This is a genomic window from Gemmatimonadaceae bacterium, from assembly GCA_037721215.1.
Taxonomy (GTDB): Bacteria; Gemmatimonadota; Gemmatimonadetes; order Gemmatimonadales; family Gemmatimonadaceae; genus UBA4720.
In genome coordinates, this window is the sequence record JBBJNV010000002.1 from 114,309 (window position 1) to 170,991 (window position 56,683).

The 56,683-nt window shown below is 60.9% G+C and carries 58 protein-coding genes and 1 pseudogene (2 of these 59 only partly in view); 18 read left to right on the top strand and 41 right to left on the bottom strand.

The window, feature by feature from the left end; translation table 11 throughout:
- The 5 genes in view from WKF55_01445 to WKF55_01465 are tightly spaced (at most 3 nt apart) and all read left to right on the top strand, a layout consistent with a single transcriptional unit that may run on beyond the window.
- Window positions 1–195: the final stretch of a CIA30 family protein gene (locus tag WKF55_01445; GenBank protein MEJ7758234.1), read on the top strand. The gene continues 1,638 nt to the left of window position 1, outside the view; 195 of the gene's 1,833 nt are visible here — the last part of the coding sequence; its start codon lies beyond the left edge, outside the window; its stop codon occupies window positions 193–195.
- A complete protein-coding gene (locus tag WKF55_01450) occupies window positions 192–1,094 on the top strand; it encodes an ABC transporter ATP-binding protein (GenBank protein MEJ7758235.1) in 903 nt (300 codons plus the stop codon). The genes WKF55_01445 and WKF55_01450 overlap by 4 nt, the downstream gene beginning before the upstream one ends.
- Window positions 1,091–1,915, top strand: coding sequence for an ABC transporter permease (locus WKF55_01455; protein MEJ7758236.1), 825 nt, complete (start codon window positions 1,091–1,093; stop codon window positions 1,913–1,915). Before WKF55_01450 ends, WKF55_01455 begins: the two co-directional genes overlap by 4 nt.
- A 3-nt stretch (window positions 1,916–1,918) precedes the next feature.
- Window positions 1,919–3,076 carry a sensor histidine kinase gene (locus tag WKF55_01460; GenBank protein MEJ7758237.1) on the top strand — a complete coding sequence of 386 codons (1,158 nt, stop codon included), beginning with the start codon at window positions 1,919–1,921 and terminating at the stop codon, window positions 3,074–3,076.
- Window positions 3,073–3,675 carry a response regulator transcription factor gene (locus tag WKF55_01465; GenBank protein ID MEJ7758238.1) on the top strand — a complete coding sequence of 201 codons (603 nt, stop codon included), beginning with the start codon at window positions 3,073–3,075 and terminating at the stop codon, window positions 3,673–3,675. The genes WKF55_01460 and WKF55_01465 overlap by 4 nt, the downstream gene beginning before the upstream one ends.
- Here WKF55_01465 and WKF55_01470 read toward each other — a convergent pair.
- Entirely contained in the window at window positions 3,626–4,933 is a 1,308-nt protein-coding gene (locus WKF55_01470; GenBank protein MEJ7758239.1) for an aminoacetone oxidase family FAD-binding enzyme, read from the bottom strand. The two genes, WKF55_01465 and WKF55_01470, sit on opposite strands and share 50 nt — an antisense overlap.
- 357 nt (window positions 4,934–5,290) lie before the next feature.
- On the opposite strand from WKF55_01470, the pseudogene WKF55_01475 reads away from it, so the two are divergent.
- Both WKF55_01475 and WKF55_01480 read left to right on the top strand, forming a co-directional pair.
- Window positions 5,291–6,676, top strand: a pseudogene (locus WKF55_01475) (serine hydrolase).
- Between the two features lie 427 nt (window positions 6,677–7,103).
- Window positions 7,104–7,409, top strand: coding sequence for a tetratricopeptide repeat protein (locus WKF55_01480; GenBank protein ID MEJ7758240.1), 306 nt, complete (start codon window positions 7,104–7,106; stop codon window positions 7,407–7,409).
- A gap of 78 nt (window positions 7,410–7,487) precedes the next feature.
- Here WKF55_01480 and WKF55_01485 read toward each other — a convergent pair whose 3' ends face one another.
- The 7 genes from WKF55_01485 to WKF55_01515 all read right to left on the bottom strand — a co-directional run bounded on the left by WKF55_01485 (window position 7,488) and on the right by WKF55_01515 (window position 14,592).
- Window positions 7,488–8,147 (bottom strand): hypothetical protein, encoded by a 660-nt coding sequence (locus WKF55_01485; protein MEJ7758241.1) that lies wholly within the window; start codon window positions 8,145–8,147, stop codon window positions 7,488–7,490.
- Window positions 8,148–8,703: 556 nt separating this feature from the next.
- The gene (istB, locus tag WKF55_01490) at window positions 8,704–9,552 is read right to left on the bottom strand and encodes an IS21-like element helper ATPase IstB (protein ID MEJ7758242.1); all 849 of its coding nucleotides are present in this window, start codon (window positions 9,550–9,552) and stop codon (window positions 8,704–8,706) included.
- Window positions 9,549–10,607 (bottom strand): IS21 family transposase, encoded by a 1,059-nt coding sequence (gene istA / locus WKF55_01495; protein ID MEJ7758243.1) that lies wholly within the window; start codon window positions 10,605–10,607, stop codon window positions 9,549–9,551. Before istA ends, istB begins: the two co-directional genes overlap by 4 nt.
- A gap of 680 nt (window positions 10,608–11,287) precedes the next feature.
- Complete coding sequence (locus tag WKF55_01500) at window positions 11,288–11,695, bottom strand: VOC family protein (protein ID MEJ7758244.1); 408 nt, start codon at window positions 11,693–11,695, stop codon at window positions 11,288–11,290.
- A 66-nt stretch (window positions 11,696–11,761) separates the two neighbouring features.
- Window positions 11,762–12,619: a DMT family transporter gene (locus WKF55_01505; protein ID MEJ7758245.1), complete on the bottom strand. Its 858-nt coding sequence runs from the start codon at window positions 12,617–12,619 to the stop codon at window positions 11,762–11,764.
- Between the two features lie 40 nt (window positions 12,620–12,659).
- The gene (locus WKF55_01510) at window positions 12,660–13,139 is read right to left on the bottom strand and encodes a GNAT family N-acetyltransferase (GenBank protein ID MEJ7758246.1); all 480 of its coding nucleotides are present in this window, start codon (window positions 13,137–13,139) and stop codon (window positions 12,660–12,662) included.
- 4 nt (window positions 13,140–13,143) lie between these two features.
- On the bottom strand, window positions 13,144–14,592 hold the full coding sequence (locus tag WKF55_01515; GenBank protein ID MEJ7758247.1) for a peptidylprolyl isomerase: 1,449 nt from the start codon (window positions 14,590–14,592) through the stop codon (window positions 13,144–13,146).
- A gap of 267 nt (window positions 14,593–14,859) precedes the next feature.
- On the opposite strand from WKF55_01515, the gene WKF55_01520 reads away from it, so the two are divergent.
- Window positions 14,860–16,203 (top strand): hypothetical protein, encoded by a 1,344-nt coding sequence (locus WKF55_01520; GenBank protein ID MEJ7758248.1) that lies wholly within the window; start codon window positions 14,860–14,862, stop codon window positions 16,201–16,203.
- Between the two features lie 294 nt (window positions 16,204–16,497).
- Window positions 16,498–17,514 (top strand): hypothetical protein, encoded by a 1,017-nt coding sequence (locus WKF55_01525; GenBank protein ID MEJ7758249.1) that lies wholly within the window; start codon window positions 16,498–16,500, stop codon window positions 17,512–17,514.
- Between the two features lie 64 nt (window positions 17,515–17,578).
- On the opposite strand, the gene WKF55_01530 is transcribed toward WKF55_01525, so the two are convergent.
- The 10 genes from WKF55_01530 to WKF55_01575 all read right to left on the bottom strand — a co-directional run bounded on the left by WKF55_01530 (window position 17,579) and on the right by WKF55_01575 (window position 26,398).
- Window positions 17,579–18,154: a DUF5655 domain-containing protein gene (locus WKF55_01530; protein ID MEJ7758250.1), complete on the bottom strand. Its 576-nt coding sequence runs from the start codon at window positions 18,152–18,154 to the stop codon at window positions 17,579–17,581.
- A 42-nt stretch (window positions 18,155–18,196) separates the two neighbouring features.
- Complete coding sequence (locus WKF55_01535; protein MEJ7758251.1) at window positions 18,197–19,051, bottom strand: alpha/beta hydrolase; 855 nt, start codon at window positions 19,049–19,051, stop codon at window positions 18,197–18,199.
- 59 nt (window positions 19,052–19,110) lie between these two features.
- Window positions 19,111–20,562: a PAS domain-containing sensor histidine kinase gene (locus WKF55_01540; GenBank protein MEJ7758252.1), complete on the bottom strand. Its 1,452-nt coding sequence runs from the start codon at window positions 20,560–20,562 to the stop codon at window positions 19,111–19,113.
- A complete protein-coding gene (locus tag WKF55_01545) occupies window positions 20,559–21,311 on the bottom strand; it encodes a hypothetical protein (protein MEJ7758253.1) in 753 nt (250 codons plus the stop codon). The genes WKF55_01540 and WKF55_01545 overlap by 4 nt, the downstream gene beginning before the upstream one ends.
- A 123-nt stretch (window positions 21,312–21,434) precedes the next feature.
- On the bottom strand, window positions 21,435–21,896 hold the full coding sequence (locus tag WKF55_01550) for a DinB family protein (GenBank protein ID MEJ7758254.1): 462 nt from the start codon (window positions 21,894–21,896) through the stop codon (window positions 21,435–21,437).
- A 33-nt stretch (window positions 21,897–21,929) separates the two neighbouring features.
- Window positions 21,930–22,661 (bottom strand): hypothetical protein, encoded by a 732-nt coding sequence (locus WKF55_01555; GenBank protein MEJ7758255.1) that lies wholly within the window; start codon window positions 22,659–22,661, stop codon window positions 21,930–21,932.
- Window positions 22,662–22,697: 36 nt separating this feature from the next.
- Window positions 22,698–23,204, bottom strand: a complete 507-nt coding sequence (locus WKF55_01560) for a DinB family protein (protein MEJ7758256.1) — start codon at window positions 23,202–23,204, stop codon at window positions 22,698–22,700.
- A 109-nt stretch (window positions 23,205–23,313) separates the two neighbouring features.
- Window positions 23,314–24,762 carry an MBL fold metallo-hydrolase gene (locus WKF55_01565; GenBank protein ID MEJ7758257.1) on the bottom strand — a complete coding sequence of 483 codons (1,449 nt, stop codon included), beginning with the start codon at window positions 24,760–24,762 and terminating at the stop codon, window positions 23,314–23,316.
- A 44-nt stretch (window positions 24,763–24,806) separates the two neighbouring features.
- Window positions 24,807–25,910, bottom strand: a complete 1,104-nt coding sequence (locus WKF55_01570) for an asparaginase (GenBank protein MEJ7758258.1) — start codon at window positions 25,908–25,910, stop codon at window positions 24,807–24,809.
- 62 nt (window positions 25,911–25,972) lie between these two features.
- The gene (locus WKF55_01575; protein MEJ7758259.1) at window positions 25,973–26,398 is read right to left on the bottom strand and encodes a VOC family protein; all 426 of its coding nucleotides are present in this window, start codon (window positions 26,396–26,398) and stop codon (window positions 25,973–25,975) included.
- A 188-nt stretch (window positions 26,399–26,586) separates the two neighbouring features.
- Here WKF55_01575 and WKF55_01580 point away from each other — a divergent pair, with 188 nt between their 5' ends.
- On the top strand, window positions 26,587–27,342 hold the full coding sequence (locus WKF55_01580; GenBank protein ID MEJ7758260.1) for a hypothetical protein: 756 nt from the start codon (window positions 26,587–26,589) through the stop codon (window positions 27,340–27,342).
- Window positions 27,343–27,402: 60 nt separating this feature from the next.
- Here WKF55_01580 and WKF55_01585 read toward each other — a convergent pair whose 3' ends face one another.
- From WKF55_01585 to WKF55_01605, 5 genes are all read right to left on the bottom strand, one after another.
- Window positions 27,403–27,891, bottom strand: a complete 489-nt coding sequence (locus WKF55_01585; GenBank protein MEJ7758261.1) for a hypothetical protein — start codon at window positions 27,889–27,891, stop codon at window positions 27,403–27,405.
- Window positions 27,888–28,286: a helix-turn-helix domain-containing protein gene (locus tag WKF55_01590; protein MEJ7758262.1), complete on the bottom strand. Its 399-nt coding sequence runs from the start codon at window positions 28,284–28,286 to the stop codon at window positions 27,888–27,890. The genes WKF55_01585 and WKF55_01590 overlap by 4 nt, the downstream gene beginning before the upstream one ends.
- Before the next feature lie 147 nt (window positions 28,287–28,433).
- A complete protein-coding gene (locus tag WKF55_01595; protein MEJ7758263.1) occupies window positions 28,434–28,979 on the bottom strand; it encodes a hypothetical protein in 546 nt (181 codons plus the stop codon).
- Between the two features lie 81 nt (window positions 28,980–29,060).
- Window positions 29,061–30,500 (bottom strand): pitrilysin family protein, encoded by a 1,440-nt coding sequence (locus WKF55_01600; GenBank protein MEJ7758264.1) that lies wholly within the window; start codon window positions 30,498–30,500, stop codon window positions 29,061–29,063.
- A complete protein-coding gene (locus WKF55_01605; GenBank protein MEJ7758265.1) occupies window positions 30,500–31,918 on the bottom strand; it encodes a pitrilysin family protein in 1,419 nt (472 codons plus the stop codon). The genes WKF55_01600 and WKF55_01605 overlap by 1 nt, the downstream gene beginning before the upstream one ends.
- Before the next feature lie 341 nt (window positions 31,919–32,259).
- Between WKF55_01605 and WKF55_01610 the strand changes: the two genes are divergently transcribed.
- Together WKF55_01610 and WKF55_01615 are read left to right on the top strand one after the other, a co-directional pair.
- Window positions 32,260–32,643, top strand: a complete 384-nt coding sequence (locus WKF55_01610; GenBank protein ID MEJ7758266.1) for an MbcA/ParS/Xre antitoxin family protein — start codon at window positions 32,260–32,262, stop codon at window positions 32,641–32,643.
- Window positions 32,603–33,358, top strand: coding sequence for an RES family NAD+ phosphorylase (locus tag WKF55_01615; protein MEJ7758267.1), 756 nt, complete (start codon window positions 32,603–32,605; stop codon window positions 33,356–33,358). The genes WKF55_01610 and WKF55_01615 overlap by 41 nt, the downstream gene beginning before the upstream one ends.
- A 53-nt stretch (window positions 33,359–33,411) precedes the next feature.
- Here WKF55_01615 and WKF55_01620 read toward each other — a convergent pair whose 3' ends face one another.
- The 8 genes from WKF55_01620 to WKF55_01655 form a co-directional block, all read right to left on the bottom strand.
- A complete protein-coding gene (locus tag WKF55_01620) occupies window positions 33,412–33,756 on the bottom strand; it encodes a hypothetical protein (protein ID MEJ7758268.1) in 345 nt (114 codons plus the stop codon).
- Window positions 33,757–33,831: 75 nt separating this feature from the next.
- Window positions 33,832–34,305 (bottom strand): DUF6036 family nucleotidyltransferase, encoded by a 474-nt coding sequence (locus WKF55_01625; protein MEJ7758269.1) that lies wholly within the window; start codon window positions 34,303–34,305, stop codon window positions 33,832–33,834.
- A gap of 2 nt (window positions 34,306–34,307) precedes the next feature.
- Entirely contained in the window at window positions 34,308–34,667 is a 360-nt protein-coding gene (locus tag WKF55_01630; protein MEJ7758270.1) for a hypothetical protein, read from the bottom strand.
- Window positions 34,668–34,806: 139 nt separating this feature from the next.
- Window positions 34,807–35,223, bottom strand: a complete 417-nt coding sequence (locus tag WKF55_01635; GenBank protein ID MEJ7758271.1) for a type II toxin-antitoxin system VapC family toxin — start codon at window positions 35,221–35,223, stop codon at window positions 34,807–34,809.
- Window positions 35,220–35,510, bottom strand: a complete 291-nt coding sequence (locus WKF55_01640) for a type II toxin-antitoxin system prevent-host-death family antitoxin (GenBank protein MEJ7758272.1) — start codon at window positions 35,508–35,510, stop codon at window positions 35,220–35,222. Before WKF55_01640 ends, WKF55_01635 begins: the two co-directional genes overlap by 4 nt.
- A 164-nt stretch (window positions 35,511–35,674) precedes the next feature.
- Window positions 35,675–38,932: an amidohydrolase family protein gene (locus tag WKF55_01645; GenBank protein MEJ7758273.1), complete on the bottom strand. Its 3,258-nt coding sequence runs from the start codon at window positions 38,930–38,932 to the stop codon at window positions 35,675–35,677.
- Between the two features lie 239 nt (window positions 38,933–39,171).
- Window positions 39,172–39,423 carry a VOC family protein gene (locus WKF55_01650; GenBank protein ID MEJ7758274.1) on the bottom strand — a complete coding sequence of 84 codons (252 nt, stop codon included), beginning with the start codon at window positions 39,421–39,423 and terminating at the stop codon, window positions 39,172–39,174.
- 194 nt (window positions 39,424–39,617) lie between these two features.
- Complete coding sequence (locus WKF55_01655; protein MEJ7758275.1) at window positions 39,618–40,163, bottom strand: GrpB family protein; 546 nt, start codon at window positions 40,161–40,163, stop codon at window positions 39,618–39,620.
- Between the two features lie 143 nt (window positions 40,164–40,306).
- Here WKF55_01655 and WKF55_01660 point away from each other — a divergent pair, with 143 nt between their 5' ends.
- Entirely contained in the window at window positions 40,307–41,785 is a 1,479-nt protein-coding gene (locus WKF55_01660) for a sulfatase (protein ID MEJ7758276.1), read from the top strand.
- 70 nt (window positions 41,786–41,855) lie between these two features.
- Here the strand turns inward: WKF55_01660 and WKF55_01665 are convergent, their stop codons facing one another.
- The 6 genes from WKF55_01665 to WKF55_01690 form a co-directional block, all read right to left on the bottom strand.
- Window positions 41,856–42,296 (bottom strand): hypothetical protein, encoded by a 441-nt coding sequence (locus WKF55_01665; protein MEJ7758277.1) that lies wholly within the window; start codon window positions 42,294–42,296, stop codon window positions 41,856–41,858.
- Window positions 42,297–43,122: 826 nt separating this feature from the next.
- The gene (locus WKF55_01670) at window positions 43,123–43,443 is read right to left on the bottom strand and encodes a hypothetical protein (protein ID MEJ7758278.1); all 321 of its coding nucleotides are present in this window, start codon (window positions 43,441–43,443) and stop codon (window positions 43,123–43,125) included.
- A 197-nt stretch (window positions 43,444–43,640) separates the two neighbouring features.
- Complete coding sequence (locus WKF55_01675; GenBank protein ID MEJ7758279.1) at window positions 43,641–45,248, bottom strand: hypothetical protein; 1,608 nt, start codon at window positions 45,246–45,248, stop codon at window positions 43,641–43,643.
- 330 nt (window positions 45,249–45,578) lie between these two features.
- Window positions 45,579–46,106 (bottom strand): DUF2520 domain-containing protein, encoded by a 528-nt coding sequence (locus tag WKF55_01680; protein MEJ7758280.1) that lies wholly within the window; start codon window positions 46,104–46,106, stop codon window positions 45,579–45,581.
- Window positions 46,107–46,150: 44 nt separating this feature from the next.
- Window positions 46,151–46,348: a hypothetical protein gene (locus tag WKF55_01685; protein MEJ7758281.1), complete on the bottom strand. Its 198-nt coding sequence runs from the start codon at window positions 46,346–46,348 to the stop codon at window positions 46,151–46,153.
- 1,330 nt (window positions 46,349–47,678) lie between these two features.
- A complete protein-coding gene (locus tag WKF55_01690) occupies window positions 47,679–48,644 on the bottom strand; it encodes a hypothetical protein (protein MEJ7758282.1) in 966 nt (321 codons plus the stop codon).
- Between the two features lie 91 nt (window positions 48,645–48,735).
- Here WKF55_01690 and WKF55_01695 point away from each other — a divergent pair, with 91 nt between their 5' ends.
- Window positions 48,736–49,383, top strand: coding sequence for a TetR/AcrR family transcriptional regulator (locus WKF55_01695; protein ID MEJ7758283.1), 648 nt, complete (start codon window positions 48,736–48,738; stop codon window positions 49,381–49,383).
- 254 nt (window positions 49,384–49,637) lie between these two features.
- On the opposite strand, the gene WKF55_01700 is transcribed toward WKF55_01695, so the two are convergent.
- Both WKF55_01700 and gltS read right to left on the bottom strand, forming a co-directional pair.
- Complete coding sequence (locus tag WKF55_01700) at window positions 49,638–50,885, bottom strand: ATP-binding protein (GenBank protein MEJ7758284.1); 1,248 nt, start codon at window positions 50,883–50,885, stop codon at window positions 49,638–49,640.
- Between the two features lie 133 nt (window positions 50,886–51,018).
- Window positions 51,019–52,257 (bottom strand): sodium/glutamate symporter, encoded by a 1,239-nt coding sequence (gltS, locus tag WKF55_01705; GenBank protein MEJ7758285.1) that lies wholly within the window; start codon window positions 52,255–52,257, stop codon window positions 51,019–51,021.
- Between the two features lie 183 nt (window positions 52,258–52,440).
- Between gltS and WKF55_01710 the strand changes: the two genes are divergently transcribed.
- The 3 genes from WKF55_01710 to WKF55_01720 all read left to right on the top strand — a co-directional run bounded on the left by WKF55_01710 (window position 52,441) and on the right by WKF55_01720 (window position 54,792).
- Window positions 52,441–53,301 carry an AraC family transcriptional regulator gene (locus WKF55_01710; protein ID MEJ7758286.1) on the top strand — a complete coding sequence of 287 codons (861 nt, stop codon included), beginning with the start codon at window positions 52,441–52,443 and terminating at the stop codon, window positions 53,299–53,301.
- 25 nt (window positions 53,302–53,326) lie between these two features.
- Entirely contained in the window at window positions 53,327–54,211 is an 885-nt protein-coding gene (locus tag WKF55_01715) for a CocE/NonD family hydrolase (GenBank protein MEJ7758287.1), read from the top strand.
- Between the two features lie 122 nt (window positions 54,212–54,333).
- Window positions 54,334–54,792, top strand: a complete 459-nt coding sequence (locus tag WKF55_01720) for a nuclear transport factor 2 family protein (GenBank protein ID MEJ7758288.1) — start codon at window positions 54,334–54,336, stop codon at window positions 54,790–54,792.
- A gap of 58 nt (window positions 54,793–54,850) precedes the next feature.
- On the opposite strand, the gene WKF55_01725 is transcribed toward WKF55_01720, so the two are convergent.
- Together WKF55_01725 and WKF55_01730 are read right to left on the bottom strand one after the other, a co-directional pair.
- Window positions 54,851–55,312: a DoxX family protein gene (locus WKF55_01725; protein MEJ7758289.1), complete on the bottom strand. Its 462-nt coding sequence runs from the start codon at window positions 55,310–55,312 to the stop codon at window positions 54,851–54,853.
- Window positions 55,309–56,403 (bottom strand): alkene reductase, encoded by a 1,095-nt coding sequence (locus WKF55_01730; protein ID MEJ7758290.1) that lies wholly within the window; start codon window positions 56,401–56,403, stop codon window positions 55,309–55,311. Before WKF55_01730 ends, WKF55_01725 begins: the two co-directional genes overlap by 4 nt.
- Before the next feature lie 131 nt (window positions 56,404–56,534).
- Between WKF55_01730 and WKF55_01735 the strand changes: the two genes are divergently transcribed.
- A protein-coding gene (locus WKF55_01735; GenBank protein MEJ7758291.1) for a helix-turn-helix domain-containing protein crosses the window boundary here: on the top strand, window positions 56,535–56,683 show its 5' portion. Its footprint extends 226 nt past the window's final position; 149 of the gene's 375 nt are visible here — the first part of the coding sequence; it begins with the start codon at window positions 56,535–56,537; its stop codon lies off the right edge, out of view.

Consider the following 56,683-nt stretch of genomic DNA (forward strand, 5'->3'; position numbering starts at 1 on the left):
ATGATGTTCTCACAGGGAAAGGGCATGCAGCCACTGGTTCAGAGTTTCGTCGCCGGCGCAAACTGGAAGGAGTATGACTTTTCGTTTGCGTCGTTCGACGGCGTCGACGGCCGTGACATCATGGGATTCGTGTTTGCCGGAGGTCCCGCGCCAGGACCATTCAGCATGCAGATTGACCAGATCTCTCTTCGATGAACGCAGAGGCTGAAATTGTCGCGCGTCTCGATTGCGCAACGAAGCGATACGGAACCACACTCGCTCTGAGTGAAGTGACGTTCGACATCGAGTGCGGACGCGTGCTTGCCCTGCTGGGGCCGAACGGCGCAGGCAAAACCACAGCTGTGAAGCTGCTGCTCGGCCTATCGTCGCCCACGAGCGGGACAGCCACGCTGTTTGGCGGAGATCCGCGGAAGGCCAGCAATCGTCGGAGAATCGGAGCGATGCTTCAGGTGGGCAAAGTCCCGGAGACTCTGCGCGTTCGCGAACATATCGATCAGTTTCGCGGATACTATCCGTCGCCACTGCCGGTGAAGGCCGTCGTCGAGCTCGGCGGACTGCAAGGCATCGAGGACAAGAAATTCGGCGAGCTCTCCGGCGGACAACGACAGCGGGTACTCTTCGCCATCGCACTGTGCGGCGATCCCGAGTTGCTGTTTCTCGACGAGCCAACCCTTGGCTTCGACGTCGAGGTGCGCCGTGCGTTCTGGAAACAAATCCGCGCCTATGTCTCACTTGGACGAACTGTCCTGCTCACGACGCACTATCTGGAAGAGGCGGACGCTCTGGCCGACAGAATCATCGTGATCGATCGCGGTTGCATCGTTGCCGACGGAACGCCCACCGAGATCAAGGGGCGCGTCTCAGGCAGGCGCATTCGCTGCATTACCGATCTGAGCCCTGACGAAATCCACAAAATTGCCGGCGTCAGCAGCGTTTCGCGGGAAGGCGACCGCACCGAAATCATAGCCTCGGCGGCCGAGCAGGTATTGAGAGAGCTTTTCCACCGCGATGCATCTCTGTCCAATCTGGAGGTGACGAGTGTCGGCCTCGAAGACGCGTTCATGGCATTGATCAACAAAGAGGAAGCTGCATGACTGTGCGTCTCCAGAGCACTCAGCAGCGGGTGGTGCCCGTTTCCGAGACGGGCCTCTCGCTCGGAGCCTCTGCACGTATCTACCTGCGTGAGGCAAAGTACGAACTGCTCAAGCTGCTTCGTCTTCCGGCATTCTTCATTCCCAGCCTCGGCTTTCCGATGATGTTCTATGCGCTGTTTGCGCTGGTGCTTCCCACAAAATCCGCGTCGTTTCCGATGACGACGTATCTGCTCGGGACATACGGAGCATTCGGCGTGATTGGAATTGCCCTTTTTTCGCTGGGGATCGGTGTGTCGACCGAGCGCGCGCAGGGTTGGCTCGCCGTCAAGCGCGCCAGTCCGATGCCCATACCGGCGTACTTCTTCGGAAAGTACGCAATGACTATCCTGTTCAGCGCACTTCTTGTGACACTGCTCTGTCTGATGGGCGCTGTTTTTGGACACGTCCGGCTGCAGGCATCCCAGTGGGGGTTGCTGATGCTCGTGCTGATGTTCGGCGGGATTCCGTTCTGCGCAGCGGGCATCATGGTCGCGTATCTGGTGGGACCAAATTCTGCGCCAGCTGTGGTTAACGCAGTCTATCTGCCAAGCGCGTTTCTTTCGGGTTTATTCATTCCGGCGGAAATGCTTCCCTCATTTCTCCGCACTTTTGCCCAGTTTCTGCCACCTTATCATCTGGGTCGGCTGGCGCTGAACGTCATCGGAATTCCAACGGCTTCGAATGGATGGGTCCACATAGGTGCGCTCGCCGGATTCGCCATTCTGTTCACGATCCTCGCGACAGTTGCCTACCGGCGCGATGAAGGAAAGACATACGGCTGATCGATGACCACGCCTCCGCCTGGAAAACGCAGCTTCCGGCTTCTTCCCGAGGACAATTATCTCGGGTGGACGCCGTACGCCTGGCTGGTCTATTTCCCGACACTGTTTCTCCAGCCGGCCATCGCTGGTGCGCCTGCTCATACGTGGGCGCTCACTTCGATCGTTGGGCTCGCCTTTCTGCCGTTGTACTTTCGTGGGTACTGGGCGAGAGGTGCAGAAGCCTCTGCTATCGCTGGCGCCATCGCTGCACTTGGTGCGCTGCTCGTCCCGTGGAACAGCTCCGGATTTGTCCTTTTCATTTATGCCGCCGCATTTTTCGGCACACAGCGTCACACGCGTCGGGTGGCCCAGCTGCTCGGTCTGCTTACCGTCATAGTCGTCGCAGAGGCGTTCGCTCTCCAGCTTCCGCTGCTGGAATGGGCGTGGGCGGCAGTCTTCATCTGGGTGGTCGGCGGAGTCAATTCGCACGGGGCTTCAGTAAGGTATGCAAACGGCGAGTTGCGCATGGCCCGGGACGAGGTCGAACACCTGGCAACGGTTGCGGAACGGGAGCGAATCGCTCGCGATCTGCACGACCTTCTGGGTCACACACTTTCGCTGATCACCCTCAAGTCATCGCTGGCATCCAAGCTCGCGGACCGCGATCCTGAGCGGGCGATCGCTGAAATCCGGGACGTTGAGCGAATCTCGCGCGAGGCTCTTGTCGAAGTGCGGGCAGCAATCGGTGGTTACCGTGATGCCGGCTTCGCTCGAGCAGTTGCCAGCGCACAGCAGATGCTGGCGGCGGGCGGCATCACCGCGCGCGTCGCAATCGAGGAAGTCGAGATGACGCCTGCCGAGGAAGCGGTGCTCGCACTGGCAGTTCGTGAAGGGGTCACCAACGTCGTCAGGCACTCGCGTGCGAAATTCTGTTCGATTACGCTGTCAAGAGACGATAGCGCGAGACGGTTGATGATTGCGGATGACGGAACCTGGAAACGCGCGCTCGACGGGAATGGGCTCGCGGGAATGCGTGAGCGGGTCGCGGCGATTGGGGGAGAGTTTTCAGTTGATCGCCACAATGGCACGCTGCTCACGATCGAGCTTCCCGATGCACCATTGCAAAAGGATGAACCGGTTACCGCAGACAGCAGGCCTGTCGCGATATCAGTCGTCGCATGATTCGCATTATAGTCGCCGAGGACCAGGGCATGGTGCTGGGCGCTCTGGCTGCGTTGCTCGAAACCGAAAGTGACATTGAGGTCGTCGCCACCGCTCGCAATGGGGCGGAGGCAATCTCGCTTACGCGACAGCATTGCCCCGATGTCCTTCTCACCGATATCGAGATGCCGGAGATGACCGGGCTCGAGGTGGCGGCGGCATTGCAGCGCGAGGGCGCTGCGACGCGGGTGGTAATCGTGACGACGTTCGCCCGATCAGGCTATCTGCGACGCGCGCTCGAGGCCGGCGTGTCGGGGTATCTCCTCAAGGACAGCCCGTGTGACATGCTGGCGAATGCAGTGCGACGCGTGCATTCCGGGCTTCGGGCTATTGATCCCGAGCTTGCGGCCGGAGCTTGGGATGAAGCGGACCCTTTGACCGATCGAGAGCGCCAGGCCTTGCGCCTGGCGGGGGAAGGGAAGGCGACTGTCGACATCGCCGCGGCACTCAGGTTATCGGAAGGCACGGTGCGGAATTATCTATCCGACGCCATGACCAAGGTTGGCGCCATCAACCGCGTGGAGGCGTCGCGGATAGCCCGGGCGAAGGGCTGGCTGTAGCTGTTCTGCGTGCAGCACTAATCCCGGCCAGACGGCCAGTGGCCCACGACCACAGGAAGTTGTAACCGCCAACCGGGCCGAACGCATCGAGCACTTCACCGCAGATGTACAATCGGGAATGCCGGCGGCTCTCCATCGTCCGCGGATCCACTTCTGCAAGATTGATCCCGCCCCCAGTCACTTCCGCTTTCCGGTAGCCCTCGTCTCCGCTCCACGGCAATGGGCATGCAACCAGTGCATTGATTACGCGAACGCGTTCGTCACGACGGAGCTCCGCCAGCGAGCGCGCGGGATCGCAGCCGGCCAGCCCGATGAGTACGCCAGCCAGACGATCAGGAAGATGGGCTCGAACAGCTCCCGCCAGTGTCCGATTGCCGTGCGGTTGCAGCGCGGTTTCCCATGCGGCGGCATCGAGCTCCGTCCACTGCACGGTCACGCGCGCCGAGCCGTTCGCTTCCGCTCGCGAACGCACGGCAACGTGGGAGACATCGAGCACGGCTGGACCGCTGTAACCTTTGTGCGTGAACAGAAAGCCGCCCGTTGCTGTTGCCGAACGCGTGGTCACGTCGTCGCGCGCAGTGATCGTCACGCGCAGTGAAACGCCACTCAGGCCGGCAAAGGGCGATTCGCCCGCCGACGTGAGCGGCGTGAGCGCAGGGTAGACCGGATTTATCGTGTGGCCGAGTCGCAACAGCTCTCGAATGCCAAGACCGTCGCTTCCGGTGTTCGGTACCGAGAGACCGCCGGTAGCGACGATGACAGCATCGCATTCAATCGCTGGTGAACTTTCGGATTCAATCAGCCATCCGTCTTTCGCGGGTGCGAAGCCGGTCACGATGGTCTCGTTCCGGATCGTGGTGCCGGCGCGCGTTGCGTAAGCGAGCAGACCGTCCCGCACATCGCGAGCTCTGTTTGAAACAGGGAAAAGCTTTGCGGACTGCGGCTCCTCGGCGAGTGGAATGCGCAACTCATTCTGGAAGAAGTCGATCTGCCCGGCAAGTGGCCACGAGCGCAGAATCTTGCGCAGAGAGTTCGGAGATGAGTCAGTGACGAAACGCGACTCATCAACGCGCATGGGCAGCACGTTGCATCGTCCGCCCCCGCTTATCAGAATCTTTCTGCCGCCATCGCGGGTGCGTTCGAGCAGAATTGTTTCTGCACCACCGGTTGCAGCAAAGATGGCTGCCATCGATCCCGCTGCACCGGCCCCGATAACAACGACGCGGGGGCACGAGCGCCGATTTTCACTGCCTGGCACGTCGGACGCACAAGCGCCGGGCGGTCGTCTGAAACCGATCGATTTCATGCAGGCCGTCTTCAAGGGTCGAGGCGACGCGTGGCGAAGCCGGGGCAATGCGCATGAACGATTCCGGATTGAACGTTTCAGCTGAAACGTATGGGTTGGCCGGTGAAATATGTCCTTGCCGGACCTGGGTTGTGACGACTAACAGAACTCGCACGCTTACCGGATTGACAAGGGCTGCCGCCTCGCCGAGGGCCCGTTGCGTACCGGGTACGTCAGCCATACAATTGGATTGACGCAATAGCGACAGTCCTGCCTCGCGACCGGGACAAACTTCGCTATCTGATGAGGTATGCGATGACTCGCATTTTTATGCTGGCGCTGATTGCGCCCTTGGTTGTGGCCTGTAACGGATCGGATCCCGCGTCGCCGCCGCTTCCGCTTCCACCGCCGGTTGTCGCGGTCGCTTCCGTTACGCTGAACGGCGCACCCGCCGAACTGGAGGTTGGGCGCACGGCCACTATTCAGGCGACTGCGCGCGACTCGCAGGGGAATGCGCTCACCGGCCGAACAATCGTCTGGACTAGCGGGAGCGACGCGATCGCGACCGTCTCGACCGCCGGCGCCATTGTTGGCGCTGGCAGTGGCACTGCTTCGATTACGGCGACCTCTGAAGGGAAGTCGGCATCAGCTTCCATAACGATCGATACCCGAGCGGGTTTTCTTGCGGCGATTGTGGAATCGGTTCGCCAGACGTACGATCTTCCCGCACTCTCCGGAGCAATCGTCACCCGGGGCGGAGGGATGTTTGGAAGCGCCGTTAGCGGGCGCCGCCGTGCCAGCGCTGCTGCGCCGGTTACCATCAACGACATGTGGCACATCGGTTCCAACCTCAAAGCGATTACTGCCCATGTCGCTGGTATCGCCGTCGCTCAAGGTGCCATCAGCTGGTCGACCACGCTGGCTCAAGCCTATCCCGAACTTTCCGGCACGATGCGAGCGGAGTATCGCGACGTCACGCTGCGGCAGCTGCTTGGCCACATTGGTGGCATCATTCCCAACGTACCAAATCCATCTTCCGTTGCGGGATCAGGGTAGCTGACCGCTCAGCGCGCGGCGATCGCGTCGTGGGCGACTGCGATGATGCCAACCGGCGGTGGTGTCGGTCAGTACACCTATTCGAACGTTGGCTTCATGATCGCGGCGAATATGGTCGAACGCGCATTGAGCAGCCCGTGGGAAACAGTCATGGAGGTTCGTCTCCTCTCTCCGCTGGGAATCACGGCGTTTGGGTGGGGTCCCGCCCCCGCGGCCCAGAATCCGGTCGGGCATCAGCGAAACGGCAGCGGCTGGATCGAGTTTCCGACGCTTGACAATCCTCCATATCTCTCAGCGGCCGGACGCTCGCACTGGTCGCTCGATGCATGGGGTAAGGTGGTTCAGGAAATCATGAGAGCAGACCAGGGACAATCCGCGCTCGTACCGCAGGCGATTGCGCGCATCAATACGACTTCTCAGTCCGGCGCGAACTACGCATCCGGTTGGTTGACGAGCTCGGCCGCATGGGCGATGGGCCGCGGCGTGGAGCACGATGGGTCCAACACCCTCAACTATGCACGGATTCAGGTGGCACTGGATCGCGGCGTCTCGGTGATGGGAGTGACGAATTCACACGAAACGAGCGGCAGTCGGTCGACCAGCGCGATGGCGCAGCTGATGACCCGGCTCTGGGCGTATTACAACCGGCATGGACAGTGATCGCAATCACGCGGCGGTGCGACGCATCAAGGCGGTCGTGCTCCGATAAGTGTACCCGTTCAGTGTCACCTTCACCGGCGCGCGTACTTTGTCGAACACGCTCCCTGGATCAAAAGTCAGCGGGATGAAACACGTCGAACCCTCCGGTGGGCCCCGCGCGTCCGCCCGGCGTCCGGTGCTGATGCTCAAGAATCCGACCGATCACGACGCGCGCGGTGAGGAATGAGAAGCGCGATCGAACAGGTGCACACGCCGAACGTCGAGGCCGCCTATTCTACGCCCGCTCATGCGTTGCGCAGGGTCGTAACGAGGATGCCGCCAAGTCGTTCGAGCGAGCGATTTCCGTGAGGCCGGACGACTACGCCTCGATCGCGCTTCTCGCAACGACCTACAGCGCCCTCGGGCAGGATGACAAGTCGATCCAGGCATCGCGCCGCACCTACGCCACTGCGAGGAAGCACCTCGAGCTAACCCCGACGAGCCGCGCGCACTCTATATGGGAGCGATGTCACTCACCGCGCTCGGCGAGTCGGACAAGGCGCGGGAGTGGAATCGACGTGCGCTCGAGATGAATCCGGATGATCCGTCGGTGCTCTACCACATTGGCTGCGCGTTCGCGATGGAGGGCCAATCAGCCGAGGCGATCGACGCCCTCTGCAAGCCGATCGACCAGCGGCTTCGGTCACTGGAGGTGGACCGAACACGATGCGGATCTGAATTCAGTCAGAAGTGACCCGGCATTTCCGCAACTGCTGGAGAGGAAACCTGCGACTACCGCGTAGTCAGCGTTAGACCAGACGGTCAGATAGCGTTAGCTGCCAGATCTGACCGCTCGAATCACAACGGTATCGCGCGGGCTCGCCAGGAGAAGCACTGGGTTATCCTGTCCCGGCGCGAATGAGTATCCCGTCGGCAGCTTTGTGTGAATTCCCAGTTGGACACCGGTCCGTGTGCCGGTGCCGAAAGCGCGATCGTTGTTGGTGACTCCGTTACTGACAAATCCGTCAGCCGATCTGAACTGGAAAACGGCGCCGTTCACGAAGCTACCATTCGACTCGCGTACCGAAATGGTGAGTGAACCAGTGGAATAATCTAACTCCCGCCCGCGTCGGTACCTCATGGTGTGTCCGCCAACACTGAACTCCAGAAGCGGCGCAGAATCGTCCTGCTCCACGGTGCTGCTGTAATTGCCCTGCCGATAAGAGCTGTTTGACCGGAAGTTTACGCGGCTCTTGGTGGCGGACCAGTAACCGGCATCGGCAACGATTACCCGCGGCGCTGCTGGGGGAACGAAGGTGTCGCAGGTACTCCCGTCAACGGCGTCCCAAAAATAGGTTTCGGGAAGTTGGCTTGACCGCAGGCTGAGGAAGAGTACGCCGTAGCGGACAGCCCCTGGGCAAGTGAGGAAATTCGGGTCCAGGGCCGGCATTCGAACGCCGTCGAGCATCTCAAGCACGTATTCGCCGCTCAAGCTCCTCGCAGTCGCCGTTGGCTCGCTGCATGCCGCCAAGCCCAGCAACAGAGCAGCAACCGTTTGAAAGCAGCGCCAGCGCGGACGACAATGAGTGTTTGGCATTGTGGGTGCGTGGCAGTGGGTTATCAGGGTTGGATTAGCGCACGTGGACGCGGGCCAAGAGAAATTTAGGCTGCGTAAACCCGCCGACGCATCCGCGCACCAGATTTCCCGCGCCAGAGTCTCCAATAGCGCTGAGTGAGCCGTACCCTTCTGACGCCTTTCCAAAGTGCAACGACAATTAATCAAAGCTCCAAAACCTTAGTAGCTCGCCATAGGCTGTCGTATTGGCAGAGCCGGCGCTGCTTCTTTCGTACCAACCCAGAAAATAATAGTTTCTGGGTCCCCAATATCTTTCGACGCCTGACAACCCGTAACGGCTACCCACTTCGTCTATAATCCGCACATTAGACCTTCCGACATTCGCGTTCGGCAACACCTCCAAAATTGTCAACAGCGATTGAAATTGCACACTTTCAGCGATCGAAATTGCTCACTTTTGGGTGACGGACCGTTACGGCGTCGGCACCTCCTGGCGGGTTCGACGCCGTGTGCGTTGGGGGAGTTCTGCCAAGTCCTTCTGGAGCGCCGCCGAAATATCTGAGTGATGCCGCATCCGGTAGCTGTTGCCCCTGATATTGACGATGTGGCAGTGGTGTACGAGCCGGTCTATGAGGGCGCTCGCCATTACCTCGTCACCGAAGATTTCGCCCCATTCTTCGAAGCCTTTGTTCGACGTCAGCACTGTTGATGCATGCTCGTAGCGGCGGCTCATCAGCTGGAAGAAGAGCATGGCTCCGGTGCGGCTGATCGGCAGGTAGCCGATCTCGTCCACGACCAGCAAGCTCGGGAAGACGAGCGTCCGAAGCCGGTGGCCCAAGTGACCCGACTGCTGAGCCTCTTCGAGTGAAGTGATGAGATCGGCAAGGGTGCCGTAGTACACTCGCCGCCCGCTCTGCGCCGTGGCGATCGCGAGCGAGATCGCCAGGTGGCTCTTGCCCACACCGGGTGGGCCGAGGAGTATCACGTTCTCTTTTCGCTCGACGAATCCAAGTGTGTGCAGGCTCTCGACCTGTTCCCGTTTTAGAGACGGCTGGAAGCTGAAGTCGAAATCGGAGAGCATCTTGACCGCGGGAAGACGGGATGAGCGCATAGCGGCCACGAGCCGGCGGTTGTTCCTGAGCGAGATCTGGGCGCCCAATAGCTGCTCCATTGCCTGCGGAGCCTGGAGCTTGCCGCTGTCCACCTCGCTGAGCAGGGTGTCGAGTGCTTCAAGCGCGCCCGGCATCTTGAGATCGGCGAGCTGCGCGCGGAGCCGGTCACGAAGCGACGGGGCTGTTGGTTTGATTGACGCTTGGCTCATGAGCGGACTACCTCACTGATCCCATGGTTGATCCCTTCGCTCAGGCGAGCGTACGCGGCCAGTGGACGGCGCTCCACCGAGATATTGGCGATGATATTTGCAATCACCGGCTTCGGCTCTTGCCGGGCAGTGAGCCGCTCCGGCAGGAGGACGAGTGATTGGTATGGACGCGAGGCGAGTGCAAGAAGTGTTGCTCGCTCATCGCGCTCGAATCGCTCCCTCGGCACCTCGTGCGTGGTACCGTGCTCACGCGCATTGGCTGTGCGTACAAGCCATGTCAGAGCATCCGCATTGAGATCGGCGTCGCCAATAAATTCCCGGCCATAAGCGAAATTGTGGCGGACGTAGTGGATCGGCCGCTCGACTTTACCCTTTGTCTTCGCTCGGTACGGCCGGCATGCCCTGATTCGAAATCCCCAGTGATTCGCAAAACGCAGGAACTCCGGATTCTCGAAGAGCTTTCCTCCTCCGGCTCGCTTGTCGTCGATGATCACTGCCTTCATCTGATCGAATAGCAGCTCAGCGGGCACTCCGCCGAAATAGGCGAAAGCCTCCTCGAGGCCGCGCATCACCACCTGCATGGTCTGCCTGGGATAGAACTGAAGCCAGAGAAGACGCGAGTAGCCGAGGACTACGAGAAGGGCGTATCGCTTTCCCCAGGGGAATCTGAATTCAGCGAAATCCACCTGGCCCTGCACCCCCGCGGGCGTCTCGAAGCGGGCGACCTCCTCAATCGGCGGTCTCGGTCTTAACTCTCGCACAAAGCGTCGCAGCTGACTCTGGCCACCGGGATAGCCTGCCGCCCGGCATTCCTCGAAGAGCCGGACCGCAGAAAGCTCGGGATAGCTCTCGAGCCGGGCGCGAATTATCTCCTTGTACGGCTCAAGCTTTGGTGGGCCCTGAAACCGCTGCCGGGCCGATGGTGCACCATTACTGAGATCAAGCTCGAGCTGGCCGGTTTTTATCCAGTGATGCACAACCCGCCGGCTCACTCCCAGCCGCTCGGCGATGGCTGTCTTCTTGAGTCCTTCTTCCAGCAGGTGTTTGAGTAACACAAGCATCTCCCATCCGTACACAGGCGCCTCCGCTAAACCGGGAGACGCAACGTGGCTGATTGACCGGACGGAGGTGAGAAGAACCTTTCCAACCCCCGCCAGCTGAACAAGAGAAAATGAGCAATTTCAATCGCCCCTTCTGTGCAATTTCATCTCACCGATGACACCAAAATTGGCCGATTGGGCTCTGGTCGGTCGCATGTGTCAAAATAAGAGCCGCCGGCGTCGCACGCTGACTTTGACCGATAATTGGCGTGCTTCCCGGCAGCAACCCAAACGACGGGCCTCGTCCGCAAACCGGCAGGCCCATACTGCAAATCCTCCCAGCTATAGGTGTCCTGAGGCCCGCCCGCGTCAACATTGTATACTGTCACCCCGGCGTTGGGTACAGGGTTCGCACTAGGCATAGCCTTCGCCGTTCGGCCGCATTGGCTCCTGCGAGGGAAACGGCGGGTCTAACGGTCTGGTGAGTCTCCAGGCAGTCCGTCGGCCCTCTTCAGGGCGGGCTGGCGGATGGTGAACGTAGTGAAGTTGCTCGAATATCGCATCTCAAAGCAGTACTGCTTCGCCCCAACCTCGCCACTCCCGCCCATCTCTGGCATATTGACTGATAGCGGAACACCGCCCGCATCACGTCAACCTCGTACTTCGATGGCGCAAGCCGAACGAACACAATCACCTTAAGCGCCGCTCACTGACTCGAAGAACGTGAGCAGATTCCCGTCTGGGTCCAGAACGCCGAAGTCGCGCGTACCCCACGGCATGTTCTCGATGTGCCCCTTCGGATGCAGGATGCCGAACGACTGGATGCCGCTGTAGAGTTCATCCACACCCTCGACCGCGATTCGACAACTGTGGGTGCCGGCGATGAACGACTCGGCCCCGGACACCACCGGCTGCGTTCCGTCGCGGCCGCGCCAGCTCTCGTCATTCGCGAGCCAGAGGTGAAGTTCGACCCTGTCGCGGAGAAGCTTCGTGAAACCGTCATCCTGAAATACGACAGTGAAGCCAAGTTTGTCGCGGTAGAACGCAGCGCTCCGTTCCATGTCGCTGGCCGGCAGTGCCGGGATGGCGTGTATCATCTTCATCAATAATTCCTCCGTTGTTTCCCCGACCGCCGTGGGACCCGGCCCAAAGCTGCAACAGTCACCTTGTCAGCTCGACTTTCGCTCGCCGAGGATGGTCAACGCAATGCCGCCCAGTATTGCGGTGGCCGCTATGAACAGTCGTGCAGAAAGTTGCTCCCCAAGGAAAATAATTCCGCCTGCCGCCGCGAGAACCGGGACACTGAGCTGCACCGTAGCCGCACTGCTCGCACTCAGTCCCTGCAGGGCTGTGTACCAGATGACATACCCCAACCCCGAGGCCAGCACACCGGACAAGACCGCGTAAAGCATGCCGGTGCCATTGAGCGAAACAGAAGGAAGCGTGGCCGCGCTCAGCACCGCAACGAACGGCACGGCCCGCAGAAAGTTTCCGGCAGTAGCACGAGTAGCGTCGCCGGAACTTCTGCCGCGTAGGGAGTAAACGCCCCAGGCGACACCAGCGCCGAGCATCAATGCGGAACCCTGCAGAGGAGGGGCCGAAATCCCGCGCAACAGGAGGCCCAGTAGACCGCCGAACGCCAACAGGAAGCCAATCGCCTGCGGCCCCCGGATTCGCTCTCCATTCCAGAAACCGTAGCCGATCATCGTTACCTGTACCGCACCAAAAAGCAGCAAGGCGCCGGTGCCGGCCGTCAAACTGACATATGCGAACGAGAAGGCGGCTGCATACACAAAGAGGGCAAACGCAGAGAGCCAGCTGCCCGAAGCGCCGTGCGCGCCACCGCGTACCTGCGTGATGAACCAGAGACACACAGCGCCGGAAATGATTCTGATCGAAGTAAAGCTGGCTGGATCAATGCCGGTGCCTTTCAACGCCAGTCGGCAGAGAAGGGAATTGCCCGCGAACGCAATCATCGCCACCAGAGTGAGAACGCGCACCCGCGCAGGCGACATCGAGTGGTTCACATTGAGCAGGGTAACGGAGTTCCGGGTTGGCGCCGGGTGACTACGCCCAAGCCACATCGAGCGAATCCAGCCGGCACCGCATCTCGACAAGATCGATTCCCCGCGCATGGCCGTCGCGCTCGGAGCGTGTCGTGCGGAATCCCGCGCGAGCGTAAAAGCCCTCGGTATGTTGACTCGTCCTGATGACCACATCCTGAAGAAGCGGCAGCTCGCGCAGAGCGACAACACGCACTGCGAGCAGTTGTTGCCCGAGCCCACGCCGCTGCCAGCCACGATCCACGATTCCCCAGGCCAGACCGGCGGTTGACGACGAATCGGGCTCGATGAAATAACCACCGCACGCTCGGAGAGTCCCGTCCTGCACATGTCCAACGAGATACGGGCACGACGGCAGCGCGAGGAACGATTCATAATCCGCGCGCTCGCTAGCCGCGAAGAAAGCCGGCACGTTGCTGTCGAAGAGTGCAAGACAGCCAGCGGCGTCTGCCGGGTTATATGGACGAAATGACAGTTTCGTCACACGGTCATCGGGCGATGGTTGCGATGACGTCGCCCTCGAGGATACCGTCGACGACATCCATTCCCTCCACAACTTCGGCAAAGACTGTGTAATCCCGTCCCAGCCTCAGATTATCTCTCAGGTTCACGAACCACTGCGCGTCTCCCGTGTCGTGACCACGAGTGCTCATGCCGACGGTGCCTCTTACATGCGGAACCGTGCCGAGCTCATCTCTGAAGTATCGATCGCTTCCTGCGTACTCATTCGCACCGGGACTGCCGCCCTGAATCACGAAATCGTGCTCCACGCGATGCCAGGTGAGGCCGTTGTAATAACCTGCCCGCGCAAGTTGTAGAATCCGTGCCGCCATCATCGGTGCCACGTCGCCGCGCAGTCGCACGGTGAAACTGCCACCGCCACTGGTGGGAGCCATGGTGACCCGCAGGCGGACGTCAGCGCCAAGCGCCAGCGCAACGGCTTCCGGCGGGAGCACTCCCCTCCCTGTTGGAGGGCGGTCGTCGCTCGCCGGACGGCCCGCCACTGCGAGGAGAGCAATGCGCACATCCCTCTCCGAGGCGTTAGCGCGCTTCACCCACCTGTGGAACGCAGCGTTGGCGGCTACCCTCGCCCCCGCATGGGTTGAACCGGCCAGAGCGAGTGCTCCTGCTCGCACGACCTGCGCTGAGTTTGCGCTCAAGGCAGCGATAAAAATGTCGGTGTCTGTCTCTTTTGTCAGCTTGGCAAGTCCATCTATCGCCGCTTCGCGCACGTTGGGGTCAGTGTCCCGCGCCAGCATGCGAAGAGTTACGAGATCGCCCAATATCGCGGCGGCTCGCGCCGAGTAGAGTCGCAGTTGCCACTGACGGTGCCGGGAAAATTGTTGAACCTGTGTTGCTGCCTCACTCGGCCGCAGTTTGCTGATTGCCACCATCGCGTGTGCAGCCGCGTGCCACGAGACGGAGTTCCGGCTGCGGCGCGACACGTCAGGCGGCATCGAGTCGATCCACCCGCGGAGACTGGCGATCAGCAAATCGTCAGCACGGCACGCGGCAGTCACCAGGTCGGCCGCGCGTAACCTTACTGGCCAGGCGTTGTCTTCCAAAGCCGCGCGAATCCTCGCGCAGGTGTCCCCTGGCAAGGTGAGCGCGCGGTAGCGTACGCGCCATTCGGCATCCGGCCAGGCAGGCGGCGGCGGAAGCGCAACGAAGGTGTTCCGCGCGGCGAACACCGAGTCACGGGTTCGTCCGGCAGCCCGGCGCGCGAAAATGCGAACGCGAGGATCGGAGTGACGCCTGCCGAGTGCCAGCGCGCGGTCTGTGGGATCGCGACGATCTTCGGCCAGCAGAATACGGCCGATTAACGCCGAGTCGGACGGCGAGAGGAGCCCGCGTTGCGCCTCGAGGGGTGATGCTGAAACGATTGGCAGCAGCAGCAGCGCCGGCACCGGTACGCGCCAGAAGAACTGCCGCGGCATGCAGAGTCTTATCGTACGCCGCAGTGAAGCAATCGTCAGGCGGCGGCGGCGCCGGACCATGAAAACGCACAAACGAGTGCCGTCAGTCTGTAGTAACGTGTCCGCATCGTTCGCTCCAGGTGCAGGAACTACGGCGTTGCTGCCTGTGCAGGTCAGCTAAAAGCAGTCGAAGGAATGATACGCAATGGCGCCAGCAAGGAACACAGTGTTACTTGAATGGTCCATTGTCTTTAACAGGCCGGACCGATCAAGTAGGAGAGAGCCAGCGTGATCAGAAAATTCCGTTCGGTGGTTCTCCTTGTCGCCGGGATTGGGGTAAGCGGCTGCGGCGGAGGTGCTGCGGATACCGGGGTCGGGCCGGAGATGCCGACGTCGACGTTCGGCCTCATCCAGACCCGCATCTTTGCGGACAATTGCACGAACTGCCACGCAAGCGGCAACTCGTTCGCGAAGGAGTCAGGACTCTCACTCGACCGCGCAACCGCCTATCGCAATCTGGTGAACGCGCAGGCGCAAGATCCTGGTGCGCGCAGCGATGGCCTCTTACGGGTGGTTCCCGGTGATGCACAGAAAAGCCTGCTCTATCAAAAGCTCATTCTGTGGGATCCCAACCACACGCGGCATTACGGCGCACCAATGCCGCTCGGCGGCCAGTCCCTGACCATCGGACAGATCGAGTACGTCAGGAAGTGGATAAACGCGGGTGCACCGGAAACCGGTGAGGTGGTTGATGCCAGCCTGCTGAACGACCTGACGCGGCCATCGTACTCGCCATTCACGCCGCTCCCGTTGCCGGCGAGGGGATACCAGCTGAAGGTCGGACCGTTCGACGTCGCACCGCGTTTCGAGCGTGAGCTGTTCGTCCGCCGGGACCTCGGCAACGCGGAGCCGATCTACATCACGCGAATTGAAACGCGGATGAAGACCAACAGTCATCACCTGCAGCTGTACACGTTTACCCCGAACATTCCGGCGGCGGTCATGCCACCCGTGGATGTGATCAGAGACATCCGGAGGCCCGACGGAAGCCTCGACTTCCTGAAGATGCTGCCGATGGGATATCACGTGTTCTTCGGTGGCTCGATGACTCCGACCGGAGGTTTTCAATTCCCGGCCGGCGTTGCACTCGAGCTGCCAGCCAACGCAGTGATCGATCTTAATTCGCATTACGTGAACACCACCAATACTCCTGCCACAGGCGAAGTCTACGCGAACCTGCACACGGTGGACCGGTCGGCGGTGGCCAAAGTCGCGCGCACGCTGTTCCTGAACAACGAGTCCATCACACTGCCCCCTGGCCAGCGCACGATCGTCACGAAGACATTCAGGATGAGCACGACGACGACCATCATCATGCTCAGCTCGCACATGCACAAGCATGGTGAAAAGTTCGTGATACGAATTGCAGGAGGGCCGCGCAACGGAGAGATCGTCTACGAAAATACCGACTGGGCCGATCCCAACATCGGGATATTTGCTCAGCCACTCATACTTCAGGCTGGAGAGGGGCTCACTTCCGAAGTCACCTACAACAACACGACGACCTCGACCATCAAGTTCGGTCTGACGAGCGAAGACGAGATGGACATCATCTTCGGGTACTACTACTGAGTCGACGTTAGGAATCCAGCCGCGCGGGCTCCCAACCGCGCGGCGCGCATCATTCCGTGATTCAATCTCAGGAACTGACCGGCCCTGGTTCGGAAATCTCCGTGTTAACACGGCCAGTAGTATTGGCATCCTGCTAACCGGTGTTGCGTGAACCGCGCAAATGCCGCGTTACTCCCACGCCTGCCTCATTGCCATGTCAAACCCACCATTGTCCGGATCCCAGCCGGGCCGCCATCGTAGCGAGACGTGAAAATTCGTCGATGCTCCGCCAGGAATGGCCGGAAGAAACTGCTGATGACCATCGCCTTGTTCTGCGCGACTGCCGGCAAGCTTGATGCGCACGAAGGATGGGGGATCGTTGTCGACGCGCACGAACGGGTTTATGTCGCGGACATTCCGGCCAACACGATATGGCGCATTTCGCCGGATGGTCGAACGGAACCAATTGTGCGCGGCGTACACTCGCACGCCCTTGCGCTGGGGTTCGATGGATTCGTTTACGGTACGGATGTCGCCATTTCGGGATCGAGTCGAACCGTGTGGAGACTGGACATGACCGGTGGACTCTCAGATCTTCGCGCCCCAGGTTCCGAGCATGCGCTGGATCTTCAGCCGTTTCTGATAGCAAAGAACGGAGATGTCTACTCCATTAGTCGTTATGAGCCGAAGCCGCCGGCAGACGGACGTTCTCTTTACCTGCTTCGCCGCAATCACATGGGTGGGGTCGATACCCTTGCCGGCGGCAAGGTCGGCTATGCTGATGGAGTGGGACGTGCCGCGAGATTTTCCGGCATCGATGGAATGGCGTGGCTTCCGGATGGAAGAATCGCGCTGGTCGATGGTGCGCGCATCCGGGCTATGGCTACCGATGGTTCGGTGAGCACGCTCAGCGGTGAACTCACCCGGCAACAATGGGATCAGGATCTGATGGGCCTATTCGTCAGCGTTGACGGTCAGATTCTGGTAGCCGACTTTGCACAACGAAGATTGCTGCAACTGGTCAATGGCCGGACACGGACAGTTTTCTCTTCCGGCTTCTTCTGGTCACCCACGGGCGTAACTCAGACCGCAAATGGCATCTATCTGCTGGAACACTTACGCGCGCCACTCGGCATTCTTGGCGATCTGAAAATCGGCCCGTATCTGCAGGTTCGAAGGATTGCCGACGATAGACGCACAGTCGTGTTGAGCCGCGCGTGGGGTGCGAATTCGGCAGTCGCACTCTCCGTCACGGGAGTGATGGTGGCATTTATTCTCGTCATCCGAGGTGCCCGCGCCCGGTCACGTCGCAATGGTATACGCAGCACGTGAGCCGCCGCCCGATTCTGGATTTATCTGCTCATTGCCGGCTAGGCCAGCAGCTTTCATGCGGTCGTCAGCCCGCGCTTTCGTAGGCAGTCTTGATCCAGGCGAGGAGTTCTTCGTCGACTTCCGCAGGGTCAGCTAGTCTGACCGTGTACTGGCACATAGCCCCCGCAGGCATTTCGGCCAATCGCGCTGTGCCCTTGACGCCTTTCATATTTAGCCCGACGTCGACACGCGTCTTGTTGGGCGGGCCAATAGTGGCGAATTGCTTCTTGCGACGCAGGCTGACGTAGCCCTTCTTCGGTGCGATCTCGAACGATCCAAACTCGTCGATGGCCGACATCAGCTTGTCATGAATCGGCCGCAGTACGGCTTTGGGACCTGCATATATCGTATTTACCAGGTCGTCGGTACCTGTTTCTTTCGAGTGGTCGGCCCCCTGACCATCGAACTTGAGAAAAAAGGTAGCGAGCGTGTTGGCGTCGCCATGCCCCATGCCAGGATCCTTCTTCAGCAACGCGCGGATCTCCCCGTGTTTGACCAGTCCACTCCTGCGAATATGGGCGTACAGCTCGTCCAGTGTCTTGCCCGTTCGCGCCTGAATATTCTGGAGCTGTTTTTGAAATGCTTCGTCAACGCTGTTCATGAGACTGTAACTCCGGTAATGGGTCAGTAAAGTGGGCGGACGTCAACGCCGGCGCGCACGCAACTCGCTCACGAAGCGGGAATACTCGCTGAAATATTTCGACGAATCCACGCGGAATGCGTCGTGATGCTGGCCCGCGAGCTCAACGATGCGCTTGGGAGACTTTGCTGAATCGAACAACGCGCGGCCGTGGCCCACGGGTATACGCTTGTCGTCACGCGCATGGAGAATCAGTATCGGCATACGTACCCGCCCGATTCGGCCGATGGAGTTGAAATGGCTGGACGCCGCGAGGCTCACCGGCAGGTAAGGATAAAGCTCCTGAGCGCGCGCCCGCACAGACCTGGGGGCACCCTCGATCACCAGCGCTGCCGCCGGAACGCGTGTCGCCAGCTCGATCGCTGGCGCCGTACCAAGGGAATGCCCAAAGATCACGACACTCTCAGCCGGTACGCGCAGATTCTTTCGCAAATACTCATACGCCGCCGTCGCGTCGCGATACAGACCTTCCTCGCCTGGCGTTCCCTCGCTCGCCCCGAACCCTCGCCAGTCGAAGGCGAGAATGTTCACGCCAACCGCTCGAAGATATGCGTAGTACTCGGGGCGAGCAGTCGTCGCCAGATGCCCGGTTTGCCCATGACACAGGAGCACCCACATCCCACCCGGCTGGCTCGCGGGCACTTCCCATGCTGACAACAGCAGGGAATCGGACGTGCGAAACGAAACCGTTTTGTAGGGAAGCCGAAGTGAATCAGCTGGCCGGGGGTAGCTGCCGGTCACGATCTCCCTCGGGAAGACGAGATCTGCCTCGTTGAACTTCAGGTATCCGATAGCCCCGGCGTACATGACTGCAATCGCGGATACCAGTGCAATCAGTCCCCACTTTACGGCCCTCATCTGCAAGCGTCAGGATTCACCGCGTTCACGGCGGTAAGCGGACCCTCCCGTCATTACAGTCACTCAGGCCGGCGCGGCAATGTGAGCGTAAACGTCGAGCCGGCGTCGAGTGTGCTCTCGGCCGCCAGGTCTCCACCCATTGCGCGCGCAAGATCGCGGCTGATTGCGAGCCCCAGTCCAGTGCCGGCGCTTTCGCTCGATTGCCCGCGCTCGAGCTGCACGAATGGCTCAAAGATGCAGTCCAGCTGGTCCGCGGGAATTCCAACGCCTGTGTCGCACACCCGCACCCTCATTGTGTCCTGCGTCGCGATGCACTCCACCCCGATTTCGCCGCCAGAAGGTGTAAACTTCACCGCGTTTGACAGGAGGTTGAGCAGTATCTGCTGCAGTCGCTCAGGATCGGCGTAGGCCGTATAGCTCGAATCGCAGCAGTGGTAATCATAACGAAGTTCCTTCTTCAGCAATTGGGGTGCGACGAGCGTCTCCAGCTCACCCAGCACATGGTTCATGGAGACCTCCTCTGGGGCGATGCGAACACGGCCGGCCTCGATCTTGGCAAAGTTGAGAATATCGTTGATGAGGGAAAGAAGGAGGTGCGCGCTGCGCTTGATCCGGTCGAGGTCGGTGCGCTGAGCGTCATTGACCGGGCCCCGGATGCCCTCCCTCAGAAGTTCCACGTAACCGCCAATCGCATTGAGCGGCGTGCGAAGCTCGTGCGACATGTTGGCGAGGAACTCCGACTTCGCCTTGTTCGCCATTTCTGCCTCGGCACGGGCTTCCTCGGCGCGACGGCGAGCCCTTTCCGCTTCCAGATTCGCTTCCTGCAGATGGTCATTCGTCGCTTCCACCTCAGCGGTCAGCGCCTTCGATTCCTCTGCCTGGTCTTCAAGCGCCATCGTCGTCCGCCGCAATTCTTCCGCGGTCTGCTCGATGACCTTCCGAGCCCGCACCTGCTCGGTAAGGTCGATCATGGCACCGAGCATCCGGATGGCCTCGCCGCGGTCGTCGCGTGCGATGTAACCGCGGTCGAACACGGACGCGTACTCACCGGTGCCCCGGCGGAACCGGTATTCGTCCGACCAGACTTCGCCGCCGCTATCAATCACCGTGTGGATTCCTGCAACGACACGGTCACGGTCGTCAGGGTGGATATGATCGTACCAGAACTTGATTGTATTGGTGACGTTGTCGGATGGATGAAGGAAGACGCTGGTGATTGCCTCGTTCCAGAGGAGCTCGCTGGTGACGAGATCCCAGTCCCAGATGACGTCGTTTGTCGCCCGCCCGATGAGCTGGTAGCGGTCGAGGGTTTTGCGGTATTTGTCCTGAATCCGCTGCTGCTCGTGCAGGGCCTTCTCGAGTCGAGTCGCTTGTTCGAGCGAAGTCTGCTCATGCACTTCGAGCAGCTGTTCGAGCGCAGCAACCTGAGATCGCGAGCGTTCGAGCTCTGGCAGCCACGCTGACGAGGTCTGTCCTGCTGATGTCCCGCCCGAGTTCGCCGAGCCAGTCACGCGAATGCCTTGCGGCCGACGAAAGGCAAAATGGCGACCTTGACGTTTAACGCCAGCGTCTTGAAAAGGTCCGCGGTGTCGCGCGCAATTGGCGCCTTCGAGAATAATATCGTCGCGAAAAGCTCGCCCGAAGGGAGCAGGCCGCCGAACCCAAGCACGGATCGAACATCGTATGGGATCACGAAGTCATCCTGTGCAGGGATATATGCGCTCCCCCTGGCTTCCGGAACGTAGAACACGTTGAAAGTGTGCTGGTTGACATCGACAACGAGGTTCTCGTCCCGCCCGACGAACGTTCCCACTTCGATGCCAAGCTGGCGGATGAGCTGTGCTATCATGGGCGACCGTGCAACACTTTCCTCGCTCACCAGCGGCAGTGCCCGGTGCCCAACGGAATCACGTCGTGAGTTCCATGCGGGAAGCTCGCCAGCGCTCGCAAGCAGTGTCAGGCATTTCATGTTCTGAAACTCAGGGGCCGCCCCGAGCACCGTGCGTACGACGTCCTGCTGGTTGGGTTCGAGCTCCTCATACGGCATTGTCACGAACATCCTGATGAGAGCGCACGCCGGCGTGCCATCGCGTGTGCGCAACGACCCATAAAGGAACTCCACCGTGCGCCCAGCAACGGCTTCGAGACTCGATGCGCCGGCCCCGAGCTTCCGGAGTTGAATGCCGCACCGGGTCATGTCGCTCAGCGTGAATCGCTCGAGATCGTACACACCACCGGGAGTGCCGGCGTCAACAGCCATCAATCATTCGGTGGCAGGGCGAAAGGAGATTTGCTGCGCATCCCATGTAGTATAGCAAGCTGGACATGTCTCCATGCTCTGTCACGCCAGGCAATACCGCCGGGCGGCCCCGGCCGCACCCCCCTAGGGTTCGTCCCCGCTCGGCCCGTAGATCTGAGGCACCGTCGATCCCATCGGTCGCAGGTAGGTCGAGATCTGGCCACGGTGATGAACGATGTCGAAGAGGAAGCTCCAGGCCATGGGCGACGCGGGTCGCTGGCTGCCAAAGAACTCGAGCTCGCCATTCCAGAGCTCCGCAGTCAGCGCGTTCCAGCGGGGGGCCATTTTCGCACTCTGATCATCGTACACCTCGAGCACTTCCTTCATCGTTGCCGGCATCGGCGGTGGCGCCCATTCAACTTTGCCGCTCTCCAGTGCCTCGATGATCATCTTCTCCTCGCAGACAATCTGCCATGCGATCTCGTGCGCGGTGCGCGACTTTGGATCGGGGCGATACTCCGACCCCTCGGGAATTCTGGAGAGCACGTTGTGAGTGGTCGTTGATTCCTTTGTCCAGAACTGCGTAAAAAGCGACTTTTCGTCCATCAGGTCTCCTGTGAGAGGACGCGCCCAGATTCCTCAAAAGACGAACGCAACTACTCCAAACTCAAGCCCATAGAGCTCTGAGGAATTTCCGTATTCCACGGTCTCGCCCGCCTTTATCGTGACTCGCTCTCGTTGATAGAAAGCCTCCCCCGTTATCCCGACATGGTTCACGAGCATGTACATAGCGCCTGCGGAGCCTAGCCAGGCGTGGGTGCGCGTACGGATACTGCGCTCGACCTCCGATGGCTCAGGAACCTGCGGCGAAGGCGTTATGTCTGCCCTGTTGACGCCGCGGATGAATAGAGTTCGTGCCGACACGAATGGGAACACGCGTGGCGAAGACGTCGAAACGAAATACGTCAGCCCCGGCCCGATTCCCCATTCGGTGAGGGTTTGATTGCGCACTGTCTCCTGGTCGTCGAAGGAAATACGGCGGTAACGGACATTCGCCGAAACCGAAAGTCCGCGGACGACGAAGTATCCGACTCGCGGGAGAAGCTCGAGTGTCGTCCAGCCCTGGTCGTTCCCGATGTCGCGCGAGCGGGTGAATGAGGCAGTCCCGCCGACCTGAACCGAACCACGTTGAATTGGTGACTCGCGGGGGCAGACCACGTCCGGCGGCCGTGGAGTGCATGGCAACGAGCCGCGTGTCGCCTGAGCCGTCGCCACTCGGCTGCAGCCGATCAGCGAGGTGAGAAACAGCGCAAGCGCCAGGAAATGCATCCCCCGGCGGTCGTCGATTTGTGCGGCGTTGGTTACCCCCATGTATGGCTCAGCCTTCGAGGCCAGATTGAGATTCGGCTAGTTGAACCTTTTGTCGTCCGCCGACGGTCCATAGAGCGCTGGCACCTTGGCACCCAGGAGCCGAAGGTACACGGTCATCTGGCCGCGGTGATGTGCGAGGTGATTGAACGTGTCGCGGATCATTTCGTAGCGCGGCGCTTCGATCACCACCTGCCCGCCGGCCAGAAGCTTCCAGGGCGTTGTGAGGAACTCGTCGGTAGTGCCTTCGAGCGCCTTGCGTGCACTTGCCGCTCCGTTTTCCAGCCCTTTCAGCAGTTCCGCGCTAGTTCGCATCGGCTCGGGCTGCTGCTGCGGATTAGCCGGAGCAATGTCGAGCTGATCCTCGGTTACCATCGTCGCAACCCATGACGGCATGATCGCAACTAGCTGCACCAGATAGCCGAACTGCATCGACTTTTCGTGCGGCTTCCAGTCGTACTTGCCCTCGGGCACCTGCTCGAGCGCTCGCTTCGACCGCTCCACTTCGCGCGTGAGCTCCTCGAGAAACATCTCTGTCATCTTCATAAGTGATCTCCTCTGAATCACGCGTGTACATGCGGCATTCCGCGCTAAAGAAAGCGGCATTAGCCGTGCCAACCGGGAACCGTCAGCGGATCGACTGGTGCAAGCGGTGCTACGCGAGTGAAGCCATGTCGATCACGAACCGGTAGCGCACATCACTCTTCAGCATCCGCTCGTAGGCTTCGTTGATCGACGCAATGTCAACCATCTCGATGTCGGATGTGATGCCATGTTCGGCGCAGTAGTCCAGCATCTCCTGGCGTGATAGCCGCGTACCGGCAACGCGTATCCATTGAGGATTGCCCGCATGATCGCGGGGATATCGTGGACGGGCTGTTCTCGGGGATTGGTACTGTGCATAAAGTAAGATTAGCCCACGTGACGCATGCGGACATCGCTCGCTATCATCGCCACCAAGAGCTGACCGGGGCTGGGGTCGCAGGCTCAACAGACTCTCCAGGGCTGGCGGCAACGACACGATCCGCCGGCTCGCTCCAGCGGTGAAAGGCGAGGTTGAATGTTCCCCAGTGAATGGGAGCAGAACTTTGCCGCGAAGGCTGGCGTGTGCCTCGACTGCCTGCTCGGGATTCAGGTGGATATCCGGCCACGAATCGTCGTACGCGCCGATCTTCATGAGAGTGAGGTCGAAGGGCCCGTGCTGCGATCCGATGTCGCTGAATCCGGCAAACGGTCCGGTATCGCCAGTGTGAAAAACGCGGTGCGTTGGCCCTTTCACCGACCATGATGCCCAGAGGGTGTGATTGCGGTTGAACAATCCTCGACCGGAGAAATGTCGGGCAGGAGTGGCTGTGAGTGTGAGCGGTCCGACGGTGACGGATTCCTGCCAGTCGAGTTCCGTGATTCGCACAGCGGGCACACCCCACCGTCCCAGGTGTGCGCCAACACCCAGGGGCACTACGAAGCGCGCGCGCGATTGTGCGGGATCTATCGCCAGCGCGCGAACCACATCGCGATCGAGGTGATCGTAATGATCATGCGAGGTGATGATCGCGTCGAGCGGCGGCAAATCTTTCAGCGCTAGTGGCGGCGCGAAGAAACGGGTTGGCCCGATCAGCGACGATGGCGATGCGCGGCGGGCCCACACGGGGTCAAACAATATTCGTGCACCGTCGATCTCGACGAGCACCGAAGAGTGGCCGAGCCATGTTGCGCGCAGGCCCGACGACGGTGGGCGGTCGAAATCAGCGCGCGTTCTTGCGAGGATGGGCACCGGCCGTAACGGAACGCGCTGCTCCTTGCCGCCGAGCCAGCGGCGGAGCATCTGCCACGTACCGCCGTTTGCCGTCAGGCGGGTGGCATCCGGATTCTGAAACGCGCCGTCGCGGTAGTTTGGCGAGCGCTGGATCCGGGCGAGTCGCTCTCCTTTTGGCGCCGCGCCGAGAGTGTCCAGCCAACGTGTTGACCAGACAAGGGCAATGACGATTGAAAGAAGGACAACGGTTATCGTGAGAAGCACGCGGCGAAACCGGGTCCGGGGAATCAGCGACATCATGCAAATCCGGAATGTCAGGCCCGTGAAGGGGAGCGGAAACGCGGTCATGCGCGCGGCAATAAGATCGCGCCGCCGTGGAGCAGATAGTGAGATTAGCGGTCACCGCCGGTGTATTCCTCGAATAGTTTCGCGATCTCGGCCCGGTCAGTAGTTCGCGTCAGGGCGAGCATCAACAGTACGCGTGCTTTCTGAACATTGAGATCGCCGGCCGCGATTCGCGCCGCAGATGACCTGACCCGGCCTGATCCCGTTCGGCTGCTCGAAACGATAACGACGCCTTTCTCGCGGGCCCGCTGTAGCGCAACCTGCTGTGCCGGCGTCACGCCACCTCCTCCTACGCCGGCAACCACGATACCTTTTGCTCCCGCGGCTACAGCGGCATCGATCATCACGCTGTCCGCGCCTCCATGTGAGTAGACGATGTCAACGCGCGGCAGCTCGCGAACGGTGGTGAGATCGAACGTTCGATACCGCTTGGACCGGGGCCGGTTGAAGAACAGTGTGTCGTGATCCGTGATTGCCAGTGGACCATGTTCCGGCGCCTGGAAAGTTTCCACCCGGCTGGTATTGGTCTTCGTTACCTCGCGTGCCGCATAAAGGCGGTCATTCATCAACACCGTCGTGCCTCGGCCCCGTGTTGCCGGGGCAGCAGCGACACGCACGGCATTGTAGAGATTCGCGGGGCCGTCTGCGCCAATTCCATCCGCAGGGCGCATCGCACCGGTTACAACGACCGCCCGATCTCCCGGAACCGTGAGGTCGAGGAAGTACGCCGTCTCTTCCATGGTATCCGTACCATGGGTGACGACGATGCCTGAGAGCGCGGGACGTTCCCGAAACGCCGCGGCAATTCGTCTGGAGAGCGCGACCCATTGGATGGGGCCAATGCTCCCCGACCCGACATTCGAGAACTGCTCCGCGGAGAGCGTCGCGAGCTTGTCGACTCCAGGCGCTGCGCGCATCAGCCCCTCGACCGCAACCCTCGAGACCTCGCCGCCGCGATCGCCGTAGTAGTTGCCCGCGGAGGCGATCGTACCGCCTGTAGCGAGGATAAGGACTTCAGCCAGGGCCACCGGCGGTTTTGCCACCGGTACCTGCTGAGCGGCTGCGCACCCCGCGGTAGCCAGCACAACAGTAAGTCCTGAAAAAAGACTCAAACCATGCACAATTTTCCCGCCTTTATCCACTGACCTCATCGGCATGTTCCGCCGAGTTGTGGCCATCCCGAAAAATCGTGCTGGCTGATAGAGGCCACAGCTCAGACGTGTTGATCGACGAGAATCGGATTTCCGTCAGGGTCTTCAGTAACAAAACTGGCGGGACCGGTCGTACTCTCATCCGCTTCACTGAGGAATTTCACCCCCTGCGATTTCAGCTGGCGTTGAAGGTCGCGAACGTCGGCGAAGTTGTCGACCTTGCGGGCGTTGCTGTCCCAGCCGGGATTGAAGGTCAGCATGTTACGCTCGAACATTCCCTGAAAGAGACCGATGACGTGATCTTCGTTCTTCAGTATCAGCCAGTTCTGCGAGGCATCTCCGCCGAAGACACTGAATCCCAGCTTTTCGTAAAAGTCCTTCGAGGCCGCCAGGCCTTTGACTGCAAGACTGATCGAGAATGCGCCGAGATTCATGCATAGCTCCTGGTTATGGGTTCCGCCGCCTTCGAGGTTCGAAATTTCGAGCAAGGACTGAGATTCAGCAAACGCCAATGATCCTCGACCGCTTTTTTTGTCGCGTACCTTATCGGAGCGGTTCCTGCCCTGCACATCCCAGTTCAAACCGCCGAATCCTGATTGAGAAACGACGCTTTTCCCGTCTGGGCGTGCACCGGCCATGGTTACGCCAGATTCCCACCACTGACAGAGAGAACAACATGGACAGATTGTTTAGCAAAGACCTCAACGGGGCCCTTGCACGGAACCCGGTCCACAATGCGTATCCAAACTACCGTCGGCTGGCGTCGTACGGCGCGGTACTCGCCGTGTCGGCGATTCTCGGGCTTACGGCGTGTGGAAAGGACCATCCAACGACGCCACCTGTCACGCCGCCTCCGACCACCGCGACTCCACCTCATGAAACGACAGTTCCGGCCACCACCTCGGGCTTCGTCGAAGCCAGAACGTCGCAAATCGTGACAAACGGAGGGGCCCCGGCGCAGGTGTTCGACGACTTTACCCTATCCGCAACGCGGACGATCAACACCGTCGACTGGCAGGGCATCTACTGCGTCCAGCAGGTCAATGCTCCCGCTCCCGCGCCAACGGCGTCCAGTTTTACCGTGGCGTTTTATCCTGACGCAGCCGGCCGACCAAATATTGCAGGCAGGATACAGACATCGACGTACACCGTCGCTCAGGTGGGTCAGGTGTTCGAAAAGACCGTCGGGGGTCTGACGTGTGGCACGGCTGCGAATACGACATGGCCGTTCTACAGGTACTCCGTGGCGCTGGCCACTCCATTCACCGCGGCAGCAAACACGAAATACTGGATCAGCATTCAGGCCACGACGCCGTCCTACAACGTGTATTTCGGCTGGCGCGACGGAACGCCGCACAACAATTCGTCGCTCCAGCTGTTCCAGGGGACGTACACGACCTACAACGTCGACCGCGCGTATGCCCTCAAATAGCAGATGACTCGATTGCGGCCCTCTGGACTCGGGGCCGCAATACGCGTTACGCTCGTATCATCAGTCGTCGCGTTGTCGGATCTCCTCCCGCAACGCCTCGAGTTCCGCGATCACTTCGAAATCCTTTGGGCGGCCCGCTGCGCGCTTCACGTAAATGAGCCACGGCAGGTCGAGCAGTTGCACCTTCCGGTTGAAGATCGTAATTGTCAGCGAGTGAGGGAGCAGATCGTCATACCCGCCACCGCCGGTGATCTCGCCTAGCAGGTCGATCGCACCGGCTTTCGTCGTCAGCGTAAAGTTGAGTCCCGCCCGCAGTGTCGCGACCGACCACTCGAACGGCAGGCCCGCCGGTGCTCCGCGCAGGTACGGCTCCAGGGGCGCCAGTGCCTCGACCACGCGCGCGAGATTTGCCGGCGAGCGAGCATACGAAATGTCGATGTCGTCGGTAAGCCGCGATGATCCGTGCGCGCGGGCAGCTACGCCGCCCACCACTATGAACTCCACCTCGGCATCGGTGAGCGCCGCAAGCAGAAGCTCCAGCTGATTCATCGCGCACGCGCGGGTGATTTTCTGGTGGTCCGTTTTGCAAGCGTGGTGGCGTTCTGCAGCTCTCGCGAGGCATGCTGCCACTCCGACAGCGTGCGCAATCGCTCGTCGACGGACTTGCGCAGGTTCTCGCGTAGCAGGGTGCGGTCGACGTCGCGCTTGTAGCGTTCGACGATGGGATCCGGCGGGGCCAACGGTTCCAGAGTTACGGACAGCAGGAACCCGGTGGCGTTCGCACAGCGCACCAGCGTTTCGACGGTCGGATTGGTTCCACCGCGTTCAAGACTCGCGATGGCGGACTGGGAGGTGCCGACACGCTCGGCGAGATCGCGTTGCGTGAGTTTGCACTTCAGCCGCGCATCGAGTACCGCGCGATGGATATTTTCAATATCGTACACAGTATCAACATATCTTATGACTGATCAGAGTCAAATCCGATCGCTTTTCAGCGCTCGCAGGTTGATGCGCGTCACCGTTGATGCCGGCGGCAGTCAGCGTCGGGATCGGCTCGTTGGCCTCGACCGGCGGCAGCCATCGCATCCTGATCATCGTGGCAGGCTGGGACACCCAGCGCGATCGCCATGAAGCACGCCCTGGCCCTCGGAGCGCGCGATACTCCAGACTCCTGTCGGCTGCCGCACCACGTACACTCTATCAAAATTTCCGTAACCGGTCGACCGGCTCGCACCAGAACACTTCGTTGTAAACTGCGTCCGCACACGGACGCGGCCAGTATCTTTCGCGACCGTGAAAGGCCCGATGTCCAGTTCATAAAAGACAGTATCCTCCGGCAACACGGGCCGTTCGCGGAGGATCGTGCGAAGCTGTGTCTCGAGCAGTGCACGTTGCGGTTCGTCCGGCGGAAGTGCGACACGCCACGGCTGGCGCGCGGTATCCGTCGCAGTTCGTACCAGGTGCGCGCTCAGCGAGTTGACTACGTGAACCAGAATACGTTGCCAGGCTGTCGAGTCGGTCTTCAAAGGCGCCAGGAAATGGCCAGGGCGTGCTTGCGCGTCGACTGAACTGGCGTGGAAAGTAGCAGCGACAACCACCGCTACAAACACTTTCAGCGTTCCCACTGACATCAGCATGCCGGGAGCATGGGGATCTTTACCGTTGAAAAGAGGAGGACATCAAAGCGCAAGACTGCTGGCCGACACCAACATAACGACCTATCTGACCTTCGTCCCGTCCCGGCTCCACACCTCAACTGTCCCGAATTTTCTCGCACGGATCGGCGCTTCTATCTGAGCCAGATCCCCGACGACGACCATCGTGACCGCACCCGGTGCAAGCCGCTGCCGGGCGATCGCATTCAGCTCGGTGGCTGTTACCGCCCCCAGCCTCTCGCGATACGTGTTGTAGTAATCGAGCGGCATGCCGTAGATGAGCAGCGTCTGTAGCCGGCCCGCAAGCTCCTGCACGCTTTGCACCGATGCCGGGAAGCTCGCGACAAGGTTGTTCACGGCTGCCTGATACTCGGCCGCCGGTACCGGCTCGTCCACGATGCGCCGGAACTCGTTCATTACCTCTGCCAGCGCGGAATCCGTCGCGTTCGTTCTGACGGAGCTCGAAGCATAAAAGGTTCCAGCATTCTGGAGAGCCGACAGTGACGTGTTGGCGCCATAAGTGAAGCCGCGTCGCTCGCGCAGGTTGGTATTGATGCGGGAAGTGAAACCACCACCCATTATCCGGTTCAGCACTGTCATCCTGAAAAACTCGTCATTCACCGTCGCAATCCCGGGCACGCCAACGTAAATCGCCGACTGCACCGAGGCTGGCCGGTCAACGAGAATTACTCTGGCCGAGGTCGCGGCGTGGAACGGATTGGCTGGCAATGCGATCGTCGGCGCTGGTGTATTCCAGTCGCCGAAAAGACGGGTGACCATCGCGACGGCATCGGCAAGCGCAATATCCCCCACGAACAGGATCGTCGTATTGGCAGGGGAGTACATTCGCGCGTGCCAGCTGACGACGTCAGCGCGTGTGATCGCGCTGAGGGTGGCTGCAGTACCGGCGGGACTGCGGGAGTATGGAGCTTCCGGACGGTACATCGCCCGCGAGAATGTCCGGTCGGCAATCGCTTCCGCGCTCGACATTGCCTGTTCGTAGCCGGAGAGCGCCTGAGAGCGCACCCGCCCGAATTCGCGCTCGTCGAATGTGGGAGAGCGTATCGCCGTTGCCGCGAGGGCGAGCGCCTCGGGAAAGACGTTGCTCAACGAGGTAACGTTGACACCCGCAGAGCCGTAGCCCGCTGAGGAAGCTAGTTGAGCCGCCAGTCCGTCGATGCGCTGCGCCAAGGCAGCCGAGCTCAAGCCTCCGGCGCCTCCCTCGATGAGCAGAGAGCCGGCGAGCGAAGCGAGGCCGCTCTTTGCGGACGGCTCGTAAACCGACCCGGCGTTCACGATAATCCGTGCGTGCACAATCGGCAGCGAGCGGCGCTCGGCCACAGCAACACGGATGCCGTTGGGCAGGCGCATCTCGCGGATTTCAGGAACGCGGAAAGGACGGAGCGGCCCAGGTGCTGGCGGACTCTCGCGCTCGGGCTGCTGCGCCTCAGCGGGAGTTGCGAGCGCAAGGACGACCAGGCCGGTGAGCAGATAGCGGCGCATCAGTTGCCCCTCGGCGCGCTTTGCTGCGCAGCCGGAACGAAGATGAGTGTCACTCGATTGGCGGGTGTGAGATACGTAGATGCCACCGACCGCAGCTGCTCGAGAGTTACTGCGTCGAACTCCGCGAGACGACGGTTCACCCAGTCGGGATTCCCGTAGAACGTCTGCCCCTCGGCTAGGCGATCGGCACGGCCGCCGAACCCTCCCATTGTCTGCAATCCGTTGACGAACTGAAACCGCACTGCGGCTTTAACTCGCGCGAGCTGCTCCGGCGTGATTGCCACCACCGCGCTGTCGAGGGCGCTGCTGAGCGCATTCGCCAGCGAATCAGAATTGGCGCCGGGGCTACCGACGGCGTTGGCTATGAGCAGATCGGCGCCCTCCACCAGCCCGAGGCTGAATGCGGTAGCACTGGTCGCGGCCTGTCGCTCTCTCACCAGGCGGGAGAAGAGATGGCTGCTTCGACCGCTGCCAAGGACCGCAACCAGAAGGGGTACAGACGCAGAACCCTGTGCCCGCGTTGGTGGTACCCGGTGACCGATGAATACTGCCGGCGTGCGGGCATTCGCGTCATTTACGATCTCGCGCGCCGGAGTGGACAGGACAGAGGTTACCGCAGTCGAGCGAAGCGCCGGCCGTGGGACGCCGCGGGGAATAGTTCCGAAATATTTCCTGACCAGCGCCTTCGACGCATCAAGATCGATATCGCCCGCAATGACGACCACTGCGTTGTCGGGCGAGTAATACTGACTGAAGAAAGTCTTGACGTCCTGCAGCGTCTGGGCGGACAGATCCTGCATGGATCCCAGCACGGAATGGCTGTATGGATGACCGGCCGGAAACGCATACCCGATCATCTTCTCGATCCAGCTTCCGTACGGCTGGTTATCGGTCGACTGCCGCCGCTCGTTCTTTACTATCTCACGCTGCGCATCGACGGCCTGGATGGTGAGTGCTTCGCCCGCGGTGCGCATGTGATCAGCCTCGATCCACAACGCCAGATCGAGCTGGTTCGATGGCACCTGCTGGAAATAGTTCGTTCTATCGAAGCTGGTGGTACCGTTGATTTCGACTCCTGCTCGTCCGCCGGCCTGTTCCAGAAGGGCAAAGCGCTCCTGATCGCGGACGTTACGCGAGCCTTTGAAAAGCATGATGTGCTCGTAGATGTGAGCGAGTCCCGTGCGGCCGGGTTGTTCGTGCTTCGAGCCGACGTTGTACCAGGAGTTGACTGCCACAATGGGTGCCGAGCGGTCGACATGGTACACCACGTTCAACCCGTTTGGCAGCTTCTCGTGCACGTAGTCAATCCGCACGCTCGAGGTAACCGGCGGCCGGGCAATACTGGCGCCGGGTGCGGTAGTGCACTGCGGAAGGGCCAGAAGCGTGACCGGGACAGCTAGACGGAGCAGTTTTTTCATCAGGAAGCCGCGGGCTCTGCGACGGTGGAAGTTGATGGGCGCGATGCACGCTCATCGTTCATCTCCGGTACGATGGCAGAAATTAACGATGCACGCAATTCCGCGATGCGATGGCTGGAATTCAGTTCAAATGGAGGAGCGAATTTTCTTCAGAACCGCGAATTGAGGGCTTTTGCGGATCCAGGACCAACGGCAATCGACGATTGGCGACTTAGTGCGGAGCGAGGGCTTTACAGCCCGAAAGGGTACAGATCGGGAGGTCAGGTAAGTCATAAGACGTTATCCAACAGGGCAGAGCTACTCTTGCAGATGAAAGAAGTACGTCATAAATTTCATGTGTAATGACCGCCTCTCTCCTTGGCAGCACGCTTTCTCAGCCTGATCCATCCCCGGTTCTTGCCAAAGCGGCAATCGCTGCCGCGGCGCGCCTCGGGCTCCGCAACAAGCACCTGGCCGAGGTCATCGGGACGAGCGAGGCGTCGGTGTCGCGGTTGCGGAGCGGGCGGGGGCTCGACCCCGAACGGAAGGAAGGCGAGCTGGCACTGCTGTTTCTCCGCCTCTACCGGTCGCTCGACACACTCGTAGGCGGCGACGATGAAAAAGCGCGCCGCTGGCTGCACGCCGCGAATGATCACATTGGTGGAGTGCCTGCAGAGCGAATCCGGACCGTGGAGGGACTGATCGATGTCGTCCAGTATCTGGACGCGATGCGCGGGCGACTCTGAGCTTCGGCCGCTTCACATCTCGCCGTGGCGGGTGGTGGAAGCGCAGCATCAGGTGTCTACCCGCAAGCTCGTCGACTCAGCCGAAGAACAGGCGCTCCTCGAAGAGATGATCGACAGGGTTAAGCCAGCCGATCACACGAGGGGCCGGCTGCATTATCTGCTGTTCACGCCGTTCCGGTATCCACCGCTCAGGCATGGGTCCCGGTTTGGTGCTCGGCACGAGCGTGGAATCTGGTACGGTTCGATGGAGCGGCGAACGGCGTTCGCCGAAGTCGCCTACTACCGGCTTCTCTTTCTCGAGGGGAGCCGAGCTTCGCTTGGCACAGTGGAAACGCCACTCACGGCATTCAGTGCGCGCGTGCGCATCAGGCGGGGCATCGACCTCAGTGTGGCTCCGTTCGAAACTCATCGCCGGCTGATCTCGTCCCCCACCAGCTATCAATCATCGCAGTCACTTGGTACCGCCATGCGTGCGGCGGGTGTTGAAACGTTCATGTATTCGTCAGCACGCGATGCCGAAAACGGACTCAACGTCGGAGTTTTCGTCCCATCGGTATTTGGGGTTGCCAGACCCAAGTCGCTCGAGACGTGGCATTGTGCCGCAACGCGCGAGCGGGTGGACATTACGCAGGCCGACTACTTCAAGCGTAACAGATTTGCGTTTATGCGAGCGGAGTTCATGGTGCAGGGGGCGCTGCCGGCGCCAGCATTGTGAGCCATTGCGGCTCCGCTTGCACGCGTTGACAGATGGCCCTTTGTGGACGTGTGTCAGCCAGGTCTCGGCCGAAACAATGCGATGAGCACGCTGCTGGCAGCGAGACAACTTCCCAGTACAAATGCAACTGCCCAGAGTCCAAAAGCAGCTCTTGCACCGAGAAAGAATCCCACACCTCCCGCCGTCAGCGGGGCAACGATAAGAATGATGATCGCCTGAGTGTAAGCGGAGTGCCTGGTGCGGCGGCGCCCAATTGAAGCCGCCATGACTCCGGCCGCGAAGACTGTCGCGGCCAGCGCCATCCAGAGCATGCGGAAGTCGGATGCAGTTTGCCAGGCGCGGAACAATCCGAAGACAATCGGAGCTGCACCGAGCAGTATTGCCGCGACGATGCTCATTTGATGCTTAGCTGATCGTGCCATTGTATACGGACCCCCGAACAAAGATAAAAATGCCGCGGATAGCACACAAAATCATTTCGCGTGGCCTCTTCCGCGCAGTTTGCGAATTTCCTCCAGCACCTCTATATCAGCCGCATCCTGAAGCCTCCCCGTAAGCTTGGATTCGATAAGGTCGTCGATCGAAGCCGCCGGTACTGTAACTCCTTCTATGTCGAACGTCGTCGCGCCATGCCGGGCTAGTTCCCATTTCAGATTCCATGCGCGGGTGAGAATATCGACGTTGGGAGTGTCCCCGATCATCGTTACCACGCGCGATGCGACATCTTTCGCCAGATGCTCGGCCGCTAATCCAAAGCCGAGTGACGCAAGTGCTCGCAACACTCGTTTCGCGTTGGCAACCGTCGGCTCGATCAAAATATCGATGTCGCGGGTCGCTCGGGTCGTGCCCCAGAGCTGCATCGCCGTAGCGCCGACTATGACGTATTTCGCGCGTTCTGCATTCAATCGACTGCAGACACGCGCCAGACTTGTCTCATAATCCTTCACCGCTAGCGGCCTCGACTCCGCTTCCAGTCGAGAAAGTCCTCGTACCTGTCGAACATCACCAGTTGGTGTGTTCGGGGTTTCGACCGCGGCTTCGTCAATCGAACCGTCTCCTCGGCGGCGCGCACCCGGGCTTCAGGAGTCAGCTGCATGTCACGCTCGAGCTGCGCGCGCCGGGAATCTCCAAGGCCTTTTGCCGTGGGTACGGCCTCTCTGACGCCCGGATCCGCGGCATATCGCCGAATAGACTCGGCTATGATCCAGCTGCGGGACCGGTCGTGGCGTACCGCCAGTCGGTCGGCTGCCGCCAAATCAGCTGCCGGGAGGGTGATCGCAATTCGTGCAAAAGGCTTGGGCGCTGGCATATCGAGTAATACTGAGTATGCCTCAAGGATTCAATGCTGAGCCGAAACGAGTCATTCGGAACGAGTCGGCTTGGGGCGTTCCAGATAGTCGCGGCATCCAGCCTTCGCAGAGGCCAATACGGGACGCAACACGGCGTATTCAGGGCGTGGTAAACCCCTCACGCTCGGCGGCAGCGCGTAACCGCTCGTCGTACGTAATGAACACTCCGGAAGGGGTCGAGCCTGAGGATTCGAGGGCAGCCGCGAGTTGGAGCGCGTCAGGAGCGCGGAGCGGATGCAGCCGGAGCACACGTAATGCCTGGTCGCGGACGCTGTTGCCCGGCTGTATCTCGAACCAGCTGGCGCTGAGTGCATTGAGGAAGGCGCGCGCGGCACGCTCTTCCTTCGCGGTCAACTGCTCTTCACGGTACAGGCGGGCAATCGCCGACGCGCACTCGATCGCCGACCCCCACCACACGATCATCTCCGGGTCTTGCGCCACCATTCGCCGCGCATGCGCGGAACGCGGCTGCTCCAGGCAGAGCGGTACAAGCGCCGAAGAGTCCCAGAACCTCACGGACCTTCGCTTCGCTCGTCGAGCAATGCTGTCAACGATCTGCCTTTCGGATCCTTTGGACGCGGTCGCGTCCAGAAGTCGGCCGCGAGCGGCGCCGACGGGGGCCGCAATTGCCCGCTTCGCAACAGCATCTCGCGGCGACTCTCCTCGAGTTCTTCGCCGCGTACCGGCGTGAGGCGCGCAATCAACCGACCGCGATCGGTAACCAGCACGTCTTCCCCCTGACGGACGATATCGAGAAACGCGCTGAGGCGAGCCTTGAGTTCGGAGATCGAAACGCTTGTCATATGACTAAACTAGTCCTCGCTACATGTCCCATCAAGTCATCAGTTATCTGCCGCCATCCGTCGCTTCAGCGGCGGAGCGTCGCTTCGATCGGCTGCCATGCTCACCTCAGTGCAGCTCAAGCAAGCATTCTGCTCCGATGACCATGGTTCGAGCGCTTCGTCACCTACTCCCTCCAGGTCGGCTTTGGAGCCGGGGACGCGTGATTGCCGATCTGCGCCATGTTGCTGGCATCGAAGATCCGGCCGTTCACCACCACATACCGTATCGTCGCTGTGTTCTTGATATCTGTGAGCGGGCTCGCGTCTAGGATTAGCATGTCAGCCAGCTTGCCGCTCTCGAGCGAGCCAATGTCGCCATCAAGGCCGAGCGCCCGGGCGCCGTTCAATGTCGCAGCGCGAAGGGCCTCGTGATTTGACATGCCGCCCATCGCCATCATCCACGTTTCCCAGTGCTCGCCCAGCCCGTCGAGCTGCCCATGGGCGCCAGTCGTTACCACGACCCCGCGGTCGCTGAGCGCTTTCGCCGCCTTTGAGACATCAACAAAGAAATAGTCGTCATTTGCGGCCATCTGCCGGCGCCGCGAGCGTGCATCGATTTGCCCCAGCGGATTGAAGTACTGAAGCTTTGCATTCTCCCATACGTTCGTGCTCTGGTACCAATAGTTCTCGCCGCTCATTCCGCCGTAATTCACAATCAGTGTCGGCGTGTATGCGGTCTTCGATTCCGATATCAGTCGCAGCATGTCCTCATACAGCGGCGCAACGGGAATGTTGTGCTCGATGGTGGTGTGCCCGTCGAGGAACATCGTGGTGTTTACCGAGAACGTCGATCCACCTTCGGGAACTACCATCATGCCGAGCTGTCGAGCGGCTTCGACAATCTGTTGCCGGGCGTCGCGGCGTGGCTGGTTGTAACTCTTTACCGAAAAGGCGCCCACGGCCTGCATGCGGCGCAGGTGCGTCAACGCATCGTCGAAAGATGTCGTGATCGCCTTCGAATTTCCTTCCGCCCCATACAGGATCGTGCCCGTCGAGAACAGGCGCGGCGCAATCATCCCCCCGGCACGCGCTGTCTCTGACGTCGAGAAGAACATCTCGGTCGAGCTCGACGGATCATGCATCGTCGTGGTACCGAAGGCGAGACTCGCGAGGAACCCGGAGTTGGTGCGGGGCGAAATACCGTTCGATCCGGTTCCTATGTGCGCATGTGCATCGACGAGCCCGGGGACAATGAATTTTCCTGCCACGTCGATCCGGCGAGTACCAGCAGGAATCTGGATATCGGCGCCGGTGCCCACGTATATAATGCGATTCCGATTCACCAGGATTGTCGCGTTCGAGATTATCTCGTTGCCCTTCATGGTGATCACCGTCGCCCCCGTAAGAGCGAGTCGGCCCGTAGGCCGGTCTGCCTGGGCCTTGAATCCTATTGGTACTCCCTTGCTCTCCGGGTCTTTCCGGAGTGTCGTCGTATCCTGGGTCTCGAATGCAAATGTCGCCGAGATGTCACGCTGGAACAGCTCGGGACCGAGCGCCCAGTACACCCGGCGCGAATCGGGCGTCCAGTGCAGATACAGACCTGCATCGCGCGAGATGCGTTTTGCCGGGAAGTCCGTGACGTTCGTGTTGACGTCGACTCCCCGTCCGGTCAGCGGCAGCGGCGAGACGTAAGCATTGAATCGCTCTACCCACGCCACAAACTTCTCGTCGGGTGAAGGCACGAAGTCGCTGGCGTTGTCGGCCAGCAGATGGACGCGCCGTTCGCCGCCGGTGAGGTTGACGCTGATGAGGGCTGTTTTCAGTGCCTCTTGCGCGGCAAGGAAGATTCGGTCTCCCGACTTGTTGAACCTCGGTCGCTGGCCATCTTCAGTGACAAGCCTCGGCTCGCCACCGCTTGCCGCTACTATATAGACGCCGCGGTCCTGACTGTAGTGCTCAGATCTGACGCCGTCCCCGCCGATGCGACGGAAAACAATCTGCCTGCCATCCCCGGAGAATCCGGGCTCGACGTAGTGGCCGAGCCTCGTGGTGATTTTCCGTCCGCGACGTCCATCCAGTCCGACGGTGCGTATCGCGCCAAGCGATTCGTCGTTCCATGTCGCATAGACAATTGAGCGTCCATCGCTCGACCACGATGGGAAGAGCTCGTCATTTGCCGAATCATTCGTCAGCCGACGCGGCTTGCCGTTGGGCAGATCCTTGAGCCAAAGCTTGCCGAGTGATGTGTAGACGACTCGGCGCTGGTCCGGCGAGACGGTGACCCATCGAAGCATCTTTACGTCGAAGCTGTCTGGCGCGATGCGCTGCGGTGTGCGCACCGCTTCGGTGATAGTCTGCCGGATGCGCGCGGTGAATGGAATGTTCGTCACGCGGCCAGAGGTCATGTTTACGGAATTGATCCTGCCCCCGGCCCATATCACAACCGACTTGCCATCGGGCATCCAGTCGTATCCGGGATACGTGCCGTAGATCGCCCATGCTTCCTGCTGGTCATGGTCGAGGCCGTCCCACACGGCGCGCTCGCGGCCGCTCTCGAGGTCGCGCGTCCAGAGAACGCTCCTGAGTCCAACGCGGCGGACAAATGCCATGGTCTTTCCGTCGGGTGAGAGCTGTGGACGGAGAGCGCTGCCAGCACCGCCAATGGCAGTTGTTCGTGTGCCGGTCTGCCGGTCGAACCGCTGGACCACGTACACCTGGCCATGTGCGTCGCGATTGTACTGGAATCCGCCACCAGGGGAGACGTCTTCGGTGAAGTAGACGTACCGTCCGTCGTTCGAGACGATCGGCTCTGTCGCGTTCTGTTCCCAGTTGCGGCGGTCGGTGAGCTTGAGCCCGTTGCCGCCGGACGCGTGATAGAGCCACATCTCGCCGGCGCCGAGGGAGCGGGTGTTGCGGAAGTGCTTGCGGTTGACGAGGTATTGTCCGTCGGGCGTCCATGCGGGGTTGGAGACTTCGCGCTCCTTGTCCTTGCTGACCTGCCGCAGGTCCTTTCCGTTCACGTCCATTGTCCACGCGTTGGTGATTCCGTCGCGATCGGACGCGAATGCGATGCGCCTGCCGTTTGGTGAAAAGCGCGGCTGCATTTCGTATGCGGCACCGCCGAGCATGAGTGTCGCTGCGCCGCCGGTTACCGGCATGCTGTAGATGTCGCCCACGAGATCGAAGACGATCGTCTTGCCGTCGGGCGAGACGTCGAGGGACATCCATGTGCCCTGCGACACTTCGTAGTCGATGTCTTTCGACCTGGCTCGCTTTTCGAGGACGTTCCACTTCGCCGGTACGGCTGTGCTGGCGGAGGGCGGAGCGCTGCCGGAGGGTGGCGTTGGTGGCGGCGGAGCGGGCGGGTCCTGTGCGTACAGCGGAAAGGCGAGGATCAGGGCAGCGAGGATGGTGGGCTTGAGCATTGGATATGGTGTGGACATGGAGACAGCGAATCGATGCGCAGGGACGAATCGTCTTCGACCCTGCGACGGACGCGGTAGCCTGCGCCGGCGGCGGAGGCCATTGCTTCAGTGCTTCATTCGGGTTGCGTGATGGTGAGCTTGTACCCGTCAGGGTCAGTTACGGCGAATGCAATCGGCCCCCACGGAAGTGGTGCGGGCCATTGTCCAGCGCGATCCCGAAATCTTTTGCACGTTCTGCCATTGCTTCGAGGTCCTGTTCAGTTTCGATCCATAAGCCGGACGCCTATGCCTTTCGCGCGGTCGCGGCCCTTGCTGAAATCATCCTGCGAGATTCCAAGCCGGGCATTCCCTGCTTCAAACCGGGCACCCAGAACTTTGCCGTCATCGCCCTTCATTTCCTCCTTCACGTTGAACCCCAGTCCATCCCTGTAAAAGCGAATGCTTTGATCCACATCATTTACCGTCAGACTCGGCTCGAGGCCTCGGGCTTTCAGTGCTTCTTCGGTCATGATACTCTCCCTCTGTCTTGCAATGTGAGACTGCAAATGATCTCAACGACGCATCGAGACTGCAAGCGACGGCCCATTGGGCAATGCAGCCAGGACTTTTGGGTCGCGTGGATCCGTTCTGCGACGCTCGATGCGGGTACTCGCGGAGGTACTGCGCTGCTCGTGAACTACGCGTACCTCGATGGCCGTCAGCTTCAACGATCGCGATTCGACCGACCACCGATGTTTGATTCGCGCTTCCACATAGCGGCTCGCTGGTCAACATCCCGGATGAACGCTGTCTTGCCATCGCTGTAACACTGCATATCACCCAGGCAGCTGCTTGCCAGTGTTTGCTTCAGTGCACCATACGCCAAAGCTACGGCCGGATGGGCGCGGAGGTAGTCGCGGAAATCGAGGTGGCGCGCGATCTCGCTCGAACCTTGAGCGAAGGCGTGAACCTGGTGCGTGCGTCGTCCAGCGGAGTTGTCTTTCCGGAAGTAGCGCCTGCATGGAATGCCGAACTCACCCATCACCTGATAGCCGAGGGCGCTGTATGCCGCTCCCCGTGTGTCCAGCGCCTCCACGCTCGGAGCAACCGCCAATATGTCGATCACGGGCTTTGCAATGAGTCCCGCTATAGCGGTGCTCCCAATGTGGTGGAGATCGAGGGGGAGGTCGCCGAGGGCTTTTGTGAGCCGCTCCGCTTCCCGGGCGAACTCGCTTGCCCACGCGGGATCGTGTTGGGCGAGTACGATCATTTCACCGCCCGATGGGTTTCAGGGGCCCACATTCATGCAGCCTTTTTTCAGACTGGTGCAAATATATGAACGGACCAGATCGGCGCAGTGCCACGCTCGTATGTTAGAAGACCATGCAATCATCCTATAGTACAAGGCGCTGCGTGATCGCGCTTGCGCTCGGGCTCCTTGTCGCCGGCGCACCCATGCGCCGCGCTGATGCGCAGGCGACCGTCACGTCTGCGGCGGCCGAGCGGAAAAACGTCCTGCTGATTCTCGTCGACGACTTGCGGCCGGAGATTGGCGCATACGGAAGCGCGCGCGCCATTACGCCGAACATGGATCGTCTGGCGGCAACAGGTGTGTTGTTCGAACGGGCCTACACGCAGATCGCCGTCTGCGCGCCGTCGCGCGCTGCGTTGCTCACCGGGTTAAGGCCCGACTCGACGCGCATCTATGACCTCGTGACGCCACTCCGCACGGTTATGCCGGCCACGATGACGATGCCGCGATTCTTCAAGTCGCAGGGATACACGACGATGTCGTTGGGCAAGGTCTATCATCATCACGATGATGACCCACAGGGATGGAGCATGCCCCCGCTGGATGCGGAGGGTGCCTGGCACGGGCGCGGTTACCTTGCGGAGTCGTCGATCCGCGCCGTCGAGTCGTTCGCCGCGACGCGCGGCACGGGCAGCGGAGGGCGCGGACCCGCATTTGAGGCGGCAAACGTGCCCGACACCGCGTATCCCGACGGCAAGCTCGCGAACCTGGCGATCGAACGGCTCATCAAGCGCTCCGTCGGCGTACCGTTTTTTCTCGCCGTCGGTTTCAACAAGCCGCACTTGCCATTCAACGCTCCGCAGAAGTACTGGAATCTGTATCCGGCCGAGCGCGTCATGCTGCCGTCGAATGATTACCCACCGTCTAATGTCACGCCGTACACGCTCACGACCTTCGGCGAGCTGCGTGCGTACACCGACATGCCCAAGCAGGGGAATCTGTCGCCGGAGCAGGCGCGCGCGCTCAACCGTGGGTATCTCGCCAGCGTGTCCTACGTTGACGCGCAGATTGGCCGCGTGCTCGACGCCCTCAACAGCCTGGGGCTCACCCGCAACACCATCGTCGTGCTCTGGGGGGACCACGGCTACAAGCTCGGCGAGCATGCGCAGTGGACGAAGCACGCCAATTTCGAGCTCGATACGCGCATCCCGTTGATTGTTCGAGCGCCGGGCGTGACGTCCCCTGGCGGCCGCAGCCGGGCGTTCGTGGAAACCGTCGATGTGTTCGCCACGGTGAGCGAGCTAGCCGGCCTCCCCATACCGCCACAGCAGGGAACGAGCATGGTGCCCGTGCTCGCTAACCCGTTGCGCGACTGGAAGACTGCGGCATTCAGTCAGTTTCCGCGCGAGGCAGGGAACCGCGTCATGGGTCGAAGCATCCGCACTGATCGCTACCGCTACGTCGAGTGGACGCGCGAGGCCACTGGAGAGGTGCTCGCCCGCGAGTTGTACGATCACGCCACTGACCCGCAGGAGAACGCGAACGTCGCCGCCATGTCTCGTCGTGCGTCGACAGTCGCGAGCCTCGCGCGACGGCTCAGGGAAGGCTGGCGTGCAGCACGTCCGGGAGACAATCGATAAGCGTACTGGGCGCCACCGCTGCGAGCAGCAGAAGCTATCGCTTGACAGCTTCGGCGGACGTTTGGTGGAATCAGCGAGCGACAGGCTCCGTTCCACGCAATGTTTTCCTGAAGGCAGGCCGCAGCGAAATATTGATGATGCCGAATCGGGCCGCCTCTCCATGGACGGAAAGCGCCGTCGAGTCCGCGGTCTTCATGATCGCCATGCTTTCAATCTGATTAGGGTCGAGCGCTGCAAGTACTTGTTCGCGGCGAACTCGACCGGGGCCAATTGTGTCCGTCGGGAGGAGAGTGCCATCGACAATGATAAGCGGAATGCGTTGCGGCCCTCGTGGAACACAGCCATATAATCGCATTCGCGCTCCACGTCGGTGCTCGCAGGCAGCGACGTACTCGCTGTCGCTGAGAGCGCGGCGTTCGTGGAGGATCTTCGGCGTGGATGCTGTCTGCACGAGCCGATCTGGCGCGCACCCGGTGACTGCGAGAATTCCAAACAGGAGGTGGTTTTTCATGTCCAGCCCTGAAGAGGGGTCAGCAGCCTGACGCCGTAGCTCGGCTGCGGGTATATGAATAAAATGGCGGCGAGCGCAACGCGATAGCTACACTCGTCTGCCGGAGCCAAGGCCATCAGGCAACTGAAATCGTCGCCAGGAGGAGGCCGAGATACCGGGCCTTCGGCCGCCGCAATTCTGGCATCCGCGGATTGGTAAGCGGTTAAGTGCTATTTATCGACGCCGGCTCAACGTATCGTCGGCCTCGTCGCACAATTCTGGCAGTGCCCGGCTTATATGCGAGCCAAAGCTCAGCGTCACAAGCCAACTCGATAGATTCGGATTGTGCGGATATTCCGCTGCGAGACCGGCGCTCATTGCGGTGTAGCGCGCCAGCAGCACCATGCGTCGCTCACGATAGTTGGCCAGCAGTTTCTCTGCGGTTTTGGGCGGCGCCTCGCGGATGAAGAACAGCTTGACAGGATCTCCGTGCGGCCCGGCACCGGATCTACCGGTTCGGATAGCCAGGCCGTCAGCGCCGCGCGCCCTCGCTCAGTGATCTGATACGCGATGCGCCGCGATTCGCGCGGACGCCTTACCGGACTGACGAGCCCGGCCGAGTGTAGCGGCAAGCGCCTTGTCCGATCGGAGCGGGGAGCGGAATGCCATCGACAGACTCTAGCGCGTTAGACACCCGAGACTGGGCTCAGGTCTGGGCTGGTCAGCACGGAACAGGCGACCGACAAGAGGCTGAATGCTGTTATCCGCAGTGCAAACGTTGCTGGCTTATGTGAGTAGATGCAGACTCTGCGCGCCATATCCACCGCACACGAGCTGCGCCTCGCTCTCAACGGCGCGCACCATAAAGCCGTGCTCTCTTGAACACGTACTTCCTCCCTCCCCGGTCGAGCCTGAACAGCACGTTGCCAGGCGGTGGCGCGTCCACGGTCTCGGCACGGATGCGATACCTGCCGAAACCCCGCTCCGAGCGGAACTCTACCTCCGTCCCGTGCAGGCTCCACTCACCGAAGTCTGCCAGCGGATCCGCACCCTCAAGAGGAACCCTGCTGGGGTCGCAGAGCGGCCGCGCATTCGCATCGATAGTGAACAATGGCCGGCGACTTCCGACCATTGGGGAGAGCCCCATGTCGCCTTCAATAATCGCCAAAGGGCAAGCGCCTTGTCCGATCGGGGCGGGAAGCGGGCCGCCGTCGACAGACTCTAGCTTGTATATGCCCGAAACCGGACTCAAGTCTGGGCCGGTCAGAACGGAACATGCGACCGACCAGAAACAAATTGCAGTTAGCCGCGTCAGGCTACGCGCTTGATTAAGCGCCCAACCGCGTGTCCTCACACCCACAGCAGTCACCCACCCCCCAAAGCAAATCCGTAAGCCTGCAGGCTTTCATAATATGCTCCGGCACACGCGGCATTATAATATGACCACCCACAGAATGGTCGATCTGACTCCCAGTAGAACTCCGTATAATGCCTAGTTGAAGTAATCCTGTCGGAAACCGGCGTCAGCGGATACGAGCCGATAAACTCGCTCCCCGAGCCTTCGTGCCCCAAATTGTGTGAGCTCTCGAAATCGAGGGTGTAATAGTTGCCCGACGGCCGGTCGCAGTTATCGAAATGCGCAAAGCCGCCCTCATCACAATCGTTTTCGGTCCTGTAGTTCGAGTGCTTGTTCTGAGCAGCCCAGATCCTGGGAGCGCCGTACGCTGGGGAATATTCCGCATCCTCCAGAGCAGATGCCGGGTAACCCGCAGTACTTTCTGCGGAAGTTCGCCAATGAGCTGACAAGGTACCGTATTTCAGTGCCCAGGGCGCCGTGCTACCAGACGGGGACGGGCCAACCTCAAGGATAATCCATTCCGAATCGCCCGCATGCGGATTGCAGTCAGGATAAAGAATAGGGCAGCTGAACGCCGGGCCGCAGTCATAGACGTAGGAAAGGGCGTAGAAGATGTAGATCACGCCGCCCCAGTCTGGAGAATTGGATTGGCGGACGGCAAAATGAGGCGCCCGGCGCGTGTCGCAGTCGTCAGACATGAAGACCATTTGCGGCCGAAATGCTGCCGCGAGCTCGTACTCGCAGCCATCATCTACGCCATCCTGATCTCGATCCACAGTCTGGTCGAAGTATCCGGGCCTGAAACAGTCACCATAGTTTTTTCCACTGGGAATCGATACGCCGGTTGGTCTTGGAGGACCCCCGTCGCCACAGCCCTCCGGTGGGCACTCGTCAACGCGCCGCGGAGTCAGACCACCATTTGCCTTGATGGAACTATCGCCACGCTGACGATAAACGGCGAGTTCCTCTTCAATCGTTCCGACAGTGTTCCGCACCTGCTTCGCAGCCGCACTCCGCTTGGCTTCAGGGTCGGCCCCAAAGTCTGTTTCCGCGGCGGTGATCTCAAGAAACGGATACTTGGAATCGGTTAGAATGCCGTGTGGCATCGGAGTTCCAAGTACGGAATAAGCAATCTCACTGCCGGGAGAACTACGGAACTTCTGCCCACGTTCTCCGAGCGTAAGCGAAATTCCCTTGACCGCTATATCTGCAGTTCCCCGCCAGCTCAAGCGATCTACAGAACGTCGTAAAACGATCTGGAGTCCGCCCCGCACACTTGCGAGGCGCGCGAGTTCTACCCTGCTAATACCGGTCGCTCGGGACACCTTATCGGCGAGCAAGACTCCCCGGCTTCCCCGAAGGTAGCTCGAAAGATGAATGCGATGCTGGGGAAAGGGGGAATCTCTCAGATCCTCGAAAAGAGCCCTGCGGAGGGATTCGTCGGACAAGGCGATGGCGACAAAGCGCGCCAGCGAGTCGGCTGCGGCGCTGTCCCCCGGCTGGAGCGCAGGAATAACGCCCGGGGAATTCCCGGTCGCAATCGCTCCAGAGATCCGCATTGGACCCACCGGCACGTCTTCGTTACAAGCTGGAAGTGCGAGTGCGACTAGGGCCATCACCGCGAAGCGGATCCCGATACGATGCGGCGAACACGATGTTTTTTTCACGGAGGTCCGTTGTGGAAAGATGGAGCTGGGTGTGTTCGTAATCACGGACAGGGCGCCATCGCTCCGAATCAGAAGCGCTCGGAATGCTGGCGAGCAGGCCATGGTGACGAAGCATTGTTTCGTCGCTATCCATTCTAACGAACTGTCACCGGCTTCGAAACAATTGATTTATGTCGATATCCCAGCCGTCCCGATTCACCCCTCCCCCGGCCTTGGGACACCCGCAATCTCTTCAATCGCCCCACCGCCTTTTCGGACCCGCCACACGACCAACCGCCCTTACCTCAGCAGCAGCAGCTTCTGAATCTCCCCTATCCGACCCGAATCCAGCCCCGCGGGGCGGCGATCTCCAAAGCGGCAAGCGACAACCGCCGGTATGACGCCTTTGCTTCGGGGTGAGCACGCAGCGCACTCAGATGCCGTCGCAGTTTCCACATCTCCGCGCCCGACCGGCCCGGTAAGCGCCTCCTCCGGGGTAGCGTTCGCGATACTGGCGACGGCGCCGTCCATCAGGCTATGCTCCGCATGCTGCGCTTCGCTCAGGAACTCCGATAACCACCAGCATCCGGCTCGCCACCGCGGCGAGCACCAGCGGGAATTCGAACTCATCACCGCGGCGGCGTGATACACGTTCTTGCCGCCCGCGGGGATGTCGGTGGTGCGCGCACCGAGGCTGCCCGCCAGCCTCCTCGACATCGCCCGCGCATTGTCGTCACCGTCAATCCCGATCCACGCGCTTCGTAGAAGCTCCGGCGCGCGCTCGGGGTTCGAGAACGGCACGAGCGGATGAAACGTTCCGCCGTTCAATCCCGTCTCGGCAAGCTCGGAAGCAACGACGGCTCCGCACCACCTTACGTATGAACGATCACCGTTCCCGGAGCGAGTCGGCCGCGCCCTGTCGGCCCCGGCTCATGCACGAGCTCCGCAAGCGCGTCGTCGATCTGATCGTCGCGCACGGCGACAACGACGGTATTCGCGTTGGCTCGAAAACTGCTCGACGTTACGCTTGCGACGTAAGCGAATTCGCACCGAATGGGATGTATCGTCATGGTCCGATGTGGATACATTTCCCACAATCGTACTCGGCGCCCGACGGCGGGACGGTATTATATCAATTGAGAATTGTCGAAGAAGGCCGGAGGCCAATTGCGGCGGCCAATTGCCGAATCCCGAAAACGGAGCGTGCACTGGCGGCAATGAGCAGGCGGCTGAAGGGCGCTATTCGCATGCGGCCTGAACTGGCGCATACAATTGTTAGCGGTGGCGAACCGTTGGAGCCGCTCACTCACGGTGAACCCAGCCGACCAAGGGATAATTCGCCAGTTCTGACGCCGAGGATGGCGTTGCGGTTGCCACCGCGGATCAGCCGCTAACGGCGGAGGACAAACTGGCGATTGACGCCGCGAGATTAAGCCGTCGCGAAACGAACGTAACGGATCCCGTTAAGCGCGCGAGCTGCAATGCAGCAGATTCGATCGTGATGAAGGGCTTATGCAGAGGGGCCGGGAAACAAGTGCATAAAATACTACTGAAGCACTGACCCGTGAACGCATTTGCATTCGTAGCCATATTCGTTCCGTTATGGGCCAGCCGAATCCCTGCCACTGGAGCGAATGAATGGCGAAGCGGTGCCGCTTACCAACATTCGGAGCGGCATCGCATTGACACCGGGGAGCAAACGAGAAAGCCGCCTCTGAGCGACTTGAATACAGAAAACACCAAGGCTGTTATCAAGAGCGTTCTCCTTTTCAGGCGCATCGTAATTCCGGATGGAGCTGCCATCAGTCGCTGCGAAATAGCAAGGCTGATAAACGAAACGTCGTTTGAAAACGGTCTACCGAAGGAACTGGCCAGCAGATTTGTTGGGCCTTCCGGTTTAGCCTGTCCTGTCAGCTATGCTCTACGACCGCCCCGTACTCCGCATTGGGCAGTGGTGCGAATAACGCGTTCAAGCTCGACGACTATCGTTCTGGAAGCGAACGTTCAGGGGCCATTTTCCAACTTTCACATCGAGACCTACAGGTTGCGCATTGCCGCGTCTGCTGCGCAGAAAGCCTCATATAATGTTAAGTCCCTGACTATTACAGCCCGAAGCCTCGGTTTCAGCTGAGTACCGCTAGAGGTTCGCTGAATTTCAAAGGGATGCGTGCTTCTGTTGAGGACCGCGACTAGCCGACGGAATAGCCGGGAAGCTGGTGTCTGTCGGCGGTGGTCGCATAAGACGTATAACGCTCATTGGATCTCCGTCGCCAGCAGCATCGGGATAATCAGCCCCATGGCAACCGAGATAAGTGTAGTTTGTCGCGGCAGGAAAATGAGCGGGAGCCACCCGATCATTGCGAAGTAGCTGGCGATCTGAAGACGATCCCGGGTTCCATTTCAAACCGTCGCGTTGTGCGTATTATCGAGGATACTCCCGCGGCGTGCGACAAACAGCGCCGCACCGGCGATAAGAGTAAACCACACAGCCGCCGCGACCAGAGTCGAGGTATCGGGCTGCAGCATCGCCTGGCTACGCAATGCCTGCCAGAGGAGCAACATTATGAGAAGCACGTAACCGCCTGCGGCCACCGAGACGAGACCGAGGCGGACTGATTCGGGTTGCCGTGCGCGGCCGATCACCAGTCCGCAAACGAGCAGAACCTGCAGGGCGTGCAAGCCGAAAAAGTGCGCGACGCGAATATCGCCGTGGTCCCGGCTCCAGCCTGTGATCGGAAGTCCGCGACCACCATCGGGGGCGCCGACCGTGTGCGCACCGGCTATCGGCATATTGCCTGACTTGCGGACCGCCGTCATCTGCTGCGCAGTGGGGCGCGTCATCAGCCCCCCGATCGAAGCACCTGCAATGGTGATGGTCATTCCGAGCCGGAGTGCTCGGCCGAGGACGCGGTTGGAGAAGGGCTGGCGCCAGAGTGCCACCGCCACGGCTACGCTCATGATCGTCTGAGTGACGATCGCCACGCCCATTATCGAAAACAGCACGCCATCGAATATCGTCGCGGTGTTGAAGTGGCTCGTCGTGCCGCGCCCCGCCTGCACGGCAATGATCGCTACCTCCACGATAAACACGACGGCAGTCGTCCAGCCAACCAGTCGTCGCATTCGCGGCCAGCCGGGAAGCAGTGTGAATATCCAGGCGAGAGTGAAGCAATAGATCGCTATCGAGATCGCGAATTTGGCGGGCTTGAGCCACACCGGGGCTCCCGTGATCGTGCGCTGGTCCCGCGTCATCGCGACGATGAACCCCGCGAGGGCAACAAGCATCAACACACCGGTTGCCGTGAGCGGTGCGTCCGTCCGCCAGAGACGGCGGGGCGTTGATGTGAGATGGTCACGGACAGTCATGGCGGCGCTCCGGCGTTGAATGTTAGCCTTGTCAACATTAGGATACCAATCGATGTTGACATTGTCAACCCGCAGAAGCTATCCTGTCGGCATGCCACCATTGCGCCCCCGACCGGCCCGAAAGCAGGAAGGTCAGTACCACCACGGCGACCTGCGTCGCGCCATGCTGCAGGCCGCGGTGCGCACCATCGATCGTCACGGTGTCGAAGCGGTAACGCTGCGGGCCGTGGGTGCGAGCCTCGGGGTGTCGCGCACCGCGCTCTACCGGCACTTTCAGAACAAGTCGTCGTTGCTGACCGCCGTGGCGGCGGAGGGGTTCACCACGCTGCGAGAGCTGTTGCTCGAAGCGTGGAAGGGAGGCGGCCGCGGCCTCAAGGCATTTGCCGCGATGGGACGCGCATATGTGCGATTCGCCATCGAGCATCCGGCGCACTACCGGGTGATGTTCGGAGGATTCCCGATCGACGATGCGTGCGAACCGGAATTGAAGGATTCCGGCACTAACGCGTTCATGGCTCTGGTCGATGCTCTGGCTGCACTGCAGCAGGCCGGCCTCGTGCGGAAGGACGATGTCCAGCGTCAGGCGGCGTTCGTGTGGGCTACGGTCCACGGGATCTCGATGCTTTCCATCGATCGACAGCTCGGACCAGACCCCGCCGACGGCTCGGCGTTGGTTGAATATGCGATCCGGATGCTTATGCTCGGACTCGGGCCGCCCGGTGTCGCCGAAAAAACCTGATGAATGGCCCGCGCAAGGCGGCGCTCAACTCAGCAGGTTCAGACTACGTGATGATGATCGCGTTGGTGAAGTCGATGAAGAACGCCCCAACCAGCGGCGCGACGAGAAAGGCAACGATCATCCAGAGTTTCAATGCACGCTCCCGTGTGAAAGATATTTGTTCAGCAGCAGTAGTACGTCCAGGCACTGACAATGGGTGAGGCATGACGACATAGCTGGGGGTTTCCGGTCAGATTTTTCTGGCCCGCTAACCGTCACGAATTCTCCCAGAGTACCCTGATCGGAACCGCGTACATGCGATCACCGAATCCCACAGTTACTTCACCGTCATAAAACACGACCCCGCCCACGAACCGCTTCCCCGAAACTGCGGCCAGCTTTCGAAGGCCTCTGAAGTCAGACGGTTTAACCGTGGCTGATGCCTTGACTTCGATTCCGGCGATTTCCCGCGCTCCCCGCTCGAGCACCACGTCGACTTCAGCACCGTCCTTGTCGCGGAAATGATAGAAACGGATCTCATCGTTGCGCCAGCTCGCCTGGCGCCTCAGCTCCTGAAAGACAAAGGTCTCAAGCAGCTGACCCAATATGTCGCGGGTGTCCGACAGATCCGCTGCGCTGATGCCGAGTAGCGAGCAGCAAAGCCCTGTATCGCTCATGTGAAGCTTTGGCGTCTTGATAAGCCGGCTCAACCGGTTGCTGTGCCACGGCGGGAGCTCTTCAAGCAGGAAAGCCCTCTCCAGCAGGGTGACGTAATCCCGGATGGTCGGACGGCTCAGCTGAAATGGACCCGCCAGATCGCTGATGTTCAACAGCCTTGCGGTCTGAGATGCCGCGAGCGCCATCAACCGGGGAAGCACGTCGAGTGATGCGATTCGCGCGAGATCGCGGACGTCGCGCTGGACTATCGCCTCGACGTAGTCCCTGTACCACGCGGCCCGGCGGTGAGCGGTGGAGCGTACCACCGCCGCCGGATAGCCGCCTCTCGCGATGCGTTCCGAGAGCTCGCCGGCAAGCCGTTGGCGCGGCTGGCGTCTGATCGTCCCGGCAAAGAGTTCGTCGATAAAATGGGATCGCGTTCCTTCAATCTCCGATTCAGCGAGCGGAGGAAGCCGCAGAATCTCCATTCTGCCAGCGAGCGAATCGGCGAGCTTCGGCACGAGGAGTACGTTTGCAGAGCCGGTCAGAAGGAAGCGTCCGGGTGCTCTGTTGCGGTCCACGGCTGATTTGATCGCCGTGAATATCGACGGCACACGCTGCACTTCATCGAGTACGGTCCGGGTTGCCAGACCGGCGATAAATCCACTCGGGTCCGCTTCTGCTCCCGCTCGCGCTACCTCGTCATCGAACGTGAGATAATTGAAGCCCATCGGGTCTCCAACCATTCTCGCAAGCGTGGTTTTCCCGGACTGCCTGGGGCCGTGTAGCAGGACTACCGGAGTATCGCTCAGGGCCTCTTCGAGGCGCTTCGCGACGAAGCGGGGAAAGAGAAGGAGGGAGGCCATATGTCGGCCAATTGTAACCTTTGGGAGCGGCTGATTGCAAGGTTAGAGTACGGCCAATTGAAAGGTTATCCAGGCGGCTGATTGCAAGGTTATGGTGCGTCCAATTGAAAGGTTGGTGGACGAGGCGCGGCGCTCAACTCAGCAGGTTCAGAAACAACGTGATGATGATCGCGTTGGTGAAGTCGATGAAGAACGCGCCAACCAGCGGCGCGACGAGAAAGGCCACGGGAGCCGCGCCGTAACGCTCGACCAGCGTGCGCATCACGGCCATCGCGTTCGCCGTGGTGCCAAGCATGAAACCCACAAACCCTCCGGTCATGACCGCCGACTCGTAGTTGCGGCCCATGACCTGGAAGACCGGCCATACGCAAACCGCGGCAACGAGCACGACCTGCGCGGCAAGAATGGTGAGCAGCGGAATCGCGAGGCCGGCGAGCTCCCAGAGACGCAGCGTCATCAGCGCCATAACGAGGAACAGCGCAAGCACCACGGCGCCGAACTCTGCGATGACTCGCTGCGACAGGCCAATCCAGCCGGTCGCGTCGTCGAGATTGCGAATCGCGGCCGCGACCAGCATCGCGCCGATGTACCGGGGCAACGTGAACCCGAGCGCGGCGAAGCCATCGCTTACCCATCCGCCGGCCCACATCGCGACGAGCACTGCGACAAGATTCTTCAGCGCCGCGAAACCGTCGGGCTCGTCTGCCTCGGCCGCCAGACTGATGCTCCCATCGGTTGTCCCTTCGACGAGCTCGCTGAGCACGGTTTTCTCCACTGGCGGCGTGGGCTGCGCACCGGCGGTTCCGTGCAGACGATGGCGTCGAATCAACAACGTTGCGACCGGGCCTCCGACGAGACCACCGCAAACGATGCCTGCCATTGCGGCGGCGACAGCGATCGAAGCAGCGCCGACGACACCCGCTTGTTCGAACAGCGGGGCGAACGCGAGGCCGGTGGCGGGACCACCGGTCAACGTGACGGAACCGACCAGCACGCCGAACAGAGGATGGAGGCCGAAGAGGGAAGCAATCGCCATTCCGACGACGTTTTGCAGGACGGCAAACACCGACGCGAGAAGCAGGAACCGCAGCACCAGCGGACCGCCATGCCTGAGCAGCGAAATCCCTGCCGCAAAGCCGACGCTGGTGAAGAACGCGATCATGAGGGGACTCTGTAGCGTCGTATCGAACTCAACGAGCGTAACGCCGCGCGTGCGCGCGATCAGCGCAACTACAGCGACCAGCAATCCGCCAAGTACAGGTGCCGGAAGGTTATAGCGGCCGAGGGCCGGAATGTATTTGCGCAGCGCATATCCGGCGAACAGCGCGATGCCCGCAAAGGCAACTGTTTCGATAAGATCGAGCTTCAGCACGGGGTTGTCCTCTACGTTGAGAGCATGCCACTACACATGGTGTGATCATACGCCCGTACACGCGCAGGTGCGAGGGAGGGAGTCCAGCCGCAGGCGGCGGACGCCGCTCCCGCGTGATGGACCGCGTCTTGCCGGGGCTGCGGATGCCGTCGCTATGTTGCGCGTCCGCCCCTCACCAATCAGATGAAGGACCTTTCCGATATTTCTACGCGTCCCTCTCCGGCGATCCCGATGATTGCCCTGGACGGCTGTCGGATCGAGCGCGTCCTCGATGCCGGCGTAGAGATCGTCGAAGCGCTACCGAGAAACCGCGCGTTTGCCGATCACCTCACCGAGAGCTTCGGAATCTGCCTGAAGTTCGGACCCGACCACGACGTGGTTTCGACCGGACGCCGGCTCCGCTACCCTCGCGACACGATCTGTGTTCGTGCACCGGGAACGGTCTGGTCAACACGCGCGACAGGGCACGTTGGGTTTCTCGCGATCGATATCGAGCCAGATTTGCTTCCGGACGGCGGCCTGCTCGGCGAAATGCGTTTCGTCCCACCAGCGGCATTGCCCAATCTCCACCGCAGTGTATCCGTGCTTCGCTCGGATGCCGGCGTGCTCCAGAAGCAGACCGTCATCACGGACTTGATCAACGCCGTCATCACCTCGGGGCTGGTAACATCGCCGGGGCTGGAACCGATTTCCGGCGCGCACGCCGTAGATCGCGCGCGGGACATGTTGACGAGTGCGATCGAAAAACCTCCATCACTTCAGGAGCTCGCCGCGGCGGTGGGAACGAACCGGTTCGTGCTGCTTCGGGAATTCCGCCGGCGGGTCGGCCTGCCACCTCATGCCTACGTTATCCGGCTGCGCGTCGATCGAGCACGTGCGCTGCTGGCCAGGGGGGAAGGCATCACCACAGTCGCCTATCAGCTTGGGTTCGCCGATCAAAGCCACCTGAGCCGCGTGTTCAAGAGAATTGTCGGACTGTCACCGGGTGCTTACAGGCGCCAGGCCCGGTCTTTTGTCGACAGGTCAATTTCGTTCACGACGTGAAGGCAGCGACGCAAGATTCTTCGTCATGCCAGACAAAACAGAGTTCTTCAGCCAGGGCGCAAGGCTGCGCGCAGAAGTATGGCGGCCTGCCCGGAGCCCGGCGCCCGCGGTAATCGTCACAGGGTCGTGGACTACCGTCAAGGAACAGATGCCGGCGAAGTACGCGCCACTGCTTGCCGACGCCGGCTTCGTTGCCATGACGTTCGACTTCGGTGGGTTCGGCGAAAGCGAAGGCGGTCCGCGGGAGGTTGAATCGCCCCGCAGGAAGTCGGAAGACATCCGCAACGCGGTCACCTTCCTGCGCACCATGCCCGGCGTCGATGCTGAACGCATTGGAGCGGTTTCGATCTGTGCGAGCTCCGGGTACGTGGCCTCGGCCATGCTGGACGAGCCACAGAGAAGGAGCGTCGCCATGGTCGCACCGTGGCTGCACAACGCCGAGATCGTACAGACGATGTACGGTGGCGAGGATGCCGTGAAGCAACGAATTTCCGAGGCGCTCGCCGCGCGCGCGACGTACGCGAAGTCGGGTGTCGTCGAATACGTGACTGCGGCAAGCAATTCCGACTCGAGCGCCGCGATGTTCTTGCCCGGTGACGCACTCGACTACTACCTGAATCCGCGGCGCGGAGCCATTCCCGAATGGGTTGGCCGCTTCGGCCTCATGGCCTGGAAGGAATTGCTGGAGTTCGATCCGATCGCGCTTGCGCCACACATTGCCGCACCCATACGCATCATCACGAGCGAGCAGAGCGCGACGCCCGGTGGCGCTCGGCAATTCGAGGCCGGCCTTCGCGGTCGTCACGATAGCGTGTGGATCGAGGGCACTCAGTTCGACTTCTACGACAATCCGAAGACGGTGACGTCAGCTGCGCAGAGCGCAATCGAACACCTCCAATCGACACTGTAATGACTTTGGATAAGATTGTGCTGCCCAGGCGGGGAGGATGGTCGGTCTTCGTGGTCGCCTCTCTTGTGTCCACAATGTTCGGCTGCGCCTCGGCTGGCGCGCACCAGGGAGCACAATCCGCCATGACAGATAATCAGAGAGACCTTGAGGCTGTCCGAGTAACCGTCGGATCGGTAGCCCATCACATCGATTCAAAGCGCTGGACCGAGCTCCGAAGTCTCTACGCCCGTGACGTGGAGACGGATTACACGTCGTTGCTTGGCGGCACTCCGCAGCGACAGACCGGGGATGCGCTGATTGCCGGCTGGCGCGGCGCGCTTGAGAAGGTCGCAACACAGCACCTACTCGGACCCATCGAGGCACACATCGATGGGTCCATCGCGAGGGCGAGGTGTCACGTTCGCGCGCTCCATCATGCCCGCGGGGTGCCGGGAGGCGAGCAATGGGAAGTGCTCGGCCACTACGTGTTCGATCTGTCTCGCGAAGCGTCGGGCTGGAAGATCACGCGTATGAAGCTCGAGACGCTGCTTCAGACCGGGAACGTCAAGCTGCTTTCCGAGGCTTCCGCTATCAGGGAATAGCCGCAATGGCTGGGGAGCGGAGCGTCCCAGGAGGGCAAGGCGCTGGAAAGTGTCCTTCTCAAGACTCAGGGCGCCCCCGCGTCAAATGGTGATCCATCGACCAGGCACCGCCGCCGCGCATGACGAGCGCAATCGCGAGGCCAAGTGCGAGGAGGTGGTACTCGAAGCCTTCCCCGGCCTGCGCACCGGACCAGTTCATGAAGAAGCCGAAGGGCAGATGCACCATGAACATCGCTCCGAGCATGACGAGGCCGATGGCGGCGGCCGAAAACCGCGTGAGAAACCCCGCTGCGAGCGCGAGCGGCCCGAAGAACTCGGCGACGATGACAAGCAGCGTCAGAGAGGGCGCGAGCCCGTACTGTGATTGCATGCCATCGATCGTGCCGCCGAGCCCCGGCCCCCCGAACCATCCGATGAGCTTCTGCGCGCCATGGGGGAAGATCACGAGACCGAGGCTGAGTCGCAGGATGAGCGCGACGGGATCCGCGGGCGTTTGAAGCGTCTTCAGCAGGAACGTCATACGCCCGCCAGCGAATCGTTCCACACCGGGTAGTCCGTGTATCCCTTCGCGGTGCCGCCGTAGAAGGTCGCGCTGTCCGGCACGTTGAGCGGAAGACTTCGACGGATCCGTTCCGGGAGATCGGGATTCGCCAGAAACTTTGCAGCGAAGGAGACGAGGTCCGCTTCGCCGGACGCCAGTGCTGCCTCCGCACGCTCGCCGTCGTAACCGCCGTTGGCGATGACAAGCCCGCCGAACTCCCTGCGCAGTCGCGGCGTCAGGCGCTCGCCACCGGGGTTCTCAGCGCTGCCCAGGTCTTCCACGACGTGCAGGTAGGCCAGCCCGGCGGGACGAAGCACCGCCGCGACCCGCGTGAACAACGCGCGTGGGTCCGAGTCTGCCATGCTGTTGAAGCTAGACCAGGGAGAGATGCGCACGCCGACGCGCGAGGGTTCCCACGCATTGGCCACCGCGGTGACGACCTCGAGCAGAAATCGGATGCGGTTGTCGATGGAGCCGCCGTAGGCATCAGCGCGCTTGTTGGTGCCATCGCGAAGGAACTGATCGATGAGGTAGCCGTTCGCGCCGTGCAACTCGACACCGTCGAAACCCGCGCGCCGGGCCCGCCGCGTGGCTGCCGCGAACTCCGCGACGACGAGCGGGATCTCGTCGAGGTCGAGCGGGCGTGGTGCGACGAAAGACTTCATCCCCTCGGGAGTGTAGCTCTGGCCCTCCGGTGTCACCGCGGATGGAGCAACCGGCAGAACTCCGGACGGCTGGAAAACTGGGTGCGAGATACGTCCGACGTGGAACAGCTGGAGGAAGATGCGACCGCCCGCGACATGTACCGCGTCGGTGATGCGACGCCAGCCTTCGACCTGCGCGTGCGTGTGGATACCGGGCGTATCGGGGTATCCGACTCCCTCCGGGGAAACCTGTGTCGCCTCGGTCACGATCAGACCGGCGCTGGCGCGCTGGACGTAATAGGTGGCGGCAAGCTGACCCGGCACGTGCTCACGGGCCGCGCGGCTCCGGGTCATCGGCGCCATGACGATGCGGCTGGGCAGGGTGAGCGGACCTACGCTCACGGGAGTGAAAAGCAAGTTCGGCATAACGGCTCCTGTAGTATGTTCTATCAACTTACTTACAATAAGTACTTAGTTGCGTATTGTAAGTAGGTACGTTAGAGTAACTACCTATGAGCCCAGATCATGACGGCGAACTGAGGCGCGGGTGCTGTCCGATGGACGCTCTGCTGAGAACGCTCGCGGGGCCGTGGACCATGTACGTCGTCTGGGTTCTTCGTTCTGAAGGACCCACGCGCTTCGGCGTTCTGAAACGCCGGATCGAAGGCATTTCCGCTCGAGTGCTCGCCGAACGACTGCGGTTGCT

Excerpts from the sequence above, each read along its gene's own strand:
- WKF55_01450 (MEJ7758235.1), top strand. The coding sequence starts at position 192 with ATGAACGCAGAGGCTGAAATTGTCGCGCGTCTCGATTGCGCAACGAAG.
- WKF55_01455 (MEJ7758236.1), top strand. The coding sequence starts at position 1,091 with ATGACTGTGCGTCTCCAGAGCACTCAGCAGCGGGTGGTGCCCGTTTCC.
- WKF55_01460 (MEJ7758237.1), top strand. The coding sequence starts at position 1,919 with ATGACCACGCCTCCGCCTGGAAAACGCAGCTTCCGGCTTCTTCCCGAG.
- WKF55_01465 (MEJ7758238.1), top strand. The coding sequence starts at position 3,073 with ATGATTCGCATTATAGTCGCCGAGGACCAGGGCATGGTGCTGGGCGCT.
- istB (MEJ7758242.1), bottom strand. The coding sequence starts at position 9,552 with ATGAGCCAAGCGTCAATCAAACCAACAGCCCCGTCGCTTCGTGACCGG.
- WKF55_01500 (MEJ7758244.1), bottom strand. The coding sequence starts at position 11,695 with ATGAAGATGATACACGCCATCCCGGCACTGCCGGCCAGCGACATGGAA.
- WKF55_01515 (MEJ7758247.1), bottom strand. The coding sequence starts at position 14,592 with ATGCCGCGGCAGTTCTTCTGGCGCGTACCGGTGCCGGCGCTGCTGCTG.
- WKF55_01525 (MEJ7758249.1), top strand. The coding sequence starts at position 16,498 with ATGACCATCGCCTTGTTCTGCGCGACTGCCGGCAAGCTTGATGCGCAC.
- WKF55_01530 (MEJ7758250.1), bottom strand. The coding sequence starts at position 18,154 with ATGAACAGCGTTGACGAAGCATTTCAAAAACAGCTCCAGAATATTCAG.
- WKF55_01535 (MEJ7758251.1), bottom strand. The coding sequence starts at position 19,051 with ATGAGGGCCGTAAAGTGGGGACTGATTGCACTGGTATCCGCGATTGCA.
- WKF55_01545 (MEJ7758253.1), bottom strand. The coding sequence starts at position 21,311 with ATGGCTGTTGACGCCGGCACTCCCGGTGGTGTGTACGATCTCGAGCGA.
- WKF55_01550 (MEJ7758254.1), bottom strand. The coding sequence starts at position 21,896 with ATGGACGAAAAGTCGCTTTTTACGCAGTTCTGGACAAAGGAATCAACG.
- WKF55_01555 (MEJ7758255.1), bottom strand. The coding sequence starts at position 22,661 with ATGGGGGTAACCAACGCCGCACAAATCGACGACCGCCGGGGGATGCAT.
- WKF55_01560 (MEJ7758256.1), bottom strand. The coding sequence starts at position 23,204 with ATGAAGATGACAGAGATGTTTCTCGAGGAGCTCACGCGCGAAGTGGAG.
- WKF55_01565 (MEJ7758257.1), bottom strand. The coding sequence starts at position 24,762 with ATGACCGCGTTTCCGCTCCCCTTCACGGGCCTGACATTCCGGATTTGC.
- WKF55_01570 (MEJ7758258.1), bottom strand. The coding sequence starts at position 25,910 with ATGAGGTCAGTGGATAAAGGCGGGAAAATTGTGCATGGTTTGAGTCTT.
- WKF55_01580 (MEJ7758260.1), top strand. The coding sequence starts at position 26,587 with ATGGACAGATTGTTTAGCAAAGACCTCAACGGGGCCCTTGCACGGAAC.
- WKF55_01585 (MEJ7758261.1), bottom strand. The coding sequence starts at position 27,891 with ATGAATCAGCTGGAGCTTCTGCTTGCGGCGCTCACCGATGCCGAGGTG.
- WKF55_01595 (MEJ7758263.1), bottom strand. The coding sequence starts at position 28,979 with ATGCTGATGTCAGTGGGAACGCTGAAAGTGTTTGTAGCGGTGGTTGTC.
- WKF55_01600 (MEJ7758264.1), bottom strand. The coding sequence starts at position 30,500 with ATGCGCCGCTATCTGCTCACCGGCCTGGTCGTCCTTGCGCTCGCAACT.
- WKF55_01605 (MEJ7758265.1), bottom strand. The coding sequence starts at position 31,918 with ATGAAAAAACTGCTCCGTCTAGCTGTCCCGGTCACGCTTCTGGCCCTT.
- WKF55_01610 (MEJ7758266.1), top strand. The coding sequence starts at position 32,260 with ATGACCGCCTCTCTCCTTGGCAGCACGCTTTCTCAGCCTGATCCATCC.
- WKF55_01615 (MEJ7758267.1), top strand. The coding sequence starts at position 32,603 with ATGTCGTCCAGTATCTGGACGCGATGCGCGGGCGACTCTGAGCTTCGG.
- WKF55_01620 (MEJ7758268.1), bottom strand. The coding sequence starts at position 33,756 with ATGAGCATCGTCGCGGCAATACTGCTCGGTGCAGCTCCGATTGTCTTC.
- WKF55_01630 (MEJ7758270.1), bottom strand. The coding sequence starts at position 34,667 with ATGCCAGCGCCCAAGCCTTTTGCACGAATTGCGATCACCCTCCCGGCA.
- WKF55_01640 (MEJ7758272.1), bottom strand. The coding sequence starts at position 35,510 with ATGACAAGCGTTTCGATCTCCGAACTCAAGGCTCGCCTCAGCGCGTTT.
- WKF55_01645 (MEJ7758273.1), bottom strand. The coding sequence starts at position 38,932 with ATGTCCACACCATATCCAATGCTCAAGCCCACCATCCTCGCTGCCCTG.
- WKF55_01650 (MEJ7758274.1), bottom strand. The coding sequence starts at position 39,423 with ATGACCGAAGAAGCACTGAAAGCCCGAGGCCTCGAGCCGAGTCTGACG.
- WKF55_01655 (MEJ7758275.1), bottom strand. The coding sequence starts at position 40,163 with ATGATCGTACTCGCCCAACACGATCCCGCGTGGGCAAGCGAGTTCGCC.
- WKF55_01665 (MEJ7758277.1), bottom strand. The coding sequence starts at position 42,296 with ATGAAAAACCACCTCCTGTTTGGAATTCTCGCAGTCACCGGGTGCGCG.
- WKF55_01675 (MEJ7758279.1), bottom strand. The coding sequence starts at position 45,248 with ATGGCCCTAGTCGCACTCGCACTTCCAGCTTGTAACGAAGACGTGCCG.
- WKF55_01685 (MEJ7758281.1), bottom strand. The coding sequence starts at position 46,348 with ATGACGATACATCCCATTCGGTGCGAATTCGCTTACGTCGCAAGCGTA.
- WKF55_01690 (MEJ7758282.1), bottom strand. The coding sequence starts at position 48,644 with ATGACTGTCCGTGACCATCTCACATCAACGCCCCGCCGTCTCTGGCGG.
- WKF55_01695 (MEJ7758283.1), top strand. The coding sequence starts at position 48,736 with ATGCCACCATTGCGCCCCCGACCGGCCCGAAAGCAGGAAGGTCAGTAC.
- WKF55_01700 (MEJ7758284.1), bottom strand. The coding sequence starts at position 50,885 with ATGGCCTCCCTCCTTCTCTTTCCCCGCTTCGTCGCGAAGCGCCTCGAA.
- WKF55_01710 (MEJ7758286.1), top strand. The coding sequence starts at position 52,441 with ATGAAGGACCTTTCCGATATTTCTACGCGTCCCTCTCCGGCGATCCCG.
- WKF55_01715 (MEJ7758287.1), top strand. The coding sequence starts at position 53,327 with ATGCCAGACAAAACAGAGTTCTTCAGCCAGGGCGCAAGGCTGCGCGCA.
- WKF55_01720 (MEJ7758288.1), top strand. The coding sequence starts at position 54,334 with ATGACAGATAATCAGAGAGACCTTGAGGCTGTCCGAGTAACCGTCGGA.
- WKF55_01725 (MEJ7758289.1), bottom strand. The coding sequence starts at position 55,312 with ATGACGTTCCTGCTGAAGACGCTTCAAACGCCCGCGGATCCCGTCGCG.
- WKF55_01730 (MEJ7758290.1), bottom strand. The coding sequence starts at position 56,403 with ATGCCGAACTTGCTTTTCACTCCCGTGAGCGTAGGTCCGCTCACCCTG.